Consider the following 56813-nt stretch of genomic DNA (forward strand, 5'->3'; position numbering starts at 1 on the left):
TCATCGGGCCGCTGTTCACGAACATCCCCGTCGTGTTCCTTCCCACGGCGAGCTTCGTCCGCAACCCGCGCCTGTGGCTCGACACGATCCACAAGCACCGCGGCACCATCACGTACGCGCCCAACTTCGCCTACCAGCTCGTCGCCAAGCGCCTCAAGGAGCGCGACGTCGAGGGGTGGGATCTCTCGTGCATGCGGCGCACCGGCTGCGGGGCCGAGCCCATCCAGTCGCGCACGCTGCGCGAGTTCGCCGCGAAGCTCGCGCCCGCGGGCTTCGACCCGAAGAGCTTCATCCCTTCGTACGGCATGGCCGAGGCCACGCTGGCGGTCACCTTCACGCCCCTCGGGGCCGGGCTCCGCGCCGACCGCATCGACCCCAAGGCCCGCGAGCGCGAGCAGGCGGAGCCGAGCGACGCCGACGACGCCCACGAGCTCGTGAACTGCGGTCGCCCGTTCCCGGGGCACGAGCTGGCGATCGTCGACGCCGACGGCAAGCGCCTCGGGGACCGTCAGGTGGGGCAGATCGTCACGCGCGGACCCAGCGTGTGCCAGGGCTACTACCAAGAGCCCGAGCTCACCCAGGCCGCCTTCCAAGACGGCTGGCTCCAGACCGGCGACCTCGGTTACCTGGTGGACGGCGAGCTCTTCGTCTGCGGTCGCCTGAAGGACCTCATCATCGTCCGCGGTCGCAACTTCTATCCGAACGATCTCGAGTGGGTCGTGAGCGAGCTGCCGGGCGTCCGGCGCGGAAACGTCGTGGCCTTCAGCGTCGACGGTGAGTCAGGCGAGGAGCTCGTCATCTGCGCCGAGGCCTTCCAGAGCGAGGCGAAGGGCCTCCCCGAGGCCATCGCGCAAGCAGTGCTCGCGCACTTTGCGCTCAACGTGTACAAGGTCGTGATCGTGCCCCAGGGTACGCTGCCGCGGACGTCCAGCGGCAAGGCCCAGCGCCGCAAGACGAGGCAGCTCTTCCTCGAGGGGGCGCTCGACGCGGCACATCGTGTGCAAGGGCCTGGGGAGCCCGTCCCGGCCGCGGCGCCCTGACCCGGCACTCCGTCTGCGCGACCACCCTTACCCCTCGTTACCCCCGCTCCGCTCTTCCCCCCGCGTCGCGCCCCGCCCAGAAGCGAATCAGCCAGAAGGATCCGAGAAATGTCGATGAACCGCGTGGAGCTCCTCAAGTTGTTCGAGACGACGGCCGCCGAGGTCGTGGAGAAGGACTTCAAGAACGTGTCCGAGGGAACGGTCATCAGCGAGCTTGGGATCGACTCGCTCGGCATGCTCGAGATCGTCGGTGCGATGGAGCGCAAGCTGAAGATCCAGATCCCCGACGAGTCCCTCGCCGGCTTGCAGACGGTGCGTGATCTGCTCGAGGCGGTCGAGAAGCGCATCACCGCGTAGGGCTCCCGCGCGCGGGCCCGCTTGCGGCTGCTTGCGCCCGCTTACAGAGTAAGTAGCAACGACGAAGGGAACGACGATGACCGACAACTTGAAAGAAGAGCTCCGCGCCCTCATCAGCGAGATCGCCGAGGTGGACACCGTCCCCGACGACGCGCACTTCAAGGACCTCGGCATCGACTCGATGATGGGCGTCGAGATCGTGGCAGCGATCGAGCGGCAGTACCACGTGAAGATCGACGACTCGGAGCTCAAGGAAATCTCCACTCTGAGCAAGTCGTACGACCTCGTGCTCGACAAGCTGCAGACGCGCGAGACCATGGTCGCCCAGTCTGCCGAGTGACCGCGTGACGCCTCCTCGAGTCGGCCGAGCCGCGCTGCGCGCGTGAGCGGCGCCTTCCGCTCTCGGCGCTCGTCGCACGCCGTCCGCGTGCGCTACGCGGACACCGATCAGGCCGCCGTGGTTCACCACGCCGCGTACCTCGCGTTCCTCGAGGCGGCGCGCATCGAGCACTTTCGTGCCCACGGCTTCGACTACGCCGCGTTCGAGGCCGCCACGCGCACGGGGCTCCCGGTGGTCGAGCTTCGCGTGCGGTACAGGTCTCCGGCGCGGTTCGACGACGCCCTCGAGGTCGAGACGTCGACGGCGGCCGTCACGCGCTTCTCCATGTGGATCGAGGGTACGGTGCGCCGTGGCCACGTCGTGCTGGTGGAGTCGAAGGTACGGCTCGCCTGCGTCGACATGGGCACCGAGCGGCCGTCGCGCCTGCCGCGAGAGCTGCTCGACGCGTGCCTCGAGCCCGGCTGGGAGCTCTGAGCGCCAACTTTGCCCAGATGTTGGCCTGAAAAGGCGCTAGTAGCCGTCGATCACCATGACCGAACCCGTCTTCACGAAGGTGCCCGCCGAGCTCGACTTCCCCAAGGAAGAGCGCGAAATCTTGGCGCTGTGGCGCGACGTCGGCGTCTTCGAGAAGTGCCTCGCGCGCCCCGCCACCCGTGGCACCTGGGTGTTTTACGAGGGGCCGCCCACCGCGAACGGGCTGCCCCACAACGGCCACGTGCTCACGCGTGTCGTGAAAGATCTCTTCCCTCGCTACAAGACCATGCGCGGCTTTCACGTCCCGCGGAAGGCCGGCTGGGACACCCACGGCCTCCCCGTCGAGGTCGAGGTCGAGAAGGAGCTGCACATCCACGGCAAGGCGGCGATCGACGCCTACGGCGTGGAGCCCTTCGTGAAGAAGTGCATCGAGTCGGTGTTCCGCTACACGTCGGAGTGGGAGTCTCTCACCGAGCGCGTCGGCTTCTGGGTCGACCTCGAGAAGGCCTACGTCACCTACCACCGCAGCTACGTCGAGAGCGTGTGGTGGGCCCTCTCCGAGCTGTTCAAGAAAGGTCTGCTCTATCAGGGGCACAAGGTGGTGTGGTGGTGGGCGCAGGGCGGCACGGCGCTGTCGTCCGGCGAGGTGGGGCAGGGCTACAAGCAGGTCGACGACCCAAGCGTGTACGTGTCGTTCCCGCTCCGCGCGGGGCAGGGCGCGGGCGAGCTCGTCGGCGCGCTGGAGGGCGCCGCGCTGCTCGTGTGGACGACGACCCCGTGGACCTTGCCGTCGAACATGTACGCGGCGGTGAACGCGTCGTTCACGTACGTCGTCGCGGACCTCGGCGGCCGCAAGCTCGTGCTCGCCGAGGGCCTGCTCGAGGGCATCGCCAAGAAGCTCAAGGTCGACGCGCCCACCGTGCTCGCGACCCTCTCTGGCAAAGACCTCGTGGGCCTCGCCTACGAGGCGCCGTACGACCTGTTCGCGGCGGAGGCGGCGATCCCCGCCGCGGCGAAGGTGTGGAGGGTCCTCGCGGCCGACTTCGTGACGCTCGACGCAGGCACCGGCGTGGTGCACGTGGCGCCCGCCTTCGGCGAGGACGACCACCTCGTGCACCGCAAGCTGCTCGCGGAGGAGCCGGCGCTCCCGCTCTTCTGCGCCGTGAAGCCGGACGGCACCTTCGTCGACGACTTCGCCCCGTACGCCGGCCGCTGGGTGAAAGACTGCGACAAGGATCTCCAGGCCGACCTCAAGCAGCGCGGCAAGCTCGTGCTCGCCGAGACCTACCGCCACGACTACCCGTTCTGCTGGCGCGCCGACGACGACCCGCTCATCCAGTTCGCGCGGCCGGCCTGGTACATCCGCACGACGTCGGTCATCGAGAAGGCGAAGGCGAACAACCAAGCCGTGACCTGGTTCCCGCCGCACATCAAGGACGGCCGCTTCGGCGACTTCCTCGACAACAACGTCGACTGGGCGCTCTCTCGCGAGCGCTACTGGGGCACGCCGCTCAACGTGTGGGTGAACGACGTCACCGGCAAGCTCGAGGCGCCGAGCTCGGTCGCCGAGATCCTCGCGAAGAACCCGCGCGCGTTCGACGCGTTCCACGAGGCGAAGGCCGCCGATCCGTCGCTCTCGGACGATCTGCTCGTGCACAAGCCGTGGGTCGACGCCGTCACCTGGCAGAACCCTGGCGAAGAGGGCACCTACCGCCGCGTCCCCGAGGTCATCGACTGCTGGTTCGACTCCGGCTGCATGCCGTTCGCGCAGTGGGGCTTCCCTCACGCCGGCGAGGCCGAGTTCAAGGAGAGCTTCCCGGCCGACTTCATCTCCGAGGCGATCGACCAGACGCGCGGCTGGTTCTACTCGCTGCTCATGATCTCCACGCTCGTGTTCGACGAGGAGGCCCGCGCGCGCCTCGGGCTCGCCGCGGAGTCCCTCCCGCACCCGTACCGCTCGTGCATCGTGCTCGGGCACGTGTGCGACAAGGAGGGGAAGAAGGAGTCCAAATCGAAGGGCAACTACACGCCCCCCGACGTCATCTTCGACGACGTGAAGATGGACTTCCTCGTCGCCGCGGACGTCGCCGGGCAAGACGGCGGCCCGCCGAAGGGCACGGCCTACATGAGCCGCGAGGACCTCGAGGGGCTCGACCTCACCGAGGGCCGCGAGGTCTCCGTGTTCCGCGCGGGCGCGCCGGAGGCCGCGCTGTCGCTGAAGGTCCAGGTCGTCGCGAAGCTCAAGCTCCGTCGCCGCGGCGTGTTGCTCTCCGCGGAGGACCGCGCGGCCCTCGGCGTGGTGCCGGCGAAGGACCAGGCGCTCAAGGTCATCGACGTGCCGACGCTCCCCGACGCGGAGCGCGTGGTGCTGCGCGATCCCACCGCCTCGGCGCCCGGCGCTGACGCGTTCCGCTGGTTCTTCTACGCCTCGAACCCGCCGTGGAGCTCGACGCGTCACTCGCTCTCGAACGTGCGCGCGACTCAAAAAGAGACGCTCGTGCGCCTGCGCAACGTCACTTCGTTCTTCACGCTCTACGCGAACATCGACCGGTACACGCCGAGCGAGGGCGATCCGCCCGTGGCCGAGCGCTCGGAGCTCGATCGCTGGATCCTGAGCGCGCTGCACAGCACCCTCGCGCGGGTGACCGAGGCGCTCGACGGCTACGACGTGCACGGCGCGACCACCCACATCACCGACTTCGTCGATGGCCTCTCGAACTGGTACGTCCGTCGCTCGCGCGACCGCTTCTGGCGGGCCTGGAGCGCGGACCACGGCCCGCGCGTCGCCGCGGGCGATCGCGACAAGTGCGCCGCCTACGCGACGTTGTACGAGGTGCTCGTCACGCTCTCGAAGGTGCTCGCCCCGTTCGTGCCCTTCATGGCCGAGGGCATGTTCCAGAACCTGGTCCGGCGCGTCGATCGTGGCGCGCCGGAGAGCGTGCACCTCGCCGACTGGCCGGCCGCAGATCTCAGCCTCGTCGACGAAGACCTCGCGCGGAGGATGGCCGCGGTGCGCGAGCTCGTGAGCCTCGGCCTCCAGGTGCGCACCTCGGCGAAGCTGAAGGTTCGCCAGCCGCTCCGCGTGGCGCACCTCGTGCTGGGCGACGCGAAGCTCCGCGCGAGCCTCGCAGGATCGGGCGAGGCGATGATCCAGGACGAGCTCAACGTGCTCGGCGTGGCGTTCGTCGACGACGCCGAGGTGGAGCGCTACGTCTCCTACAAGCTGAAGCCGAACTTCCGCACCCTCGGGCAACGCGGCCTCGGCAAGGAGGCGCAGCTCCTGAAGAAATCGCTCTCCGCGCTCGACGCCTCGGGGGCCGCGTCGCTGCTCTTCGCGCTCCGCGACGCGGGCGCCGCCGAGCACGCGGGCGTCACGCTCCTCGTGGAGGACGTCGAGGTGGCCTTCGAGACCAAGGAGGGCTTCGCGGCTGCCGGGGGCCGCGCCGGCGTCGTGGTGCTCGATACGCGCCTCGACGACGAGCTGCGCGAGCTCGGCCTCGTGCGCGAGGTCGCGAATCGCGTGCAGAATGCACGTAAAGAGGCGAAGCTCGAGCTCGCCGACCGCGTCGCGCTGCGGGTGCACGGGCCGGCCCCGCTCCTCGAGGCGCTCGCGCGGCACCAGGGCGCGCTCGCGGCCGACGTGCTCGCGACGTCGATCGAGCTCGCCGCTTCTCCGGGCGCCGCCGCGGCGGGCGCGGGCGTGCACGTAGAGGTCTGCGAGGTCGAGGGCATGGCCGTGGAGCTCGTGTTGCGGAAGGCGTAGGCCGCGAGCTCGGGGCGCGCCGCTTCGGCGTGCGCCCCCCGCCGCCCGGGGGTACGATTCCGCGATGCGCGAGAGTCGAGCCGCGGAAGCATCACGCGACGACGACGCCCGTCGCCCAAGCCCGCGTGGGGCCATGCTGCGGGTGCTCGCGGTGGTCGCGGGCGGCGTCGTGTCGTTCGGCGGGCTGCTCGGCCTGGCGCTGCTCGGCTTTGGGCTGTTCGCGTGTGGCTACTTCCGTGGACGAGACTCGTCGCCGCGTCCGCCGGAGTGGGAGAGCTCGCCCACCGTCGCGCCGCCGCCGTCGCTGCCGTCGCTGCCGCCGCCCCCGCCGCCCCCGGTGCGCGCGTGTGACGGGGGCCCGTGCGGCGACGCCGGCGACGTCACGTTGTGAGCCGCACCTCGCGGTGACCGACGCGGCAGCTCCCAACGCGCAGCGTGATCGCGCCCGCGCCTGGGGCGCCTCGCACGAGCAGCCGCACGCGCGCCTGCCCCGTGTTGCCCCGGCTGCGCTGGAAGTAGAGCGCGCCCGAGCCGTCGTAGAGCCCGCGCCCCCAGCCGTCGAGGTGCCCGAGGGTCGCGAACGCGCCGTCGGCGTCGACGGTCGCGGAGCCCTCGGTCGTCACCGTCACGCGCACCGGCTCGGCGTGCTCGAGCGCGAGGGCCGACGCGAGGACGTTGGTCGGCAGGTAGCCCACGTTTCGGACCGTGAGCGTCACCCGCGCGACCCCGTCGCCGAGGCGCTCCACCTCGGGCGGATCGAGCTCGAGCCGCGGCGCGAGCGAGGCGACCCGCGCGAACGCCGCGCTCTGGCGCTCGCACACCTCGGCCAAGAGCTCGTACGGAGGATTCCAGAGCCCCACGCGCGGGTCGACGCCGCCGATCTCCACGGGCCCGAGCTGCGGGTGCTCGAACGGCCGCCACGGGCGCACCACGCGCCCCGCGTTGTGCTCCGCGTCCCACTTGCCGAGCGCGATCATCTCCGGGCGACCGAGCTCGGAGTAGGCGAGCACGAAGCGCTTCTTGCGCGGCATGCCGATGCGCGTGAAGAGGTCCCACAGCTCGACCACGTACGCGATGGCGCCGCGCTGGTGGAACGCGTAGTCGGTGAGGTCACCGTGGAGGGGCTTGTCGGGCTCGTAGGTGAACTCCTCGAAGCCCGAGACCATGGGGTACCCGGTGAGCGCCTCGCTCCACGCGCCGATCTGGCGGAAGAGCGCGAGGTCTTGCTCGTTCATCTTCGTGTCGGGCAGGTGACCGAGCGGGCGAATGAAGACGCCGCCGAACGTGTGCCCGTTCAGCCAGGCGAAGATCTCGGGGTGCTTCGAGGTGAGCTCGACCACCGCGCGCGCCTCCGGCTCGGAGAGCGGGAACGCGCCGGCCCCGGCCTGCTCGTGCGGAGGAGCCCACGACCAGGGGAAATTCCTGTTCAGATCCGCGTGGTTGTCCGAGAGAAAGTGTGGGCTCGGGATCGTGTGACCGTCGAAAGCTTCGATGCGACCCTCGGGGTAGAGCTTGTAGAACGGGCCCTCGTCCTCGATGAGCCGCGGCAGCATGAGGCCGGGCACCTCCGCGCTCTCGACGTACTCGCCGCCGGGATCTCGCGCGCGCATGAGCAGGGCGAGCCCGTCGCCGTCGACGTCTTCGGAGAGCCACCGCGCGGCGCGGCCCGGGCGGTCGTCGCGCGGGGTCGAGCGCACGTAGCGGCCGGTCTTCAGCACGGCCTCCGCGCCGTCGGGCGACATGCGCGGGAGCACCATCCAGAGCACGTCCTCGAGCGCGCGGGCCGCCGGCGCCGGGAGATCGCGGAAGCCGCCGTTCGGATCGAGGTGGAACGCGATCGCGTCCTCCGCCATCGCGAGCGCCATGCTCGAGCCGGCGAGCTCGCTCGCGTGCATGTTGCCGTCGACCCACACCGTGGGGCGGGCGCGCTCGGGCTCGCGGCCGATCGTGAGCAGCCACAGCTCGCGCCGCTCGGGGGTCTGGCCAATCGACGTGAGCCGCACGACGTCGGGGAACGCTTCGGCCCAGGCCTTCACCTGGCCGGTGAGCGCGTCGTAGTCGAGGTAGTCCGCGCGGAAGCCGCGGGCGAGCGTGGCGAGCGTGGCCAGCCGGGTGCGGGCGTCGCTGTTGGAGAGGGCGGTCATGGGGCGGACGATACCGCGGACCCGCGGGGTGGGGGACGCGAGATGCCGCGGAGGCGACGCGAACCACGTCGCCACGATCGAGGCGTGCCGCCGACCGGATCGGCCGAGGCGCCCCACCACGACGCGGGGACACGCGCGGTGCCGGAGACCTGCCGCTGCGGCGCGAGCGCTCCCGCCCGAGCGACTCCGTCGGAGGCGCATTGCGAGGCGGGTGAACCAACGGAAGCTCGATGCGACCGACGAACCAGCGCGATTACTACGCCAAGATGTACGTGGCGGCGCTGCTCGCCGACGAGCTGTGGAACGTCTACTTCCCGCGCCGTCGCGTACTTCGAGCCGACGCCGGCGCGCGGCACGCCCAAAACGGTGGCGTACATGCCACGCGGCCGGATCGCGACGATGCAGCGAAGTACGCCGTCGGCGACGAGCGACGTGATGTTCACGCGCTCGCGCGTGAAAAGTGGTGCCGGAGGAGGGAGTCGCTCGATGGTGTACGGAGGCTCTGCGAAGTACACCGTCGGCGACGAGCGACGTGATGTTCACGCGCTCGCGCGTGAAAAGTGGTGCCGGAGGAGGGAGTCGCTCGACCGTGCACGGAGGCTCTGCGAAGTGCAGGGTCGGCGACGAGCGACGTGATGTTCACGCGCTCGCGCAAAGTGGTGCCGGAGGAGGGAGTCGCTCGATCGTGCACGGAGGCTCTGCGAAGTACACCGTCGGCGACGAGCGACGCGATGTTCACGCGCTCGCGCGTGAAAAGTGGTGCCGGAGGAGGGAGTCGCTCGATCGTGCACGGAGGCTCTGCGAAGTACACCGTCGGCGACGAGCGACGTGATGTTCACGCGCTCGCGCGTGAAAAATGGTGCCGGAGGAGGGAGTCGCTCGACCGTGCACGGAGGCTCTGCGAAGTGCAGGGTCGGCGACGAGCGACGTGATGTTCACGCGCTCGCGCGTGAAAAATGGTGCCGGAGGAGGGAGTCGCTCGACCGTGCACGGAGGCTCTGCGAAGTGCAGGGTCGGCGACGAGCGACGTGATGTTCACGCGCTCGCGCGTGAAAAATGGTGCCGGAGGAGGGAGTCGAACCCCCGACCTAGCGCGTATGAAACGCCCGCTCTAACCATCTGAGCTACCCCGGCAATGGGCGGCGACAATGTCGTCGAAATCGTGGGGCTTGTAAAGGGGCTCGCCGTCGACGAACCCCAAAAAAAGCGACCCTCGATCAGCGCGCCGCGCGGCGGCGGCGAGCGAACGCGGCGACGAGCCCCGCGAGGAACGGCAGCAGCGCGAGGCTGCGCGCCCCTACGCTGTCCGACGTGGTGCTGCACGTGCAGCCGCCGCCGCCGAGCGACTCTTCCGAGGCCGCGGGGCCCGCCGGCGCCGCGCAGGCGGCGACGTCGAGGGGCTTCGCGGCGCGCTTCAGCACGCCCTGATCGAGCTTGGTGGCCGCGCTCCCGGTGTTCGCGTTGTCGTGGTGGAACGACTCCCACTGGATGACGCCGTCGTCCTTCCCGGCGGTCTTCCAGGCGAAGAGGTAGCCGTTGCGGGTGCCCACGACCACGTCGAGCGAGCGATCGCCCGTAATGTCGCCGACCGCCGGCGCGGCCGCGATCCAGCCGCCCGTGAACTTCGGCCAGCCCGCCGCCTCGCGCCCGCAGCCGTCGACGGCGTGGAGCATGTAGACGCCCGTGCCGGTGATGATCTCCGGGTAGTCGTCGCCCGTGAGATCGGCGACGGCGTGGTTCGTGAGGAAGCTGAAGTCCTCGATGACGTACGGCATGCCGGGCAGCATCTTGCCGGTCTTGCCGCTCCAAGCCGCGAGCAGGTGCTGGGCGTTCTTTGGCGCCGAGCTGCCGCCCGTGAGCGAGCCTGCGAGGCTCAGCGAGGCGCCAGAGGCGACCACGTCGGGGGTGCCGTCCTGGTCGATGTCGCCCACCGCAGGCTGGCTGAAGAGCGGGAACATGGTGTCCGGGCGGTAGGCCTTGCTGAGCTCCCCGAAGACGGCGGTGGGCTCGAGCCCGCGGCGCTCCGAGCCGTCTTCCTCCTTGAAGCGCGGGAGGCGGTTCGGCGGCTCGCCGAAGGCGGTCTGGGCGCCCGGATCGGCGGGGAGGAGCAGCGGCGCCGCGCCGTTGCCCTGGAACAGCGCGTCCTCGCGGCCGTCGCCGTCGAAGTCGGCCGTCGCGGGCGAGCTCGTCACGCCCTCCGCCACGAGCGGGAAGATCGCGAACGACGTCATGACCGCCGGCCAGTTCTGCAGGTACGGGCCGCCGGGCGCCTTGTTTCCAAGGCCGTTGATGGCGAACAGCGGGCCGGCGTTTCCGCCGCCGCCCACCTGCTCGTTGGATCCCGTGAAAATCTCGGGGATGCCGTCGCCGGTGACGTCGGAGACCGCGGGGGTCGTGAAGACGCGGCTGCGCTTCTGCGCCTGCGGATGATGGACGTCGACGGGGAAGCCGTCGAGCGAGGTGCCGTCGACCTTGAAGACGTAGATCTTGCCGTCGAAGGACGACGCCACGATCTCCGGCTTGCCGTCCTTGTTCATGTCGACGATGACGGGCGCGCCGTAGAGACCGCGCGCGAGACCCGAGCGGACGTCCATGCAGGGCGAGGCCGCCGGCTTCGTCGGGTCGAGCGGGCAGGAGGGGACGGCCGGCATGCGCTTGGGCCAGCCCGGGAGGTCCTTGCCCTGCGAGTCGACGACGTACAGCGTGCCGCCGAACGAGCCGAACACGATCTCGCGCTTGCCGTCGCCGTCGAGGTCGACCACCGCCGGCGCGGAGAGCAGCGCCTCGCGCACCTCGCCGGCCGCGAGCCCGGAGCTCTTCTGGCTGTAGGCCGGCGCGGAGAGGTAGCTCGGGACCGCGGGGTCGGCGACGTCGGAGCTGAGGCCGTCGATGACGCGGGTGCGGTACGGGAAGCCCTTCACCTCGACGGGCGTGCCCGAGCGCATCGTGAAGACGTGGAGCTGGCCGTCCGAGGCGGGGGCGATGATGTCGCGGACGCCGTCGCCGTCGATGTCGGCGAGCTTGGGGCTGCCCTCGAGCGACGTGCCCAGGTACATCGGGAAGCCCGGCAGAAGGTCCTTGTCGCCCCCGTTCTTCTCGTTCGTGACGGCCACGGTGCGGCGCGCCTCGCCGGGCACGTCGAATCCCGCGTAGTGCGCGATGGCGCGGACGCGGATGGTGATGGTGCGGTCGTTCTCACCGAGCTTCGAGTCGGCGTCGCGCTTGTGCGCCGTGTCGATCTGCGCGGGGTCGAAGGCGCCGAGCGGGGCCTCGGCGCCGCCGCCGGACACCGTCGCGCCGGGGATGTTGGTCTTCTCGGTTTGGAGCGGCTTGAACTGCGCGTCGTCGGGCTCGATGCCTGGCGCCCACTCCACCCGGTAGTCGTAGGAGAGCGCGCGGCGCGCGGAGACGCGGCCCTGGATGGTGATCTGCGCGGGGCCTCGGCCGGCGACGATCGGCGTGAACCACTCGGGAGAGGTGATGTCGACCTCGGGCGGGATGCGCCCTTCGTCAATCGCCTTTACCATTGTGAAGGCGTTGGCGCGCCCGTAGCCGAAGCGCTGGTCCCACCCGGCCTTCGAGTAATAGAGCTTGCCCGAGACCTCCTCGTCGGTGCTGCGTGACTCGGCGACGTCGATGTCGTCGGCGGTCATCTTGAAGATCTGGATGGCCTCTTCGGCCGTGAGGTCGAGGTTCTTCTCTGCCGCCATCGAGAACAGCAGACCGGCGATGCCCGACGCGCGCCCCGTCGCCTCGCTCGAGCAGCGCGTGCCGCTGATGCTCATCGACAGCTGGCCGCCGTAGTTCGAGCACGCGTCGTAGCCGAGGAACGTCGACGAGGCGTTCGGGTTCGATCCCGTGTAGCGCACGGTGTGGACCGTGAGGGTGTGGTTGGCCGCGCCCGGCATGTTGTGGTGGCGCGAGTTCTCGTCGGCCATGCTCGCCACGACGATGACGCCCTTCGAATACGCGTAGTCGATCGCGGCCTTCGAGAAGGCGGTCTGGTTGATGGTTCCGAGGGCCTCCTGGATGACCTTGCACCCGAGATCGGTCGCGTACGCCGTCGCCTGGCCGAAGTCGTTTACGTCGGTGATGAAGCTGTCGCCCACGCGCATCGGCACGAAGGTGCAGCCCGGGCAAACGCCGATGTCGCCGATGCCGTTGTTGCCCTCGCCGGACGAGTCGCGGGCTTCGCCCGTGCCGTGCCCGTAGCGGGTGTCGTCGTACGGATCGTTGTCGTCCTTGAAGAAGTCCCAGCCCGCGATGTCGTCCTTGTACCCGTTCGCGTCGTCGTCCACGCCGTCGGAGAAGATCTGCAGGAGATCGCCCGGGTCGAGGATGCAGTTGCGGTTGAAGTCGCCGCGGGGTCGGTTCGGCTTCTTGATGGTGCGATCGCCGTCGCTGAAGCAGTGCTCGCCCGTGACCTCTCCGGCGAAGCGCGCGTCCTTCGCGTAGTCGGCCATGGTGAACTGGCCGTCGCCGTTGCAGTCGTAGCCCGCGAGGTCGCCGGCGCCGCCGCACTCGTTGCCCTGCTCGTTCTTGGGGCGCTTGTCGCCCTTCAGCTCGCCGCGGTTCAGCGCGACCTTGTTTACGAGGTCGGGGTGCTCCCAGTGGATGCCCGAGTCGAGCACCGCGATCTTCACGGTGGGCTTGCCGATCGTGTAGGTCCACGCCCGGTCGATGCTCATGCCGGAGGCGCCGAGCTTCTTGTCGGCTTCCAGGTAGGGCGGCGTGCCCGGCTGCTGCTCGGGAAGGAACGACGCGTAGTTCCAGCGCGCGTCGTAGTCGTTCGCCCAGTTGGCCTTGTCGCGCATGTCCGCCCCGCGCGGCGGCGGCCAGCCCGCGCGGGCGTCGCCGAGCGACGCGAGCGCGCAACCGACGGCGCCTGCCGCCACGAGGATACTGGAGAGACGGGCGCGTGGGCTGCGAGGGGACATGGAGGCGAAGGATATCACGGAGGGGCGTCCCGTCGGCCGCCTAAGCGTGTGGAGACGCTCGTGCGACGCGCCCGACGCGGGTGACGCGCCGCGGCTCCGACGGTAAGCTGACGGAGATGACCCTCGACGTTCGCGCGCGCATGAGCTCTCCGGTGACCTGCGGCTCGCCCGAGGCCACCGCCGCCGAGTTGATCGCGCTGCTCGAGACGCGCGGCTGCTCGGCCGTCCCCATTGTCTCTAGCGAGCGGCTCCTCGGGATCGTGTCCTTGACCGACCTCCTCCGGGAGTCTCTCCGCGAGGCGGGGGGCGAGGCCCGGCGCGCCGCCGACTTCATGCGCCGGCCCGTGGTCACCGTCCGCCCCGACGAGGGGCTCGACGCGGCGGCGCGCCGCATGCGGAGCGCGCGCGTGCATCGCCTCGTCGTCGTGGAGGAGGCGGGGGACGGCGAGCGCGTGGTCGGCGTCCTGTCGACCCGCGACGTGCTGGGAGAGCTCGCCAGGTCTCGCGTGCCCGAGGCGTCGGTCGCGCTCGAGACCTTGATGACCTCGCCCGTCGAGACCGTCGATCTCAGCGCGTCGGTCGACGAGGCCGTCGAGCGCCTCGTGGAGGCCAACGTCCGCGGGCTGGTCGTGGTCGACGTGGAGTCTCCGATCGGCGTGTTCACCCAGCGTGAGGCGCTGGCGTCCCGCGGACTGCCCGCGTCGCTCCGGGCGCGGCCGGTGGAGGAAGTGATGAGCTACGAGACGCTCTGCCTCGACGTGGCCACGCCCCTCTATCGGGCCGCCGCGCACGCCGCGACCATGAACGTGAGGCGCCTCTTGGTCGTCGAGCGTCGCAGGCTCGTGGGCATCGTGAGCTGCCTCGACCTCGCAGGCGTGATGGGCGCGCTCACTTCAGCGTGAGAGTGTAGGTGCATGTATGTGCCGTGGTCGCGAAGGTGCCTCCCGCGGGCGCGTTCCCGTCGACGAACGTGCTGTTGCCGATGGAGTCCGCGCCCGGTGCGAAGCTCGGGGTCGCGCAGAACCCTGGTGGCGCAACCCCGGCCCAGCTCCGCCGCACGGCGAAGGTCCCGGGCGCCGTGCGGACGAAGGTCGTGGTGCGCTGGGTGGGCTGGGGCGCGGGAGGTGGTGTGCAGGAGGGCGCCGTCTGCGTGATCATGGCCGCGGAGGAGCACCCGAGCCAGTACTGGTCCTTGGGCGCGGGCGTGCCCCCGACCGCCACCATGCGCCGGGTGTACGTCCCCTCGACGAGCGAGGGTTGGCCCGCCGTGCTGACCGCGGCGGGGCAGGAGAGCCCCGCGCCGTCGCAGCGCGCGACGGTGCCCGAGCGCCCACATGTGCCGGCGGTCGCCGTCCGCGTGCACGCGGTCATCGGGTCGATCCGCAGCGTGAGGGCGCCCGACGCGTCGCGCACCTCGTGGAGCGCGGTGTCGCACACGGTCTCGGTCGTGTAGCTGGCGGAGCGGCAGCAGCTGTCCGCGGTGCCCACGCGGTTCGTCGCGGCGATGGTGCAGACGGCGCGCATCGTGTACGGGGCGTCGTTCTCGCCGGGCGCGAGGAGCGTGGGTGGACCGCCCGCGTCTGGAGAGGCGTCCGCGTCGGCGGAGGCGTCCGTCGGGGCGTCGGCGGAGGCGTCCGTCGGGGCGTCGGCGGAGGCGTCCGTCGGGGCGTCGGTGGAGGCGTCCGCTGCGTCCGTCGAGCTGTCCGCGGGGGCGTCGAGAGAGCTGTCGCGGGGCGCGGTGTCGGGGGCGGCGTCGTCGGGCGCGTGGGCGTCGGGGGCGGCGTCGCTGGGGTCCGGCACGGGCTCTGTGGTGCTGCACGCCGACCACGCGCACGCGCCCGCGAGGAGCACGATCCCCGTCCAGGTTCTCTTGCCGATCATTTGCACCTCCGCGCGAAGCTCAGCCGCTCGCTGGCACCAACGTAACGACATCGGGTGGGGCCGCAAGGCGCGGCTCACGTGCGCGGTCGCGCGGCGGCCGAGGCGGGGTCTTGGCGGTAGAAGGCGGAGAGCTCCGCGTAGAGCTCCGGGTGGCCGTGGCGGAGGGCGCGTGGCCGCTCGAAGAACATCTCGGTCACCACGGCGAAGAACTCCGCGGGGCTCGCGGCGCCGTAGGGGTCGATATCGCTCCGCCGGCCGGCGTGGAGGCGCTGTGTAAGCTCATGAAACTCCTCGCCAAATATCCGCGCCCAGCCGAGGTAGTGGGCGTTCGAGTCGAGCTCGGGTACCCCATCCATGTCGCCCTCTTCGGCGTCGAGCTGGTGGGCGAACTCGTGGAGCACGACGTTGTGCCCGCCGCCGAGGTGACGGGCCGACGTCGATACGTGGTCCCACGCGAGGACCACCATGCCGCGTGACCACGACTCGCCGAGCCTCGCCTCGTCGCCCTCGATCACCACCGCGCCGTCCTGGCGCCGCGCGGGCGCACGGTACGCGTGGGGGTAGACGAGCACGATCTCGAGCTCGGGGTACACGTCGGTCTCGCGGTTCAGGAGCAGGAGGCACGCCTGCCCAGCGATCGTGACGCGGATCTCGTCGGTCAGCTCGAGGCCGCCGCAGCCCTCAAAGGCCTTCTCCGCCACGAATACTCGCGTGAGCTGCTCGAGCTCCTCGCGCTCCGCCGGCGTGAGGCGCGCCGCGTGGCGTACGTTGCGCTCGAGGATCTCGCGCCACGCCTCGGGGAAGGGCTCCGCGCGGAGCGCTTCGCGCCGGCGCCGTTTCAAGAAGTCGAACATGGGCCTCCCGCGACCGCGCGCGGTCTAAAGCTCGTCGGGTCGCCCGCCGCCGTGAGGCCTGCGACGCAGCGGCATGCCGTGCGGAACGTTGGGCCCCTCGAGCCCGTGCGGGCCGGCGAGGAGACCCCCCCCTTGGCCCTGGCTCATCGACTCGGCCAGTCGGGCGTGCTGCTCGGGTCGCAGGATGGGCACGAGCTGGCTGAGCAGCTTCACCTGCTCCTGGAAGGGCACGCGGAGGCGCTTCGCGTCGGGAGCGGGGAGCCGGCGCGCGCTGAAGGTCGGCTTCTCGAAGGCGGCAAGCAGGGTCTCGAGCTGCTTGCGGCGCTCGTCGCGGTCGGCCTCGGCCTTCTGCTGCATTCCCTTCGGGAAGAAGGCCTCCGCCTGCTTCCGCTGGGCGTCGTCGAGGGAGAGGCTCTTCGCGAGGCGCTCCACCACGCGCGCGTCTGCGGTGGGGTCGGGCGCGGGCGCCTTCGCCGCGTCGTGCACGGCGATGCGCGGACGGATCGCCGCGACGATCGCCTTGTGCTGCGCCGGGTCGAGCGCCGCGTGCAGCGCGTCGAGCCCGCTCTGCTCGAGGTCTCGCCGCTGCTTCGTGCCCTTCTCGAGCGAGGCGAGGAGCGGGTCGAGCTTCCCGGGCTCCATCTTCCCGGCCTTCACTTCGCGGACGAGCTCGGCCTGAACCGCGCGCGCGCCCTCCTTCGGCTCGGGGAGGCCGAGGAACGGCTTCGCGACGGCGTCGAGCTTGTCTCTCTGCTCGTCTTTCATCTCGAGGGCGCGCGCGGCCGCGAAGAGGAGGCTGAAGTGTCCGGCGCCGCGGACCATGGGGCGCGAGGGCGTGTCGAGCAGAGCCCCGCCTTCGGTCGCGCCCGCGTCGACGGGCGGGGCCTCGATCGGCGCTGAGGCCTCCGGTGCCGCTGACGCCGAGGAGGGAGGGGGCGGCGCGGCGTCCGCGGGCGCCGCCGGCGGATCTTTGCACGCCCCGAGCGCAGCGACCGACAGGAGCACGAGACTGCGGGTGAGGCGAGGCATGCGCGCACCATACCGGCTGGCCGCGCGAAGCGCAGGCCCTCTCTTCGCGAGCTACCGGGCGCAGCTCCGAATAGGCGCGCTCGCCGACGCGCACCTCGAAGACCTCGTCCGACGCGTGCTGCTGCCGTCGCTGGACCGCCACCTCGGGGCGCTCGGGCGCTGCGCCCGCCGCTCGTGCGGCCGCCGGTGGCGCGGTCGGGCAGGGTCCGCTAGGTTCCTCGAAGTGACCGATCCGAGCGCCGCCACCGAGGTCCTGCCTTCTCCGTCGGTCCGCGAGCCCGAGCCCGTCATCGTGCCCCCGGCCGTATTTCTCGCCACCGTGGACGCTCGAGGTGGGGCCACGGCGGTCTCGAGCCTCGCGCTCGACGCGACCGTGTCGGCCGGCGAGGTCGAGGCGTCGAGCGAGGCGCCGCTAGCCGCCGGCACGTTCGGGGTCCGGTCGACCGTGCTGCCCCATCTCGAGCTCCGCGACGGGCGGGTCCACGTGAGCCAGGCCGTTCGGCCGCGGTACGAGGAGGTGCGGCGCCTCGGCGAGGGTGGCATGGGCGAGGTCGTGCTCGCGCGCGACAACGACATCGGGCGCGTGGTCGCGCTGAAACGCCTGCTCCCGCACCTGACCGGAGAGGCCACGGTCGCGCGCTTCGCCGAGGAGATCCGCACGGTCGGTAGGCTCGGTCACCCCGGCATCGCCCCAGTCCACGACGTGGGCGTCGACGAGCACGGGCAGCTCTTCTTCGTCATGAAGTTCGTGGACGGCGAGACCCTCGAGGCGATCATCGCTCAGCTCGCGGCGGGCAGCGCCGAGGCCCACGCGAAGTACCCGTTTGAGCGTCGGGTCCAGCTCATGGTGGGGCTCCTCGAGGCGCTCGCGTACGCGCACGACCACGGCGTCGTGCACCGCGACGTCAAGCCGGCCAACGTGATGATCGGCGCGTACGGTGAGGTCGTGCTCATGGACTGGGGCATCGCGAAGGTGGCCGGTCCCGAGGGCGCGCCCGAGCTCCCGGAGAGCCGGGAACGGGAGGCCGAGCTCGTCAGGAGCGGGCGCCTGCACGTGACCCAGCAGGGCTCGCTGGTGGGGACGCCTCTCTACATGTCGCCCGAGCAAGCCACGGGCGCCGCCCACATCGACGCCCGGAGCGACATCTACAGTCTGTCGGTGCTCTTCCACGAGCTCCTCACCCTGCGCCACTACCTGCACGGGCGCGACAAGCTCTCGACCGTGGTCGCCGGTGTGCTGCAGGAGGGCCCGCCGAGCGTCGGGGACGCGAGCTGGGGGCTCTCGGCGCGGCAAGGCCGAGTCGGGGCCGATTTGGCGCACCTCGTCATCAAAGGCATGCAGAAGGACCCCGCGCGGCGCTACCGCTCTGCCCGCGAGATGCTCAAGCGCCTCCAGCGGCGTGCGGCCGGACACATCCCGATCGACTGCAAGGTCACGTTCTGGATCAGCGCCTTGGGGCGCGCGCGGCGCCTCGTCGATCGGCACCCGATGGCGGTCGCGGGCGGGCTCCCGATCTTCGGCCTCGTCTCGCTCGCGGCCATCATCTACTCGGCCGTGCGGCTCGTCGGCGGATGAGGTAGGGTGTCGCATAAGCGTCACGACGCTGGTCGCGACTTGCGTTTTCTGTCACGGTTCGTCATCCCGCGCGGTCGCGGGCGTGGAGGTGTTCATGCGCGCTCACACTCGGGCTCTGAAGGTCGTCGCTCTCGCGCTCCTCGCCGCCTGTGGCTCTAGCGAGCCCCGGCCCGACCTCTTCGGCGACACGCCTCCGGGCAGCGGGACCTCGAGCCCCGAGGCGGGCGGCGGCGGCGGCGGCGGTTCGTTCGGCACCCCCTCCGAGGTCGGGCTCGTGGTCGAGCCGAGCAACGCCGTGCTCTTCATCGACACGGCCACCACCCCACCGACCCCTGCGACGCAGGCCTTCAAGGTGATCCGCAAGTCGAAGGAGGGCGACAAGGACGTCACAGCGGGCGCCGTCTTCTCGCTGGAGAAGCCCGAGCTCGGCAGCTTCAACGGCACCACGTTCACGTCGGTCGCCACGCTCCCTCCCGGGCCGCCCGGCATCACCACCGCCGTCGTCGCGAAGGCCGACGGCGGCTCCGCGGGCGCGCAGATTACGATCGTCCCCATCCGTCGGAGCTCCGATCAGCGCGACTTCTTCTTCATCGTGCCGTTCAACGAGGCTCCGAACCCGACGACCGACGTCCTCAAGTTCAAGACGAACATCCAGTCGGTCGATGTGGCCTTCGTGACCGACACCACGGGGTCGATGTCCTCGGAAATCAACGGCATTCGCTCCGCGCTCCAGGGCACCCTGCTCGCGCAGCTGCAGGCCGCCATCCCGTCGGTGGGCATGTCGATCATCTCCCACCGCGACGAGACCGACGGAGGAGAGCTCGTCCGCGTGCTCCAGACGATTACGCCGACCCTCACGCTCGCCCAGGCGGCGGCCGGCCGCCTCAGCGCGACGGGTGGTGGCGACGAGCCGGAGGGGCAGGTTCCGGCGATGTTCCACGTGCTCACCGGTCGGGCGGTGACGAGCGTCGCGGCCCACACCCCCCGGCGGGCACGACGGGCGGCGTGAACTTCCGCGCCGGGGCCGTGCCGGTCGTCGTGCTGATCACCGACGCGACCTGGCACGCGACCCGTGGTGGCGTCACCACCGCGCAGCTCAACACGGCGTTCACCACAGCGAACGCGCGCTTCGTCGCGCTCACGTCGGACCCCAACTCGAGCAACGAGTCGCAGGCGAACGCGCTCTCCGACGCCACGGCCTCGAACCTGCCGCCTGCCTCCTTCACGGGCTGCGCGGCCGGCCAGTGCTGCACGGGGGTGAACGGCGCGGCGCGCGCGCCCAGCGCCCCTGGCGGCCGCTGCCGCCTGAACTTCCGATACGCGAAGACCTCGCCGAACATCGGGCAGGGCGTGGTGAACGCCATCAAGGCCATCGCCGTCGGCTCCACCTACGACGTGGTGGTGCGGCCCCGCAACGACCCGGCGAACGGCACCGTGGACGCCACCCAGTTCATCAAGGCCCTCCGCGCCAAGGACGAGGGTGACGCCTCGCAGGGCTGCCCCGCGCACGCGGCGAAGGACACGAACGGCGACGGTATCAAGGACACGTTCACCGCGGTGACGGTCGGCACGCCCGTGTGCTTCGAGGTCATCCCGCAGACGAACACGACCGTCGAGCCCAAGGGCGAAGCCCAGTTCTACAACGCGTTCCTCGACGTGGTCGGTGTCCCCGGCGACATCAAGCTCGACCAGCGCAAGGTGCTGTTCCTCGTGCCGCCGAAGGCTGCGGTCACGAAGTAGCGCGCCGCGCGGGGCTTCGGCTGAAAATAACTGCGATGTCGAAGGGTTAGCGAAGTACGACGAGCTTCAAGTAACGACCCTCCGGGAACGCCGGGAGGGAGGGGTGGTCGGCCGGCGGCCCGAACGCGTCGACCACCCGAAGGTCGGCGCGACCGAGCGCGTCGTCGTCCAGCGTGCCTAGGAACGCCTCCAAGCCGATGTGGCTGGAGCACGAGGCGGCGCAAAATACGCCGCCTGGGCGGAGCACGGCCGCGGCTGCACCGTGCAAGGTCCGGTACGCGCTGAGCGCGCGTGCGACGGCCTTCTCGCTCGGGGCGAAGCTCGGCGGGTCGGAGATCACGATGTCCCAGGAGAGCCCCTTCTTCTTCGCGTCCGCCAGGTAGGCGTACACGTCGGCGGCGACGAAGGCGTGGCCGGAGAGCCCGACCCCGGCTGCTTTGAAGCTCGCCTGCGCGGTCTTGTGCGCGAGCGGGGCGACGTCGACGCTGGTCGTGTGCGCGCCCTCGAGTGCCGCGTGGAGTGAGAAGCCGCCCGCGTAAGAGAACAGGTTGAGCACGCGCACCGGCGGCGCGCCTCGCCGTCGAAGGCTGGCGGCGAGCTGGCCGACCCGCGCGCGGTTCTCCCGCTGGTCCAGGAACGCGCCGGTCTTCTGTCCCTCGGCCAGGTCGACCTCGAAGGGCACGCCGTGCTCCGTGACCGCGACGCGCGCGGGCGGCGGATCGCCGAACAGCACCTCGGTGCGCGGCGCCTCGGCGCGGCGGGATCGCGCCGACTGGCGGCTCACGAGGGTGGTCACTCCGGTCCCGAGCAGCTCGTCGCGCAGCGTCGCGGCGTGCCGGTCGGCGAGCACCGCGGCCGCGTCGCCGTCGGTCCGCAGCACCGCGACCTCCCCGTAGCGATCGAGGACGAGGCCCGGCGTCCGGTCGCCCTCGCCGTGGAGCAGGCGGTACGCGGTGGTGCGGCCGTCGCGAAAGAGCGCCCGGCGCAGATCGAACGCCGCGCGGAGGCGCGAAGCGACGAGCGCCTCGTCGACGGGGGTCGGGCCCCACACGCGCACCGCCAGCGGCGACGACGCGTCGTACACCCCGTAGCCGAGCGTGCGCCCCGTGTCGTCGACGAGGGTCGCGGCCGCTCCGGTGGTCGCCTCGCCCTGCGCGCGGAGGATCGCTTCGCGAAAGACCCACGGGTGCCCGCGGCGAACGGGATCGTGTGCGCGGCGGTGCAAGGTAAGGACGAGGCTCACGCGACCGCACACTAGTACTGCTGGCCTTGCCTTCGAACAGAATCCAAGGGTGAGGGCCCGCGGCGTCGTGCAAATGGTGGCGCCCGCGCACATCCGTTGACGGGAGGGCCAACACGCGCGAAAAGGCACTTGTCCGTGTCCATGAGCGAGGGGCGTCTCGAGGAAGAATGAGCAAGAAGGGTCGAGCGAGCCGTCCACCTGGCGCAAGCCAGTCCACCCCGCCATCCGAGGCGGCGAGCGAGCCACGCGAGGCCCCGGCCGCGGGCGGCGACGCGAAGGGCGTGAAGGCCGCCACGTCGACCGATGCGAAGGCGAAGGACGCGAAGGCCGACGCGAAGGACGCGAAGACCGCGACGTCGACCGACGCGAACACCAAGGACACGAAGGCTGACGCGAAGCCGGCGCGGCCGGACGTGAAGGACCTGAAGCCCGCCACGCCGATCGACGCGAAGATGCAAGGCGCGAAGCCCGAGGTCAAGGACGCGAAGCCCGAGGTCAAGGACGCGAAACCCGAGGCCAAGGGCGCGAAAGACGCGAAAGACGCCACAGACGCGAAGGCCGACGCGAAGGACGCGAACGACGCGAACGACGCGAAGGACGCGACGACGCGAACGACGCGGACGACGCGGACGACGCGAACGACGCGAAGGACGCGGAGCAGGACGCAGCCGAAGCGAGGGACGCGGAGGACTCGGAGCCCGAGGGGGCTGACGCGAGCGGTGAGGCCGAGCCCGACGGGGCGCGCGACTCCATCGGGGCGGCCTTCTTCAGGGAGGGCACTCGCAAGTCGTCGCTGCCGCCCCCTCCTATCGAGGCCGACGCGGCCGACGATCGACGCGTGCGGCTGCGCGAAGACCCCGAGGTCCTGGCGCGCCGGGCGCGATCGCAGCGCTTGGTCCGGGGGATCGCGCTCGCGCTCGGCGTGGTGTTCTCCCTCGCGGTCGTCCGACGCCTGCTCGAGGAGCCCCCAGCGGCCCCCGCGCCGCCCGCGACCCCGGCGCACGCGCAGGCCGCCGTCAGCGCGCCGGCGCCCGTCGTGCCGAGCGCCGCCGTCAGCGCGGCGGCGGCGGTGAGCGCAGCTCCTGCGCCAAGCGCGTCCGCGGTCGACGCGGGGCCCGCCGACGCGGCCACGCAGCCCTCCACGACGCTTGACGCGGCCGCAGCCGACGCGGGGCCTGCGAAGGACGCCAAGGCGCTGAAGCGAGACGCGCAGCGCGCGCTGGACCGAGGGAAGTTCGCCGAGGCCATCCAGGCGGGCGAGGCGTCGGTCGCGGCCGATCCGACGGACGCGGAGGCGTGGCTGCTCCTGGGCGCCGCCTACGACAGCAAGGGGCGCGGGGCCGACGCGAGGCGAGCGTACCAATCGTGCGTCCAGCAAGGCAAGCGCGGGCCCACGGGCGAGTGCGCGGCCCTCCTCCGGTGAGGGCGCCACGGGTGCGACCAGAATCGCGGCGGTCGCCGCTTTTTCCGCGCATCCCCCAGGATTTTTTGCTAAGCCCCCACGCCTCCCTCTCGGAGCGTTCGAGCGCGATCTGCGCGGCTCCTATCGGGACCCATCGAGGAGAAGATTTGTCATGAGCGCCATGCCCAACGTCCAGGCCACGTCCCGCCCCGCTTCCGGAAAGGGTGCGGCTCGCCGCATTCGTTCGTCCGGAAACATCCCCGCCGTCGCGTACGGCAAGTCGCTCGCCGCCACGCCCATCGCCGTCGCGCCGAAGGACGTCCTGGCGATCCTCCGCAGCGAGGCCGGCAAGAACACCGTCATCAAGATGGCGATCGACAGCAAAGACCTGCTCGTGATGGTGAAGGAATACTCCTACCACCCGGTCACGCGCAGCCTGCTCCACGTCGACTTCGTCGAGGTGAAGCTCGACCAGTTGGTCGACACCGACGTGCCGGTCGTGGTGAAGGGGAAGGCCGCGGGCGTCGTCGCCGGTGGCATCCTCCGCCAGGTCTTCCGCACGCTGCCCGTGCGCTGCCTGCCCGACCGCATCCCTCTGCACGTCGAGGTCGACGTGACCGAGCTCAAGCTGAACGAGGCGATCGCCACGAAGGACCTCAGCCTCGCCGAGGGCGTCGCCGTCCGCTTCCCGGCTGAGCAGACCATCATCTCGGTGGTCGCGCCCGAGAAAGATCGCACCGAGGAGGCCGCCGCGGCCCCCGGCGCGCCCGCGAAGGGCGCACCCGCGAAGGACGCGAAGGCTGCCGCCGCTGCGCCCGCGAAGGACGCGAAGAAGAAGTAGCTCAGGCACGTGCTCGTCGTCGGCCTGGGCAACCCGGGGAAGAAGTACGAGAAGACCCGCCACAACGTGGGCTTCGTCGTGCTCGACGCGATCGCGAAGGACAACGGGCTCGAGGACTTCCGCGAGAAGTTCTCGGGCCTCTTTTCCAAGGGCAGCGTCTACGGCGCAGACGCCGTGCTGCTCAAGCCCCAGACCTTCATGAACCTGTCGGGCGACTCCGCGCAGCCCGCGATGGTCTTCCACAAGCGCGCGGTCGGCGACGTCATCGTCATCCACGACGAGCTCGACCTCCCGTTCGGCGAGGTCCGCGTGAAGGTCGGCGGCGGGCACGCGGGTCACAACGGCCTCCGCTCGCTCATCGCGCGCATGGGCAGCCCTGAGTTCGTGCGCGTCCGCGTGGGTGTGGGTCGCCCGCCCGCCGCCTTCGCCGGGGACGTGGCCGACTACGTGCTGAGCGACTTCGCCCCGGACGAGCGCGCCGCGCTGCCCGGGATCGTCGAGCAGGCTCGTCGGGCGGTCGAGCGCGTCATGCGTGAAGGCGCGCTCGCGGCGATGGGCGCGGTGAACGCCAAGGCACCTCCGCGAAACGGAAGACGAGGCGAGGCGTGACGCACGCGGCGCGGAGCTAACGCCCGCAGGTCATCGCCCGCGAAACGTCGCCTTGCGCTTCTCGGTGAACGCGGCGAAGCCTTCCTTGGCGTCGTTCGAGCGGAACAGCTCCGCCTGCAGCTCGCGCTCGAGCGCGAGGCCCTGCTCCAGGCCGCCCTCGAGACCCGACTGCACGGCCCGCTTGATACGACCGACCGCGAGCGGTGCGCCGGTAGGGGGGCAGAAACGCCGGCCGTAGGCGACCACCTGCTTGATGAACGCCTCGTTCGACTCGGCCTCGAACACCTTGTTGACGATGCCCGCGAGCAGCGCGTCGTCGACGCCGAGCTTGGTCCCTTCGATCATGTACTCGATCGCCTTCGAGCGACCGACGAGGCGACCGAGGCGCTGAGTGCCGCCGGTCCCGGGGAGCACGCCGAGCAGGGCCTCGGGGAGGCCGATTTGCAGATCGCCGGCGCGGGCGATGCGGAGGTCGCACGCGAGGGCGACCTCGAGCCCGCCGCCGATCGCGTGTCCGTTGATCGCCGCGATGCAGAGCTTGGGCGTCTGCTCGAGGCGAGAGAGGGTCTCGTTCGCGTGGAGGCAGAAGTAGTACTTGAAGGTCGCGTCCGCCTCTTGGAGCATGTTGACGTTCGCGCCCGCCGAGAACGCCTTGTCGCCGTGCCCCGTGAGCACGATGACGTGCACGTCGTTGTCGAAGCGCGCCTCGAGGATGCACGCGTCGAGCTCCTTCAGCATCTCGTAGCTGTACGAGTTCACGGGCGGATCGTTCAGCGTCATCAGCGCGACGCCCTTGTCCGTGGAGTAGTTGACCAGCGCTCCCATGTGTCGTGCTCTCCCCGCCTCGATTGGCGCAGCTGCGCGTCGCGCGAGGCTCGACCTCGGCGTCCGCCTTCCGTCGACGCCGGTTGTATCCCGAACACCCCGGCGCTGACCAGCGCCAGCGGACGGGCCCGCGCGCGCGCGCTACCTTCGGATTGAACTCGTGAAGTCGAGGCACTAGGGTGCCCGAGGCCATGGATCTCGCACCCTTGAAGCAGGAAGTGAAGGAGCTCATCGTCCGCGAGCTGAACCTCGAGGGGCGGGTGCCGAGCTCCATCGAGGACGACGCGCCGCTGTTCGGAGAGGGCCTCGGCCTCGACTCGCTCGACGCCCTTCAGCTCGCCATGAGCCTTGAAGAGAGCTTCGGCGTGCCCATCCCCGAGGGCCCCGAGGCCCGCAGCATCTTCCGCTCGGTGACCGGCATCGCCGAGCACATCGCGAAGGGTCGCCCTTCCCCCAGCTCGTGAATCCCGGAGACCCGCAGGGCGGCGAGCTCGAGCCCGACGGCAGCGACGAGGACTCTCGGATCGCCGTGTCGGGCGTGGGCGTCGTCTCGGCGCTCGGTGGCACGGCGGAGGCCACGTGGGAGGGGATCCTCGCGGGCCGGCGCGGCGTTCGCGAGCTCACGCTGTTCAACGCCACGGGGCACCGCTCGACCCTCGCCGCCGAGGTGGCGGGCATCGGGAGCCGCCCCGACGACTCGTGGTCGCGGACGGCCGAGATGGGCCTCATGGCGGCGGGTGAGGCGGCGCGCTCCGCCGATCTCCGGGGAGCTCGCGCCGCGGGGCTGCGCATCGGCCTCGTCGTCGGCGCGACCACCGGGGGCATGTTCGAGACCGAGTCGCTCCTCGCGCTCCTCGCCGACCCCAAAGAGCGCGAAACCACCAAAGACGACGCCTGGCGTCGGCTGCTGTCGAACCCCATAAGCTCCACCACGGCCTGGATCGATCGGGAGGTTGGGCCCTTCGCCCGCACGCGCACCCTGTCGAGCGCGTGCTCCAGCGGCGCGAACGCCCTGGCCGTGGCCGCCGACTGGCTGCTCCTCGACGTGGTGGATGTGGTGCTGGCAGGCGGCGCCGACGGCCTCTGCAGGCTCACGCAGGCGGGCTTCGGCGCGCTCGCCGCCTGCGATCCGTCGCCGTGCCGCCCCTTCGACGTTCGCCGCCGCGGCCTGAACCTCGGGGAGGGGGCGGGCTTCCTGGTCCTGGAGCGGGCGAGCACGGCGCGCCGCCGTGGGGTAAAGGTCAGATGTATTCTGGCGGGCTGGGCGCTCGGCTCCGAGGGCCACCACATCACGAACCCCGAGCCAACGGGCAACACCCCCGCGCGCTTGCTCACCGAGGCGCTGCGTCGGGCGGGGCTCGGGCTGGCCAGCCTCGGCTACGTGAACGCGCACGGCACGGCGACGCCCCTGAACGACGCGATGGAGGCGGCCGGGCTCGCGGCCGCCCTCGGCGAGCGCCTCGGCGAGGTCCCCGTGTCGAGCTCGAAGGCCCAGCTCGGGCACACGCTCGCCGCTGCGGGCGCCATCGAGGCGGTCCTCACGACCCTCGTGCTCCGCGACGGCGTCCTCCCGCCCACCGTCGGCCTCGAGGAGATCGATCCTGCTTGCCCGCTGCGGCACGTCCTCGTCGCCGAGCGGGCGGAGGTGTCGGTCGCGGCGTCGAGCTCGTTCGGCTTCGGTGGCATGGACACGGTCGTGGTCTTCGCTTCCGACCGTCGCGCCTCGGCGCCGGCGCGTGCGCTCCAGGAGGTCGTGGTGGTTGGCGCTGCGGCGCTCACGCCGCGCGGATTTCGCGAGGGTCGCGCGACCCACGAGCTCCTCGACGCGCCCATCGCCGGCGCGCGCGCGGTGACCCTCGATCCGGCGTGGCTCGATCCGGCGCGCGCGCGTCGCCTAGACAGGCTCTCGCGCCTCGTCACGGTCGTCGCGGAGCGCGCGCTCGTGGGCACGCCGCGCTTCGCCGAGGCGCACTCCGGGCGCGTGGGGTTGCTCGTCGGTAACGCGTGGGGCAACCTCGACGCCTCCGCGGGCTTCATGCGGCGTGTCTTCGACAAGGGGCCGCGGCTGGCGAGCCCCGCGGAGTTCCCGAACCTCGTGCCCAGCTCGCCCGTCGGGCACGCGAGCGTCTACCTCGGCCTCACGGGCCCGGCGTTCTCGCTCTGCGACTTTGCCGCCAGCGGCGAGGCGTGCTTCCTCCAGGGCTTCGAGATGGTGGCGTCCAGTGAGGTCGAGAGCGTGTGCGTGGGCGGCGTCGAGGAGGCGAGCGACATCGTCGAGAACGTCCTGTCTCGCGTGTTTCGCGATCCGAGCGAGCGCCCGCAGCGCGCGGAGGGCGCGGCCGCGTGCACCCTCACCAGCGCGCGCGTCGCAGCGGAGCGAGGACTGCCGGTGCTCGCGCGGGTGCTGAGCGCCACCGCGTTCCGCGCCGGGCCGGGCGCCCTCGCCGCGACCGACATCGAGGTGCCTGTCGACGGGTCCCTCGTCCTCGCGCGGACCGAGGCGCTCGGGGCTGCGGTGGTCGCCGGCACTGCGTGGGCCGCGTGCCCCTGCCTCGCGACCGAGGGCGCCACCGGAGCTCACGAGTCGGCCGGGGCGATCACGCTGGCCGCCGCGGTCGGCTTCGTCGCCAGCGGGCTGTACCCGCGCGTGCTGGTCGTCGGCGAGGCGGGGTCGAACGGCTACGCCGTGGTGCTCGGGTGAGCCCCCGCCGGTCCGCCGCCGCGCGGGCCGCGTCGGTCGCGTTCTTCGTCGTCGCCACGGGCTGCGGCGGCGCAGCGGGCCCCGATCTGACCCGCCTCCCGCGCGTGTCGCAACGCGACTGGGACCGCGCCCGGGCCTCGCTCGCGGCCGCCCGGGCCGAGCTCCCCCGCGCGCCCTACACGCTCGTCGTGTCGGTGGAGATGCGAGAACCTCGCACGGGGCGTACTTTTTCGGCGCGCGGCGGCCTGGCGGTGCTGCCTGGGAAGAGCGTGCGCTTGCAGCTGCTCGGCCCGGGCGGCGCGACCGCCCTCGACGCCTGGCTCACGCGCGAGCGCTTTCGTTTCGACGTGCCTGCGGCCGACATCCACAAGCGCGGCCGCGTCGACGGGCCCGACGCCGAGGGGCTGCCCGTCGCGTTCTTTCGCTTCTGGTTCCTTTCGCAGCTCGATGGGCGCCTCCTGTTCGGCAAACCTACGCGCGAGGGAGTCTACCTGGTGCTCCGCGACGGCGCGGCGACCGTCGAGATGTTCCGCGCCTCGCGGGGCGGCAGGGTCGAGGCGGAGCGCACCGTCGGCGGCCAGACCGAAGAGCTCTCGGTCGACGCGTGGGCCGCGAGGCCGAGCGCCGGCGACCGCGCCCTCTACCGTGCGCGCGGCGGCGTGAGCGCGAGCGTCGTCATCGAGTCCATCGGCGACGAGGTGCCGGACCTCGCGGCGTTCGAGGAGCCGCTGTGACCGCGATCGTGGCCTTTGGCGCCGTCTCCGCGCTCGGCGAGGGGCGGGCCGCCTTCGCCGTGGACGCGCTGGACACTCCGCCGCGGGTCGCCGTTGCGCGCGACGACGAGCTCGGGGCCGCGGGACTCGCCCGGCCGTACGTCGCGCGCGTCCGGGGCGTGACCGCGGGCTTGGGTCCCGGCTCGGCGCCCTCTCCAGGCGGCGACGACGAGCGGGCGCTCGTGATCCTCGACAAGGCCGCAGACGGCTGCGCAGCCGGGCTCGACGCGCGGATGCCCGGCTGGCGCGGGCTCCGCGTGGGGCTCGCGCTCGGCACCTCAAGCGGAGGCCTTCGCACCTGCGAAGCCCTCTTCGGTTCGGCCGAGGCCGACTTCGCGCGGCTCGCCGCGCCGGGCACCTTCACGTACTTCGCAGGGCTCGGGCGCCTCACCGCGCGGCTCGGGCTCCCGACGTGCCGCGCGACGCTCGTCCTTGGCGCGTGCGCATCGAGCACCCTCGCGCTCGGCCTCGCCGGCGCCTGGCTCGACGAGGACGCGTGCGATCTGGTGCTCGCCGGAGGCTACGACGCGGCCTCTGTGTTCGTCGCGGCGGGCTTCGAGGCGCTCCGCGCGACCTCGCGCTCGGGCGTCATGCGCCCGTTCACGGCCGAGCGCGATGGACTCGTCCTAGGCGAAGGGGCCGCGCTCGTCGCCCTCGTCGCGTCGCCGCTTCCGTTGGGCCAGCGCGGGCACGTCTTCGGGTACGTGCGGGGCTTTGGCGCGACCGCCGACGCGGTGCACCTCACGGCGCCTGATCGCAACGGCGGTGGCCTCGCGCGGGCGGCGACCGCCGCGTTGCGGGGCTCCGGCCTGGAGCCCGGCGACATCGGCATCGTGAGCGCACACGGGACGGCGACCGACTTCAACGACGCCGCGGAGTCCCGCGCGATCGACGCGGCGCTCGGCCCGGCCGCGGCCGCCGCGACCCTGCACGGCTTCAAGGCGCAGATCGGCCACACCCTCGGCGCGGCGGGCGCGCTCGAGTCGCTCGCCTGCCTCGACGCGCTGTCTCGTGGGCTCGCGCCGGCCTCGGCCGGCGACGGGACCCTCATGGAAGGGCTCTCTCCTCGGCGCCTCGCGGTCGCCGGGCCCTCGACGGCGCGGAGCGCGCTGAAGCTCTCCGCGGCCTTCGGCGGCGCGAACGCGAGCCTCGTGCTCTCGCTCGATCCTCCGACCGCCGCGCGTCCGCGGGCGACGCGGCGCGTGTTCGCGACCCGCGCCGTGCACGTGGATCGCGAGCCCACACTCGAGGAGCTGTGCGCTCGCTCGGGCACGCTCGAGAAGCTCTCGCGCACCGACCGCGTGACGAGGCTCACCCTCGGGGCGCTGGCGGCGCTCTCCGACGCCGAGGGGCCCCTCGAAGGCGCGGGCATCGTCGTCGCGCAGGGCCTCGCGGCGCACGAGACCAACGCGCTTTACTGGGACACGGTGAAGCGCCGGGGTGCGCGGTTCGCCGAGCCTCGCCGCTTCCCGTTCACGTCGCCGAACGCGCCGTGCGGCGAGTGCGCGATCGCGTTTCATCTGACGGGCCCCGGGTTCGCGGTCGGCCTCGGCTCCGCGGCCGGCATCGAGGCGCTCTCGGTCGCCGCCACGCTCGTCCGCGCGGGCCACGCCGAGCGCATGGTCGTCGTCGCCGTCGACGACGTGGGCCCCGCGTCCGCTCCGAGCATGAGTGGCCCGAGCGGCGCGGTCGCGCTTGTCGTCACCGCCGAGGCAGACTGGACCGAGGTGCTCTCCGCCGAGGTGTGGGCGTGTGCGCTCCCGGGCGCCCCGCGCGCGCCCCTCTCACCCGCGCACGTCGCCCTCTTGCCGCTCGCGGCCACCGCGCCCGCGGATTGCCTGGAATGCGGGCCCTCCTGGGGAGTTTTTGGTAAGGTCCGCCTCCGCGCCGCCGGCCGCGGCCTCCGTCAGGAATGAGACGGGCACTCCCGAGGTTACCCACCGCCATGCGCTCTCACGCCACTCTCGCCGCCCGCGTCGTCGCGCTCGCCGCCCTCTCCCTAGGATCCCTGGGGTCGCTCGGCTGCACGAAGACGATGATCCCGAACACCGACGTCGAGGACACCTCCGACAACCGCAAGGTGGTGAGCTTCTGCGAGGAGTACCGGCACGGCGTCGAGGAGAAGAACGTGGGCCTTCTCCTGAAGCTCGCGAGCCAGCGGTACTTCGAGGACGGCGGCAACGCGAACGCCGAAGACGACATCGATTTCGTGGGCTTGAAGGACTACCTCACCACGACCTTCATGAAGACCCAGGCCATCCGGTACGAGGTCCGCTACCGGAAGATCTCCACGTCCGAGAACAATCGCGTGTTGGTCGACTTCACCTACGCCGCGAGCTTCCGACTGCCCGGCGTGAAGCAAGAGGAGTGGCGGCACACCGTCGCGGAGAACCGCCTCGAGCTCGTCAAAGAGGGTGAGTCCTACAAGATCCTGTCGGGAATGTAGCCGGCGTGGCCCCCAAGCCGTTCGTGATCGCGCACGTGTCCGATCTGCACGTGTCGACCTTTGGAGACACCTTCCACGACCGGCTGCGAGTGGTCCCGCGCAGCAAACAACCCGCCGACGTCGCCCCCTCGAGCTGGGAGCCGGTGTGGACCTGGGCGGGGTGGCGGGTGCTGCGAAAGCGTGGCAAAAAGGCGCATGATATTCGGCTGATAGACCCTGAGGGTTACGCCCACCCGGTGCCGTCGTCGCGGGCCTCGAAGGCGATCGAGCCCGTCGACCGCGCGATCGAGGTGGCCTCGCGGCTCGAGGCGCGCCTCGCGCGCACGCTTGCGGCGTCGCCGCCCCCGGTGGCCACCCTCGCGCGGCTCGCCGAGGAGACCCCAAAGAACACCAACCTGCGGATCCTTCAGGCCGCCGAGGCGATCGGCCCCGACGTCGACGCGGTGGTCATCACCGGCGATCTCACGGACAACGGCGCGGGCTACGAGCTCATCACCGCCGCGTTCGCGCGGTTCCACGCGCGGGGCATGCTGTTCGCCGTGCCCGGAAACCACGACCTCTACATGTTTCCGCTGCAGGGGAGCGTGCGGCCGAAGCCGTCGCCTGGGTCGAAGCGCGCGGCGTGGCGCTCGTTCGCAGAGGGGCTCGGCACGCCGCTGCACGAGTCGGGCGCGTGGTCGCGCTACCTCCCCGAGGCGTCCACGGTGCTCGTCGGCTTCGACTCCTGCGCGCGCCCCCAGCGCCGCTTCTTCCGGCACAACGGCGCCATCGGGCCCGCGCAGTCGGCGTTTCTGCGGTCTCTCGCGACGACGCCCGAATTTCGATCCGCGCGCCACCGCGTCGCGCTGTTGCATCACCACGTGGTGCCGCTGCCGCACGGAGTCGGTCGCGGCGCGCCGAGCGAGTTCGGCATGCGTCTCGACGACGCCACCGAGGCCGCCGCTCTCTTCGACGAGGTGGGCGTCACGTGTGTGCTCCACGGCCACCGCCACGTGAGCGAGGAGCGCCGCCCGGCCGGCGCGCGCTTCCGCATTTTCGCGTGCCCGTCGCTCACCCTCGGATGTCGAAGCGGCGACGGGCCGTCCTACTGGCGGCTCGAGCTCGGCGAGCGCGCGCACGGCGAGCGTGTCTACACGGGCACGCAGGCCGTCGCGGGCGAGTCGGTGCTCGATCTCCAGGCCGTCGCGGGCGACGGCAACACGGCTGACGAGCCCTGACGAGCGCCTGCGCTACTTCTTCCCGGAGTCGGGCTGCGCGATCGGCGGAGGGGGCGCGGTGGTCGAGGTCGGCTCGGGCGCGGCGCCCTCGGCGCTCGGAATGATGAACGCGCAGCCAGGCGCGCGCTGCGGCTCGCGCACGACGTCGCACGAGCTCGTGCTCACGGCGTCCACGCAGGACTTTCGCTGCGGAAGGGTGGGCTCGACCCCCGACTGAATGCCGTGCAGGCAAGCGTCCAAGTAGAAGCGCTCGCACGCGGCGGTGGGGTCGCCGGCGGGGCGAGGGTAGTCGAGCGGGAGACCGCACTCGACGGCGCGTCTGCACCGCGCGGCCTCGATCTCGCGGCACGCGTCGATGCCGACGGCGTCGGTCCCGCACGCGGCACCGCCGATCGCGCCGGCGAGCCCCGACACGACCGAGAGCGTGGCGATGAGCGAAGCGCGGGGCAGGGCCAAGACGGACGCCATGAGGTACGCCTACTACGGCTACCGCCACGAACCCAAGAAGCTTGCGTTCATGGACGGGCCGCGCGTCGCGCGGTAGGAGGTCGCATGCTCCCCGCGCTCGTGCTCGCCGCTGGCCTCGGCACGCGGCTCCGTCCTCTCACCGAGTCGACGCCCAAGGCGGGCGTGCCCATCGGCGACCGCCCCGCGCTCCACCACGTCGTCGCGGGCCTGCGCGGGTGCTCGCCGGTCGTGGTCAACGCGTTTCACCACGCGGACGTCGTGCTCGAGCTCGCCGCGATCGCGGGCGCCGTCGGCGTGCGCGAAGCGTCGCTCCTCGGCACCGCGGGCGGCCTCCGCAACGCCGCGGCCGCCCTCGGCCCGGGCCCGGTGCTGGTGTGGAACGCGGACATCCAGTCGAGCCTCGCGGCCTCGTCGGTGATCGAGGCGCACACCGCGGAGCCCTCCGCGCTCGCCACCCTGGCGGTCGCCCTGCGCGCCGAGGGCTCGATCGGCGAGGGGACGGTCGGCGTCGATCGCGCCGGTCGCGTCGCGCGGCTGCGCGGTGAGCGCTTCGGGGAAGAGGTGCGCGGCGCGGACTTCGTCGGGGTCCACGTCGTGGGGCCCCAGCTTCGCGAAGCACTTCCTGAAGTGGGGTGCCTCGTGGGCGACGTGTACCTGCCCAGGCTCCGTGCGGGAGGCACGCTCGCGACCCACGCGACCGATGCGCGGTTCGTCGACGTCGGCACGCTGGCGAGCTACCTCGCGGCGAACCTCGTGTGGCTCGAGGCGCGTGGCCTCGCGAGCTTCTGCGCGCCGAGCGCCGAGGTGAGGGCTGACGTGCGGCGGAGCGTGGTGGGCGAGGGCGCCCAGGTCGACGCACCCATCGAGGAGTGCGTCGTGTGGCCCGGGGCCCACGTCACCGAAGCGCGGCGCCGCTCGATCGTCACGAAGACGTCCGTGATATCTGCGGAGTAGAGCTGGATATCCGCGGGATCTCCTAGGCGCGGCGGCGCGGCCCCTCCGGGCGGCCGCTCACGCGGGTCCGCCGAGTCGGCGCGTCCGGTGCGACAGCGCTGACCGCGGCCGGCGCGGGATCCTTCTCCGGCCGCGGCGACGGGGCCGGGCTCGAGTCGAGGCCGGCGCCCTTCAGCACGAGCTTCACCTCCCGCACGAGGCGCTCGGCCAGCCCGGCGTGTCGGTGTCGCGGCAGCTCGAGCACCTCCGCTCCAAGCGTGAACACGATCGCCACGATGGCCTCGGCGGCGAGGAGCACGTCGTCGGTGGGCTGCCCCAGCTCCTTCGCCTGCGCCTCGAGGTCCTCGCTCAGCTCCGCGACGAACCGGTCGATCTCTCCGTGCAGCGCGCTGCGGAACGCCGTCGAGCCCCCGAGCCGTTCGCCGAGCAAGAGCCGAAAGAGATGCGGCTTGCGGTGCACGTAGTCCATGAACGCCGCGATCGACGCCTTGGTGCGGCCGTCAGCGGCGTTGAAGCGGCTCCGCGCCTCGCGCACGAGCTGGCGCAGCGTCATTCCCACCTCGTCGACCAGCACGAGCCCTAGCTCGTCCATGTCCCGGAAGTGCCGGTAGAAGCCGGTCGCTGTGATACCGGACGCCTTCGCGATCTCGCGGAGGCTCAGCGCCGCGAAGCCGCGCGCTGCGCTCAGCTCGAGCGCCGCGTCGATGAGCTTCCTGCGGGTGCGCTCTTTCTGTTCGAGCCGGGTCACGGCGCCGCGCCGGGTCGGGTCTTGCGCGTCTCGGTGTACAGGTGTACACCGAAACTGTCTCGACATCGGAAGGTGCTCATCGTGCTCTACCTCGCGCTCTGCCTGGCCGTCTTCGTGGCAGCCTACCTGCTCAATATCTTCTACATCACGGTGCTCTACCACCGAGGACTCACGCACGGCGCCGTCAAGCTACGCCCGTTCACTCGGTTTCTGGCGGTGCACACCGGCAGCTGGGTGACCGGCCTCGACCCCAAGGGCTGGAGCTGCATGCACAGGCTCCACCACCTGCACTCGGACACGCCGGAGGACCCCCACAGCCCGAGCCACAACGGGCTCATCGAGCTCATGCTCGTGCAGCTCCGCTCGTACAATCGCATCCTCGTGCGCCTCATCAAGGGCTCGGCAGCCGAGACCGCCCTCGTGAAGGATCTCGACTTCCCCGTCAGCTGGCTCAACCGGCGCGGTCTCTGGAGCCTCCCGTACGCGCTGCACCTGTCGATCACCGTCGCCATCGGCGTCTTCGGCCACGCGTGGCTGCTCGGCGCCGCGTATTACTTCGGAATGCTCTCGCACCCCATCCAGGGCTGGATGGTGAACGCGCTCGCGCACAGGTTCGGCTACCGGAGCTTCGACACGTCGGACGACTCGCGAAACAACACCTTCGTCGCGCTCCTCGTGTTCGGCGAGGGCTACCAGAACAACCACCATCACGCGCCTCGCAGCGCGAACTTCGCGGCGAAGGCCGGCGAGCTCGATCTCGGGTATCTCCTGTGTCGCGTCGCGGAGAAGGTGGGCCTCATCGAGATCGTGCCGACGCCCGCTCCGCTGGCCGAGCCCGTGGCCGACGCGCCGTAGGCTCGGTGGTGTTCGCGTCCTCGCCACGACCGGCCGCGCGCGGAAGTGGTACGGTCTCGCGCATGTTCCGGCGCGTCCTGGGTGGGCTCGAGCGCACCGTCGGTGGGGCCCAATACCATGCAGTGTCACGAGCAGCGCGCGCCTACGCGGGCTTGCGCCTCGAGGTGGCCGTCGTCGATGGCGTGCGCGTGCCCTACTACCGGCGCACCTCCCGCGACGGCCGGGCGCCGCTCGTGCTCGTGCACGGATTCGGAGGCGACAAGGAGAGCTGGCTCCTGCTCGCGGGGTCGCTCGGCCGCGATCGCGGGCTCGTCATTCCCGACCTCCCGGGCCATGGCGCCGCCGACGGGATCCCGCGGGAGCGAGCGTCGGCGCGGGCGCAGGCCGCGGTCGTGGCGGCCGTGCTAGCGCACGCCGGCGTGGGGCGGGCTCACCTCGTGGGCAACTCGATGGGCGGCGGCGTCGCGCTCCGCTTCGCCCACGACTTCCCGGAGCAGACCGCGTCGATGACGCTCATCGGGTCCGTGGGCCCGATCGTCGAGCGGAGCGAGGTCGGCGAGGCGATCGATCGCGGCGAGAATCCGCTCCTCACCCGCGGCCCCGACGATCTGAACCGGCTCCTGCGCCTCGTCGCCGAGCGGCTGCCGCCGAGCACGCGCGCGATGCGTCGCTATCTGGGGACCGAGCGCTGGAAGCGCGCCCCCGCGCTGGCCGAGCTCTTCGAGGGGTGGGTGGATCCCGCCGCGGGCGACGGCGTGCCGACCGCGCTCGGCGCCCTCGACGCCCCCGCGCTCGTCATCCACGGCGGCAAGGACCGCGTGATCCACCCGTCGACCGGCAAGGCGCTGGCCGAGGGGCTCGCGCGCGCGAAGCACGTCCCGATGGCTTCGCTGGGCCACGTGCCCCAGCTCGAAGATCCGCGAGGCGTCGCCAAGGAGCTCGAAGGCTTCCTGGCGTCGCTGCCTTAGCGCTTGCGAGGCGCGGCGAGCCGAGACCGTGGCGGTGGGCGCCGCCCTGGCCCGCGTGGCGGTCGGCCGTCACGGCTTCGCGGGCGTGGAGAGCTTCTCGAGCGCCGCCGAGAGCTCCTCGACGCGCTTGGCCTCGTCCTTGGTCGCGCTCTCTTCGGCCGCCTTCAGCTTCGTGAGGCGGTCCTCGGCGGCCACGACGCGCACGACGAACGGGTGGGTCTTGTCCTTCTCCGCGGTGAGCGCCTTCAGGTCCTCCCGCAGTCTCGTGAGCTCGGCCGTCGCGCGGTTCACGTCCTCGCGGGCCTTCGTCTTCGCGACACGCGCGAGCTCGACGGGCTTGGCCTTCGCGGTGGCTTCGGTCAGCACCTGGCGCTCGAAGGGCGAGAGCCCCACCTGTCGCGACAGATCCTCGAGCGCCGTCGCGTTCAAGTTCGCGAGCGCGGTGCGGGAGACGAGGCCCTCGACAGTGGTGACCGCGCGCGACACGGTCTTCTTCGGCGAGAGGTCGAAGACCCCGATCGGCAGGTTCTTCTCGGTGTCGTAGTCGACGCGGTCCGCGCCCTCGACCCGGCCGTTGTTCGCGACGTGGAAGCCGACGGCGACCTGCCGCGGTCGCCCCGAGTCGTTCTTGAGCACGTAGTCCCCTCGCACCGTGCGCAGATAGTGCTGCTCGAGCCTGCCCGTGCGCGCGTCGAACACGACCTTCTGGGTGGCGTCGGTCGTCTTCAGGTTCTTGCGCGACACCTCCACGTCGAGGTCGTCGGCGAACGTGATGAACCGGCGCTCGCCGGGGCGAAGGCGGCCGACGGCCGACTCCCCCGCGAAGCCGCCGTCCGCGAAGAAGGCGATGACGCCGGGCGGGAGGGTTTGCTTGGTCTGGTTCACGAAGCGCACGCCGGCCCGCGGCGACGTGCCTCGATCGTCGACGTACGTGATGGCGACCGCGTCGAGGGGGGCGCCGACGAAAGGGACAAGCGCCGAGCTGCGCGCGGCGAGATCGAGGCCCTGCTTCAGCACGTAGCGGAAGAGCGCGCCGCCCTCGATGACGTCGGCCTGCGCCGTCTTCGCGAGGTTCCCCACGTCGAGCAGAGAGCTCGCACCCGAGCCGGAGCCGTACCCGGTGCCCGAGCCGTGGCCGACCGTGCCGATGCTCCCGAGCCCGACGCCCTCGCCTCGCCCACCTCCGCCCTCGCCGACGCCGCTGAGGCCGAGCCCGCTGGCGCCGAACGACTCCTCGAGGTGATCGCCCCACATCCGATCGGCGGAGTTGTCGAGCAGCTGGGGCACGGTGGAGGCGGGGTTGTCTGGGGTGCGCAGCTCGCGCCTCGCGTAGCGCGGCGCCGCCATGGGGAAGAGGAACGAGTCGGGCTGGCCGTTGACGAGCTCGACATGAACCCCCTGCCAGCGCTCGTCCGTGTCGTTGTGAATGAGCGCCCAGCCCTGCAAGAACGCCTTGTTGTCGGCGCCAAGGACGAGCCGGTACGTGGTCCGCCAGATGGGGGCCTCGGCCAGGTACCCGAGCGTGACGGGGCCATCGCTCGAGGCGAGCACCTCGAGCAAGCGCGGGTTGCGCGCGCCCTGCGTCGACACGGCGTCGAGCGCTGTCCCGAGGCGCGCAAAGAAGGCAGGATCGGTGGGTCGGACGCCGACGATCACGTCGTCGGAGAAGCGCTGCAGCTCTCCGTCGTCGGTCAGGACCAGCGCGACGAGGGTCGGCTCGTCCGAGGCCTTGGTCTCCTCGGCCTTCTCCTTTCCGGCGGCATCCTTCTCGCGGGGCGGGCGGGGCGCGCGCGGCGCGTCGACGACGTCGACCAGGCGCCCCGACGTGGGCGCGCCGTGTCGGGTGGTCACGACGACGTGTGCGCCGCGCATGGTGCCGAGGAGCGCGCGGAAGGTGAGGGGGCTGCCGTCGGCGGCGGGCAGCCCCGCGAGTGAGCGGGCCATTCCGGGCGTGACGCTGCTCGGGAAGGCGAGCCCCGTGACCTCCGCCTTTCCGCCCTTCGAGAGCACGACGAGGGTCTTCAGCGCGTCGTCGAGGTGCCCGGGCGGCACGGGGAGCGACGTCCTCCCACCCGCCACGCCCTCGCGCTCGAAGTAGCCGACGCCCACCTCGTAGAGCCGCAGGCTCTTGAGCGGAAGAATGGGCACGCCGCCGCCCGGGCTGCGTGCATCGGTGGTGGGCGCGCACGCCGCGAGCGAGGCGAGGAGCGGCGCGAGCGCGAGGGCGGAGGCGAGGCGGGAGGCGAGGCGGGAGCCGGGCGGGGAACCTGAGTGCATGGGGGGCCTTTCGGGGCAGCGTAGACGTCGCGGCGGCGCGGAAGTTCCCGGCACACCGCGCGAGGCGCGCGCCCTGGAGAGCACCGATCCGGTGGAAAGCCTAGGGGCGGAAGATCTCGATCTCCCGCGCCCCTCCGAAGAGCGCGGCGCTGGCCGTGGGCAGCGTCACGAGCGACGCGCTCGCGCGCGGCACCCGGAGCGTGAGCTCTTTGGCGGTGGCGCCGCTCACGGCCACCACGTGGATCGCGCCCTGCGCGTCGGTCCCGGCGAGGAGCGCCGTCGTGCCGCCCGCGTCGGGCCCGGGCACGGTGAGCGCCGTCGCGTTCGCGAGGGTGAGGCCGCCTGCCCCCTCGAGGGGTGTGAGGGCGCACGCCGCCGCGCATGCGACGTCGGCCACGCGCAGCGCGCCGGCGGCCACGGCCACGCGCGAGGCGTCGAGTCGAACGATGGCCACACCGCGCGCGGCCTCGGGCGGGAACGCGAGCGGCGCGCCCACGAGCGCCGCCGGCGCGAGCACCTCGAGGCCCGCCGCCGTCGCGCTCCCGCCCGCCACCACCACGCCGCGCCCGTCCATCCAGGCGGCGCCGGCGCCGAGCCGGGGGCTCGCCAAGCTCACGAAGGAGAGCGCGCCGTCCAGCGCGACCCGCAACACCTTCGCGGTCGGCTCGCCTGCGCGGCGGGTGCCCCCGACGACGAACGCCGCGCCGTCGCTCGCGTGCACGCCGAGGCCGCCGGCGACCTCCGCGAAGGTGCCCCCCGCGGGCGCCGCGAGCGGCGTCGTGGACCGATCCGCGAAGTCGAAGACGACCGCCTCGTCGGCGATGAGGAGCGCGCGCGTGCCGAAAATCAGGATGGATTTGGGCGCGAAGGGGAGGGTGGGGGGGCTCGCCACGGGGGCGTAGTTCGCGAGGTCGTAGAGGGCGGTCCGCGCGCCCTCGATCCCCAAGAGGTAGCGCTGGGCGAGCAGCGCCGTCAGGGCAGCCGGAGGCGGCTCGGTGAACGGCGCGGGCATTCGGGCGAGCTCGCCGCGTCGCTGCACGAACACGCGCAGCGGCGTGGACTGCAGCGCGCCGAAGCGCACCGGCAGCGACTCGCCCGCGACGACGGTCACGCCGCGCGCGTCCTCGCCGCGCACGCGGAGGGCCCCGACGTCGTCCTTCGGGACCTCCCCGAGGTCGAGCGAGTCGGCGGGGAGGGTCACGCGGCCGAGCGCGAGCACGCCCCCGTCGGCCAGCGAGGCCTCGACCACGAGCGCGGCGACCTTCGGCTCGCGCGTCAGGACACCCTCCTCGAGGCCAGTGTCGAGCGTGACGACGCCCGTGGCCTGCGCCGCGCAGGCCGCGAGGAGAGCGCCCGCGCCCACGAGGACCCACCGGGGGCGCACGCTCGAGAGCTGGGCAGGTCGAGCCATCGCGCTCGGGACTACCACCTCGGGGGGCCACGGGGGAACCCGCCCGCGGGGCTGAAAATGTCGGCGAGCGCGCGCCCCCTGCGCTAGACACGCGGCTCTTCTACGAAAGTTGGCCCCGAGAGGTGCGCCTTGCTAGCGGGAGTGAAGTCCATGAGCGTCTCGAATCGTGTGAGAGCGGCGGTCGTCGCGGCCCTTTCGGGTCTGGCAGCGGAGGGCAGGCTCGGCGAGCGCGGCCCCGCCGCGGTCGCGTCGGTCGACTTCGTCGTCGAGCGCCCCAAGCGCCCCGAGCACGGCGACTTCGCGACGAACGTGGCGATGGTGCTCACGAAGCGCGTAGGCATGCCGCCTCGGGCCATCGCGGAGCTCCTCGCCGCGCGCCTCGGTGGCGGCGAGGTCGTCCGCTCCGCGGAGCTCGCGGGCCCGGGCTTCGTCAACCTTCGCCTCGCGCCTGCACCCTTCCACGACGCCCTCGTGGAGATCCTCACCGAGGGCAGGGCCTTCGGGCGCGCCCCCGCGGCGTCGGGCGAGCGCGTCGACCTCGAGTTCGTCAGCTCGAACCCCACGGGCCCGCTCGTGGTCGCGAGCGCGCGCAACGCGGTGCTCGGCGACGCCACGGCGCGGGTCCTCGAGTCGCGCGGCCACCGGGTGACGCGCGAGTACTACATCAACGATTTCGGAAATCAGGTCGGGCTCTTCGCCGACAGCGTGCGCGCCGTCCACGAGGGGCGCGAGCTCGGCGAAGAGCTCTACAAGGGCGCCTACGTCCACGACATCGCCCGCTACCTGGCCGCGCATCGTCCCGAGGTGCTCACCCAGGACCGGGTCGAGCTGTCGCGCGCGTGCGTGGCGCTCATGCTCCGCGGCGTGCCGGGCGTGCCCACCATGCCGGGCATCCGCAAGACCCTCGCGGCGCTCGGCGTCCACTTCGACGTGTGGTTCAGCGAAGAGTCGCTGCACAGGTGGGGCGCGGTCGACGGGGCCCTCGAGACGCTCCGCGCGGGCGGCTACCTCGTCGACAAGGACGGGGCGACCTTCTTCCGCAACGACGACGCCGGCTCGACCGACGACAAGGAGCGCGTCGTCAAGAAGTCGGACGGTGCGTATACGTACTTCGCGAGTGATATCGCATACTTCGCAGACAAGGTCTCGCGCGGCTACGACCGCCTGCTGATCGTGCTCGGCGTCGACCATCATGGGTACGTCGCGCGCATCCGGAACGCGCTCGACGCGCTGGGGCTGCCGGCCGACCGCTTCGAGGCGCTGCTCTACCAGCTCGTGTACATCCTGCGCGACGGCGAGGTCGTGAAGTCGTCGAAGCGCGCCGGGAACATCGTGACCGCCGACGAGGTGATGGACGAGATCGACGAGGCGGCCGGGCGCGTCGGCGCCGGGAGTGACGCGCTCCGGTTTTTCTTCTTGTCGCGCGCCCACACTTCGCAGGTCGACTTCGACATCGAGATCGCGAAGAAGAAGAGCCTCGACAACCCCGTCTTCTACGTCCAGTACGGGCACGCGCGGCTCTGCAGCATCCTCAAGCGCGCCGAGGAGCAGGGGCTCGCGACGCCGACCCGGATCACTCGCGAACAGCTCGCGAAGCTCGTTCACCCGGACGAGCTCGCCCTCACCGCGAAGGTGAGCGAGCTCGGCGCCGTGCTCGAGGACGCCGCGAGGCACCGCGAGCCGCACCGGGTGCTGTTCTACGTGCAGGAGCTCGCCCGCGACTTCCAGAGCTATTTCTCGCGCCTCAAGGGCGAGAACGACACCATCCTCCCCCAGGCCTCGGTGCGCGCGGTGGCGGGCTGGGAAGAGCGCTGGGACCACGACAAGACCCGCGCGCGGCTCGCGTGGATCGTCGCCGTGCGCTACGTCTACGCGGAGGCCCTCGCGGTGCTGGGCATCAGCGCGCCCGAGCGTATGGACCGACCGGCGAGCGACCCGAGCGACCCGAACGGCACGAGCGACGAGCTAGACGACCGCGACTGAGCGCGCAGAGGCGCACGCAAGCGAGGCGAGAATGGAACAGCGAGTGAAGCACCTCGAGCAGATCCAAGAGACGGACGTGGAAGGCGGCCCCGGCCGCGGCGCCACGCTCGCGTTCGTGGCGCTCGGCGGGGCGTGCGTGCTCTTCGCGGTCCTCGCCTTGAACGGGCGCGGCTCCAAGCCCGACGTCAAGAAGTCCGACCCGCTGGGCGAGCTCGTGTCGCAGCGAGTGAAGGCCGAGAAGGCCAAGGGCGGCGCCGCGAAGCCCACCGACCTCGCGCCAAGCGACGTCACGTTCCCGGGCATCCTCAGCGACGACACCGCGCCTCCCACCGCGCTCGCCGCGGTCAAGGGCGCGGCTCCACAGGTGCGCGATCCGATGGTCGCTGCGCTGCCGCCGCCGGCTCCGAGCGTGCCTCCCCCGGGGCGCCCGCAGACCCCGCCCGCCGCCGGAGACCGTCTCCCGGTCGTGCCGCTGCCCGCCGCGAACATCCTCGAGGCGACCCCGCTGGTCACGCGCCCGCGCGATCCGCTCACCAAAGCCGCCAGCGATGGCGCGCAGGCGAAGGTCGCGGCGGAGGGCTCGCCCGCCGCGGCGGCCGGGCACGAGGGTGGCTTCCAGCTCCAGGTGAGCTCCTTCCGCACACGCGAAGAGGGCGAGGCGTTCGCCAAGCAGCTCCGTGACCGAGGCCACAAGGCGTACGTGAGCGAGGCGAACGTCGCGGGGCGTGGCACCTGGTTTCGCGTGCGCGTGGGCCCGTTCGCCACCCAGCATCAGGCCGCGCAGTACCGCACGTCGTTCGAGGACCGCGAGCACGTCGTCCCGTTCATCATCCCGCCGCAGAAGTAGCCGGCGCCCGCGGCGTCGCGCGTCGCTCGCTCGCGCGGTCCGTCGCGTCCGCGTCGCGAATGTGTCAAAATCACAGGCAAAGTGTCCATGCCCGCTCCGGCTCTCTCCTCCGTATCCCTCCCCCCGTGGGGCGTCGCGCTCGCGCTCGCGGCGGGCGCGCCGTTCTTTGCCCGCCTGCTCTCGGAGCGCTGGGTCGGGGCGCGTCGTGCGGCGACCGAGGCCATGCTCGCGCGCGCGCGGGCCGCGACGGCGCCCGCGGACGCGGCGCCCTCGCCCGACGTGGCGCCCGAGCCGCCACAGTCGTCGCCCTCGGCGCAGGGAGGCGCGTGATGGCGCGCCTCATGGCGCTCGTCAGCAACCGCCCTGATCTCGCCTCCCATGTGGTCCTCGCCGAGCGTGAGGCGCTCCGGGCGCGTGGCCGAGGCGCGCCGCTCGGGTGGGGCCTCGGCTTCTACCAGGGTGACGAGGTGCTCATCCGTCGACGCCCCTGCGAAGAGGGGCCCGAGGTCGATCTCGCCGCCCAAGCCTCCCAGGTGCGCGCCGACCTGCTCGTGGGGCAGGTCCGCGCCGCGACGCACGGCGGGCTGCGCACCGAGAACACCCACCCGTTCCGCTTCCGGCAGTGGCTGTTCGCGCAGACCGGCGCGATCCCCGCGTTCGACGCGGCGCGCGAGCGGCTCGTCGACGCGCTCCCCGCGTTCCTCCGCGGGCAGGTGCAAGGCGAGACTGACGCCGAGGTCTTCTTCTTCCTGATGCTCTCGTTCCTCCACGACCGCGGCGCGCTCGAGCCGGGCGCGGGGCGGGCGCGCGCCCCTTCGATGGTCCGGGACGCCCTCGTCGAGACCCTCGCGATGGTCGACGGCGTCGTCTCGGAGGTGGGGGCGCCGCGCGCGAGCCTCAACTGCGTCGTGGCGACCGGCTCGTACGTCGTCGCGCTCAGCGCGGGCGCGCCCATGGCCTACCGGGTGTTCGCCGGCCGCGCCGACGTCGAGGCGTTGGCGCGCGATGACGACGCCCTCCGTCGAAGCCCGGAGCTGGAGAGCGCGCGCTGCGTGCTCCTCGCGAGCGACTTCGACGACGAGTGGTCGCTCGCCGCGTCGAGCCCCGTCGCGGAGCCGCGCTGGAAGAGCGCGCCGGAACGTGCGATCCTCGTCCTCAGCCGTGGCGAGAAGCCCGAAATACATAAGATGTAATGTCGTAGGGAGCGCGGGTCGTCGGGCCTCGTGGCTCGGCCTCGGCGCCCTCTCGGCGACGCTCGCGCTCGCCTGCGGCGGAGGCACGTTCCCGACCGTCACGGAGCTCCCGAAGGCGCCTCGTCGGCCCGATGGCGTCGTGCTCGAGCCCGCGCCGGCGATGCCGGACTCCGTCGCGCGGAGCGACGCGGCCTTGCCCATCGCGGCCCTCCATGAGCCGCCCGACGACCGCGCGCTCGGCGCGCTCGTGCGGCGCTATTTCCTCGCGTGGGAGCGTGAGGACGTCGAGGCGCTGACCCGCCTCCTCAGCGCGGACGCGACGCTGCTCGGCCACGCGGGTGGCCGCCCGATCGAGGCGTTTCGGGCGCGCCTCCGGCGTTACGAGTACCAGCGCATCGCGGGCCTCGAGCCCGCGCGCTTCGACCGCCTCGAGCGGCACCGCTACGTGGACCTCGACGCGCGGCAGCGTCCGCGTGAGATGCGCGAGGGCGATCTGCTCCTCCGGGTGCCGGTGCTCGTCGCCCGAATCGGGGGTGACCCTCTGTTCGGCGACACCCTCGTGCTCCTCGTCCGTCGCGAGGACGAGGGCCTGCGGGTGGCCGCGATAGGCGAAGAGTCAGGCGGCCAGTGAGCGCACGCTACCCGCGGTAGTCGTCGAGCGAGATCCCAAATTTCTTCAGCCACCTATGGATCTGCATGCGCTCTTTGCCGAGCTCGCGCCCGACCGCGGCGACGTTGCCGGCGTGCTTCGCCAGGACCGCCCGGAGCTCCGGCTCGGAGGGGCCGCCCGACCGCGGAGAGGTGGCCGACGAGGCCGGGGCGGACGGCGGCGAGCCAGGCGCGGCGGACTGCGGGAAGGGCGGCGAGAAGATGGGGAGATTCGGCGGGAGCAGGCCGTGCGGCGCGGGAGGCAGCACGCTCGGGAGCCCCTCGCGCGCCGACTTGTTGCCGTAGCCGCGCATGACCTCGGCGATGGCGTCGGGGAGGTGCGGCGTGTCGAGCGCCTCGGTATCGGTGATCGCGAGGCCGCGCTTCACGCAGCTCTCGAGCTCTCGGACGTTGAAGGGCCAGTCGTAGTGGAGGAGCGCCACCATGAACGAGAAGGTGAAGCGCGCGTCCGGGCGCCCATACCTCGCGAAGAAGCTGCGCATGAGCAGGAGGACGTCCTCTTTGCGCTCGCGGAGGGGCGGCAGGCGCACGGCGTGCTCGTTGAGGCGGGCGAGGAGATCGCCGCGAAAGCGTCCGTCGCGCGCGTGGCCGTAGAGATCGCGGTGGGTCGCGCACACGACCCGAATGTCGACGCGCTCCGGCATGGTCGCGCCCAGCGGAAATACCTCGCGCGACTGGAGCACGCGCAGGAGCTTCGCCTGCGCCTCGATGGGCATGTCGCCGATCTCGTCGAGGAAGAGCGTGCCGCCGTCGGCGAGCCGGATGAGGCCGGGCTTGTCGCGATCGGCGCCTGAGAACGCGCCCCGACGGTAGCCGAACAGCTCGCTCTCGAGGAGGTTCTGGGGGATGGCGGCGCAGTTGATCGCCTGGAACGAGCCGCGGCGTCCCGACAGGGCGTGGATCCCGCGCGCGACGACCTCTTTGCCGGTGCCCGTCTCGCCGAGCACCACGCACGACAGCTCCGTCGCCGCGATGCGCTCGATGTCGGCGGCGATGCCGTCCACCCGGGCTCCCCCGACGAGCTCACGGAAGGCGCGGGCGCGGCGCTGGCCCGCCACCATCCCGTCGATGCGGTACGACGCGGCCACGTCGGCGCCATCGTCCACGAACTTGAAGATCGCGTCGCCGACGCGCACCTCCGAGAGCGGCTCGAGGACGATCTCCTGCACGTGCCGGCCGTCGACGAGCGTGCCGTTGCGGCTGCCGAGGTCGGTGAGCACGTAGGCGTCGCCCTCCCGCCGAATGCGCGCGTGCAACCGGCTCACGGCCTGCTCGGGGATGCAGACCGAGTGCACAGGGTCGCGGCCAATCGTGATGTCGTGTGGGCCAAAGGGGTAGGCCGGGTGCAGGTGCTCGTAGTTCGGTGCGTAGAGCAGCACGAGGCCCGGGCGCGCCGCCGCACGCACCGCGCCCGGGGGGAGGCTGTCGTCGGCGTAGGGCGACGAGACGCCCGTGTGCTGCTTCGTCACGACCATGGCCGCGCTCCGGAGCCTAGCATCGCCGCGCGGGCGTCGCGAGCGCGCCCCACCGACGGGTCCGCGCGCGGCGGTCGCGCCTCAAGGAGCGCCGGGATCGCGTGAAAAATAGCGCGCGGGATCGACGCTGGTGCGCGTGAGCACCTCCCGCAGCGCGTCGTCGGCGGCGGACGTGAGGGCCTCCACCGTCCCCTCGTTCGTGATCACGAGGTCGGCCGCCCGCACCTTGTCCTCGAGGGGCATCTGCGCGGCGATGCGGGCGAGGGCGGCCTCCCGGTCGAGCGCGTCGCGCGAGCCGACCCGCGCCGCCTGGACCGCGGGCGACGCCGCGACGACGACCAGCGGCCGGAACGCGTCGGCGAGGCCGTTCTCGACGAGGAGCGCGGCCTCGTAGCAGGCGAGCGGCTCCCCGCGCGCGGCGAGCTCGGCCGCCCGCGCGACCCCGGCCTGGGCGATGCGGGGGTGGAGCAGCGCGTTCAAGGTGCGCCGGGCCGCCTCGTCCTTGAACACGAGCTCACCGAGCCGCTTCCGATCCAGCGCGCCGTCGGCGTCGAGCACGCCGGCGCCGAACGCCTCGACCACGGCGGAGAGGCCTGGCGTGCCGGGCAACACCACGTCACGCGCGAGCTGGTCGGCGTCGACGACGGGCACGCCGCGAGCGCGGAACCGCGCGGCGACAGCGCTCTTGCCAGAGGCGATGCCACCCGTGAGGCCGAAGAGGTGCATCGAACCTTCTTGGGGCCTGCGCACCGGCGGCGCAAGGCCCGAGGGGGCCCTGCGACGGGCAAGCCCTTGCCATGGCGGCGAAACCCTTGCATCGTCGCCCGGTGGAGCCGCCCGAGCGCGACAGCCTGGCCACGCGTCGCGACGCGTCGGAGTCGCCCGCCGAGGGCGCCGCGAAGCCACCGAAGGCGCCAGCGAAGACCGGGCGCCGCCGCGCGGCGAAGATCGTCGCCGGGGCCCTCGTCGGCGTCGGCGCGGTCGTCGCTGCCGTGCGGACCTCGGGCTACCGCCTGCCCCCGGGCGTGAAGCTGGTCTCGCTCTCGCCCTGGCAGTACCTCGTCGTCGCGGCGGCCGCGCGGCGCATCGTCGACCCCGACTCGCCGGACGCGCCCACCGCCGACGCGGTCGACGTCGCGGGCTTCGTCGACGACTACGTCACGCGAATGCCTGCAGGGCTCCGCGCCGACGTGGGCGGCCTGCTCGGCGTGGTCGAGCACCTCGCCCCGCTGCGCGCGGGACACCGACGCCGCTTCACGAACCTCGGCCCGGAGGCGCAGGACGCCGCGCTCGCGTGGCTCGAGCGAGCAGGCGGGCTCTTCGCGGGCGCGTTCGACGGGCTGCGCGCGCTCGTCTTCATGGGGTACTACCGCGACGCGCGCACCTGGCCGCTGCTCGGGTACGAGGGGCCGACGCTGCCACCCCAACCTGCGCGGGCCACGCAAGCGCCGGGCGGGGGCGGACCTTGAAGGTCGAGAGCGGGAGGCAGTCGCGCGGCGAGGTGACCCTCGAGGCGGACGTCGTCGTGGTCGGCACGGGGGCCGGCGGCAGCGTCGTGCTCCGCGAGTGTGCGCGCGCCGGCCTCTCGGTGATCGGGCTCGAAGAGGGCGGGCACCACACATGGCGCGACTTCTCGCAGCGCGAAGAGCAGATGTTCCCGAAGCTCTTCCAGGAGGGCGGCGGGCGGCTCACGCAGGACCGCGCCATCCGCGTCCTCCAGGGGCGTGGCGTCGGCGGCAGCACCGTGCACAACACGAACCTGTGCAAGCGGACGCCCGATCCCATCCTCGACCTCTGGGCAGAGAAATATGGCGTCTCGGGCGCGCGCCCGCGCGACCTCGCGAAGAGCTTCGAGGCGATCGAGCGCGATCTGTCGGTGGCGCCGATCCCCGAGGCCGCCGTGAACGCGAACAACGACCTGCTCCGGCGCGGCGCGGCGGCCCTCGGGTGGCGCGCGGGCGTGCTGATGCACAACCGGGTGGGCTGCCAGCAGAGCGGGTTCTGCGAGCTCGGCTGCGCCTACGACGCCAAGCAGAACGCGCTGAAGGTGCTCCTCCCCGACGCCGAGTCGCACGGCGCGCGGCTCTACTCGGACGTGCGCGTGACGGAAATCACCACCCGCGACGGTCGCGCCACCGGCGTCCGCGGCGAAGCGCGCGGCGACGACGGCGAGACACTTGCACACTACACGATTCGCGCGAGGGTCGTGGTGCTCGCGGCGAGCGCCGTCGGTTCGGCCGAGCTCGTCCTCGCGAGCGGCCTGCCCGATCCGCACAGGCAGGCGGGGAAGCGCCTGCGAATGCACCCGGGCGCCGTGGTCGCGGGGCTCTTCGAGCACGACGTCGCGGGCCACAAGGGCATCCCCCAGTCGGTGGAGTGCACCGAGCACCTCTCGTTCGAGGAGGGGAGCCCGAAGCGCACCTGGATCATCCCGGCGTTCGCGCACCCGATCGGCACCGCCACCACCTTGCCGGGCTTTGGCAAGGCGCACATGGCCGCGATGCGCCGCTACCGCAAGCTCGCGGTGCTCACCGCGATGCTGCACGACGAGACGGCCGGCGAGGTCGCGCCGCGGAGCGAGGGCTCATCGCCGAAGATCCAGTACCGCATGATCGAGGCCGATCGCGCCGCCCTCGCGCGGGGTCTGGTCGCGTGCGCGCGGCTCTTGTTCGCGGCCGGTGCGACGGAGGTCACGATCCCGGCGGTGCCGCCCGTCCGTGTCACGAGCGCCCGAGAGCTCGACGCCCTCGATACGTCGTTCGTTCGCCCTCACGGCGTTCCGCTCTCGGCAGTGCACCCCATGGGGACGCTGCGCCTGGGCGACGATCCACGCGTGTCGGTCGTGAGCTCGCAGGGCGAGCACCACCAGGTGGGAGGGCTCTTCGTCGCGGACGGCTCGCTCTTCCCCACGAGCCTCGGCGGGCCACCGCAGATCAGCATCTACGCGTTCGCGCTGCACCTCTCGCCGCACATCGTCGCGGCCGCGCGCCGCTGAAACCATGGTGGCGCGGCACATCGCGCGCCACGCCGGGAGGTGTGCAGCGCGCCGTGCCAGCGAGTGCCATCCGCGCGGCTTCGCGGGACCCTCAGCGTCGAATTCCCCTAATGATTCGGGGAGATCTGACGCGGCACGAACAGTGCTACAAGACTCCACGGGTGCCGACGACCGGCACACGGCTTCTCCTTCCCTTCGGCTCTCTCGCTCCCTTTACGAGGTCCCATTGAAGCGATTTCTCCTCGCGGGCTCGGCGCTCACGGCCATCTTCCTCGCGGCCTGTCTCGTGGCCCCCACGGAGCCCGGTCCGGGCGGCGCCCCGGGGTGTAGCCCGGGCGAGCGCAGCTTCAACGGCGCCTGCCGGCAGGAGTGCACGGCCAACGGCAACTGCGACCCCGGGCTCCGCTGTATGGACGTTGGGGGGAGCTCGTCGCTCTGCCTCGACTACGCCCAGTGCGGGTACTTGGGGAGCGACAGCGTCTGCGGCGAGCGATCGGGATACGGCGGCTCGCCGTATCCCGACGTGACGATGCCCTACGGAGTGAACGACTGCGCCGGCGACGCGCGCTGGCTCCAGTCGCCTCCCTCGGCGGCGGGAGCCGCGTGTGGTGTGGAGCACTCCGTCACCCGCTGCACCCGGCGTGGCTCACGGTGCGAGCTGGTCCCGACGACCACTCGCGACGTCGCCGCCCCTTGAGCGTCCGCGCGGCGTCGAGTCTCCGCGCGGCGGTGCGGCCCCACGTCGTGCTGGCCATCGCCGCGGTCGCGGGGATCGTGCCGCTGTTCTTGGCTCGCCATCTGCCGATGTCGGACCTGCCGGAGCACGTCGCGGCCATGGCGACGATTCGGCACTACTGGGACCCCTCCTGGCGTTCGCAGGAGTACTTCACGCTCGCCCGCGTCAACGAGACCCCCTACTGGCTGTACCACGCGGTCGGCGCAGCGCTGTCCCTCGTCACGGGCAGCGCCGAGCGCGCAAACCTGGCGATGATGGCGCTCGTCGGGCTCGCCTATCCGTACGGGCTCCGGTCGCTCCTCGTCGCGCTTCGGCGCGATCCGCGTCTCGCGCTCTTCGGGCCGGCGCTCTTCTGGACTCAGAACCTCACCGTCGGCCTGCTCAACTTCGTCGCCTCCGTGCCGCTCGTGCTCTTCGCGCTCGCGGAGGTGGTGCGGCAGTCGCGAGCGCCGACGCGGGCGCGGAGCTTCGGGCTCGCCGCGCTGTCGGTCGCGATCTTGTACTTGCACCTGTCTTCGTTCGCGTTGTTCCTGGCCCAGGCCGTCGTGCTCGGCGTCTTGCTCCCCGCTTTGCCCCGCGCGCGGCTCGCCAACTTCACGGCCCGGGCCGAGCTGCTGCGGCGCATGACGACGCTCCCCAAGCGCTTCGTGTGGCTGCTTCCCTCGCTCGCGTGCGCGGTGTCGTTCGCGCTCGCGGGCCGCGCCGGCGCCAACCACGAAGGCAAGGGGGGCATCGTCTACCAGCCGCGGCTCACCGTGCTCCGCAAGCTCCCTCAGTGGCTCTTCGACCTGTTCCGGACGAAGACGGACGACGTCCTCGGCTGGGCCCTCGTCGCGGTGCTCGTCGCGCTCCTTGTGCACGGCCTCGGTGGGCGGGGCGAGCGCTGGCCCCAGGCGCCGGCGGGCTCCCGCTTGAAGGCCGTCCTGGCGAGGGTCGCGAAGCTCCGAGAGGTGCGTCCGTCGTGGCGGACCTGGCCGGCGCTCGCGCTCTTCGCCGTCGCGGCGGTGAACTATTTCACGATGCCTGCCCAGGTGGGCGCGTACGCGTTCTTGCTGGACGTCCGAATGTCGGTGTTCTTCGCGGTCTTCGCCGTGCTGCTCCCCGCGCCGCGGAGGACCCGAAGCGCGCGCGCGCTTCACGGGCTCAGCTTCGCCCTCTCGATCGGCCTCGCGGCCAATGCCGCCTACGAGGTGCGCGCGTTCGAGCGCGAAGAGGTGGGCAATTTCGACGATCTCCTCCGGCGAATGCCGCGCGGCTCGCGGCTGCTGTCCCTCGACTACGCCGGATACTCCACCCGCGCGAACGCGAACGTCCTGCTCCACTACGGCAGCTACTACAGGGCGCGGTACGGGGGCATCGCGTCGTTTTCGTTCAGCGAGATGCCCCACTGGCCCGTTCACTACCGCCCCGAGTGGCTCCCGCCGAACCCCATGACATGGGGCGATCCGCGGGCCTTCGACAACGCGCGCGACGGCGACTACTTCGACTTCGTCCTCACCCACGGCGACGTGCTCCCGTTCGCGGAGAGCCCACCCGGGCCCGAGTGGGAGATCGCCGGGGTCGCCCGCACGTTCCGCCTCTACCGAAAGGTGCGGGGGAGCGCGGAGCGCGCGCGCTCCTCGTCGTCGTCGTCGTCGTTCCCGTCGCCGTCGACGTCGTCCGGGCCTCCGTAGTCGCCCGCGGCGACGGAGCGCGCCGTGAGCGACAAAAAAGCGAGACCCCCGGTCGCCGGTGCGAGCGGGGGTCTCGGGCGTCAGGCGAGCTTGAGGGTCAGCCGCCGCTGGGCGCGTCGGCCGGGCCCGCGTCCGGGGTGGCCTTGCAGGGATCCGCGCCCACGGGGCCCGGGGGGACGACCTTCGTCGGCGGCTTCACGGCGGTGGCGGTGAAGCCGATGCCGATGGAGATGCCGTCACACTCGCCCGCGGCCGCGTTCGCGCCGTTCGCGCCGATGTCCGACGCCTGGCGGATCTGGGCCGCGATGTTGTCGAACGTGCTGCCCTCGCAGAGGGTCGTGGAGACGCGCCCGGCCACCTTGCGGAGCTCGCTGATGAGCTGCTCGGTGCCGAGGACTCCGGCGATGGTGCCCTCCGTCGCGTTGATGTCCGCGCCGGCCGGCTTCTTGAAGGAGATCGTCGCCTTGTTGATGTTGAGGTCGAGCGACGCGCCCTGGATCGAGAGGCTCAGGGTGACCGTCGCGTCCGAGCCGCTCACGAACACGCCCTTGTTCACGTAGGAGTCGCCGAACTTCACCTTCGAGCCGCCCGCGACGCTCTTGCCGTCCGCGAGGAGCGCGGGGAGGACCGACCACTCGTCGTTGCCGTCCCACTTCGGCGGGGCGGCCATCTCGCCGCCCGCGAAGAGCTGGCCGCTGAGGCCGGTGTTGGTCTGGGTCGCCTCGGCGTTCAGGCCCTTGGTCTCGATGATGACCGTGAAAGTGCCCTTCAGGAGGCTGTCGTTGATCGACTTCGCCGCGTCGGGCGACGCCGTGGTGATGATGGGGAGGATGTTGGCGCCGAACGAGTTGTCGGTGCCGTCGGTGCCGTCGGCCTTCACCTTGGTGGGTGCGCCGCCCTTCAGCTTGCAGTGGTCGGCCGAGGTCGCCGTGGAGGCGACGCCGTCGATGTCGTACCCGTAGCTCTTCCACGCCGTCTGGCTCGGGGCGCCGCCTCGGTCGGTGTCGCCAAGCTGGATCGTCTTCAGCGCGTAGTACTTGAGGTCGGTCGAGGTGGTCGCCGCGCCTTCCTTGCCCGGCGGGCGCTTGGAGGCGCCGCCTGTCGAGGTGCCGCCGTCGCCCGTGGTGGCGGGGTCGGAGCTACAGCCCTGAACGCTAAAGATGGCGGTGGTAAGCCCAAGGCCACACAGGGCCAGTCCAGTAAAAAGCTTCATGCGAAAGTGCCTCCTCGAGAACGTGGACAAGCGAGATACGGGTGACGGCCGCTTCGAGCCGGAGTGTGAGCCGCGATCCCGCAGGCTCACCCGGCCTCCGTGAATCGTCTGTGTGCGGCACGTGAGCGACGGCTCCGCGACGCGAGCGCGACGCGGCAGAATACCGCTGGCCGCGCGCTCAATTCAAGCATTCCATGCCGATACACCCGACACCGTAGCCCATCGCGAGCGGCCGCGCCCTAACGCGGGGCGTCACTCGACGCTCGCTTCCGCGCCGCGCTCGTTCGTTGTCGCGCGCGCTCCTTCGTCTCTGCCGCTCCTTGTCTCATGCGGGGAAGGCTTGCTACCGGTGGTGCGATGGCCGAGTTCGTCCACCTGCACGTGCACACGCAGTACTCGATGCTCGACGGGGCCATCAAAGTGAAGAACCTCGTCAAGCGCGTGGGCGCCGCCGGCATGAAGGCCGTCGCGGTCACCGACCACGGCAACATGTTCGGGGCGATCACCTTCTACAAGGCCGCGAAGGAGGCCGGCGTGCAGGCGATCCTCGGGTGCGAGCTCGAGATCGCCGCGCGCGGTCACGCCCACCACCTGCCGATGCTCGCCGCGTCGAACGAGGGCTACAAGAACCTCGTCTGGCTCGTGTCCCGAGGGCACGTCGCCCCCGAGGCGAGCGGGCCGGCCGGCGCGCCCACGCTCTCGCTCGACACGCTCGAGGGGCGCACCCGCGGCCTCGTCGCCACGACGGGCTGCATGGGCGGGGTGGTCGCGCAGGCCGTCCTCGAGGAGGGCGTCGAGGCTGGCTATCGCGCGCTCGGCCGGCTGAAGGAGCTGTTCGACCCGGGTAGCCTCTACGTCGAGCTGCAAGATCACGGGCTGCCCGAGCAGCCCATCTTGAACGGGATCTTGTGCGACCTCGCGAAGCGCGTCGATCTGCCGCTCGTCGCGACCAACGACGTGCACTACGGAGCGCGGGACGACGCCGAGGCGCACCTCACGCTCTCGTGCATCAAGACGGGGCGCTCCTACCAAGACTCGAAGGACCGGCACCACGGCTCGAGCGAGATGTACCTCAAGAGCCCCGAGGAAATGGCGCGGCTCTTCGAGGGCCGCCCCGACGCCCTCCGGAGCACCCTCGAGATCGCGGAGCGCTGCTCGGCGCTCAAGCTGAAGCTCGGCGAGCCCATGCTCCCGAGCTTCCCCATCCCGGACGGCTTCGACAAGGGCGACGCCGAGGGGTACTTCCGTCACGTCTCGCGCGAGGGGCTCGAGGACCGCCTCCGCGAGCTCGCGCGCGCGGGAAAGCGCGTCGACCCCGAGACCTACCGGGCTCGCCTGCTCTGGGAGCTCGACGTCATCTGCAAGATGAAGTTCCCCGGGTACTTCCTCATCGTGTGGGACTTCATCCGCTTCGCGAAGCAGCAGGGCATCCCCGTGGGGCCCGGGCGCGGCTCCGGCGCGGGCTCGCTCGTCGCCTACTCGCTGCGCATCACCGACCTCGATCCGCTCCCGTACAACCTGCTCTTCGAGCGGTTCTTGAACCCGGAGCGGGTCAGCATGCCCGACTTCGACATCGATTTTTGTATGGACCGTCGCGACCAGGTGATCGCGTACGTGCAGCGGAAATACGGGGAAGAGAGCGTGGGGCAGATCGCCACGTTCGCCGAGCTGAAGGCCAAGAGCGTCATCAAGGACGTCGCGCGTGGGCTCTCGATCTCGCCGATGGACGCGCAGGCCATCGCCAACCTCATCCCCCAGAAGACGCCCGCCGAGACCTACACGATCGCCGAGAGCCTCGAGCTCGAGCCCAAGCTGCGCGCGCGCTTCGAGACCGAGCCCGTCACGCGGGAGCTGCTCACCCAGGCCCAGAAGCTCGAGGGGCTCACGCGGCACGCCGGCAAACACGCCGCGGGCGTCGTCATCGCCGAGGGCCCGCTGTGGGACCACGTGCCCGTGTTCCGCGACGAGAAGACCGGCGCGTACGTCACGCAGTACTACAAGGACGACGTCGAGCAGGCTGGCCTCGTCAAGTTCGACTTCCTCGGCCTGAAGACGCTCACGGTCGTCGACATCGCGCAGCGCCTCATCAACGCGCGCCCCGACGTCGTGCGGCGCGGCGTGCCGTTCGACGTGTCGGCCATCCCGCTCGACGACAAGGCCACCTACCAGCTCCTCGGCTCGGGCGAGACCAAGGGCGTGTTCCAGCTCGAGTCGAGCGGCATGCAGCAGCTCTTCAAAGACCTCCGCGCCGACTGCTTCGAGGACATCGTCGCCGCCGTGGCTCTCTACCGCCCCGGCCCGCTCGGCAGCGGCATGGTGAAGGACTTCGTCGACTGCAAGAACGGGCGCAAGGCGATCGCCAAGATGCACCCGCTCGTAGACCACCTGCTGCTCCCCACGTACGGCGTGATCGTCTACCAAGAGCAGGTCATGCAGATCGCGCAGGCGCTCGCGGGCTACACGCTCGGCGGCGCCGACCTCCTGCGGCGCGCGATGGGCAAGAAGAAGCCCGAGGAGATGGCCAAGCAGAAAGGGATCTTCCTCGAAGGAGCCCGTGGCCAGAACGTCGAGGAGAAGGACGCCGAGCACATCTTCGGCCTGCTCGAGTACTTCGCGGGCTATGGCTTCAACAAGAGCCACTCGGCGGCGTACGCGCTCATCACCTACCAGACCGCCTACCTGAAGGCGCACTACCCGGTGGAGCTGCTCTGCGGCATCCTCACGAGCGACAAAGAGCGCATCGACAAGGTCGTGCGCACCGTCGCCGACGCGCGCGCGATGAGCATGACGGTGCTCCCGCCCGACGTGAACGAGAGCGACATCGATTTTAAGGTAGTCTACACGCATCCGGAGGGGAACCGCCGGGTCGGCCGGGCCGAGCGCGTGAAGGACCCGTGCGGGCCGCAGATCCGCTTCGGGCTCGGCGCGGTGCGCGGGCTCGGGGGCGCGGCGCTCGAGGCCCTGCTCGAGGCCCGCGCGGCGGGCGGTGCGTTCGCCGACCTGTTCGACTTCGGGTCGAGGGTCGACGCGAAGCGCATCAACAAGGGCGTCTTCGAGGCGCTCGTGCAGTGCGGCGCGTTCGATGGGGTGCTCTCGGTCGACGGGATCCACCGCGCGCGCGCCTTCGGCTCGATCGAGATCGCCCTCGAACGAAGCCGCTCTGCGAGCCGCGACCGCGAGCGGGGCCAGACGAACCTCTTCGGGCTCTTCGACGCGGGCGCGCCGAAGGGGGCGGCGTCGTCGCGTGGCGACTACGTCGAGTGCGACGCGTGGGATCGCCGCGAGGCCCTGGTTCGCGAGCGGCAGTCGCTCGGGTTCTACGTGTCGGGCCACCCGCTCGAGCGGTACCTGCGCGGCGCGCACTCACTGGGGAAGCTCGGCGCCTCGCCCCTCTCCGAGCTCGCCGGCATGCAGGACTGGGCGCTCGTGAAGGTCGTGGGAATGGTGGAGGGCTACCGTGAGAAGATCCTCCGTGATGGCGGCGGCAAGATCGCCTTCTTCGAGATCGAGGACCTCACCGGTCGCGTGAACGTGAAGCTCCGCTCGAGCGCGATCGAGGCGTACGCGCACGTGCTCACCGCGGGCGAACCGGTCGTCGTCACGGGCAAGGTGAGCTTCCCGCGGCGAGACGAGGACGCGCCCGACGACGCCGACGACGGGCCCCGCGAACCCACGCTCTTCTTCAACGAGGCCGTCCCACTCGCCGACGTGGTGCGGGCCGACACCCGCCAAGTGCAGATACGGCTCGGCGAGAAGCGGACCACCGAGCGCGAGCTCGCGCGCATGGCCGAGGTGCTCACGGCCTCGCCGGGCGACACGCAGGTGACCCTGATCGTCGCCCTCGCGGACGGCTCGGAGGCGCTCCTCGTGCTCGGACGCCGCTTTCGGGTCGAGGTGGGCGACACGGTGCTCTCCGGGCTCGAGCGGGTGTTCGGCGAGCAGGTCGCCGACCTCAGGTAGCGACGGCGCGACCAGCGCGCCGCGCCGAAGGGGCCGCGTCGCGCAGCCTCACGGCGCGGGCGCACGGAGGAGCTCGCCGAGGCGGGCCTCGGCCTTCTCGCGGTCCTCCTCGTATTTCACGAGGAGAGAGAGGGTCGCCTCGCACAGCGCCGGGTCGAGGGCGCTCTTGCCCATCACCACGAGCGCGCGCGCCCAG

At 71.7% G+C, this 56813-nt stretch carries 48 protein-coding genes and 1 tRNA gene (2 of these 49 cut by a window edge); 33 read left to right on the top strand and 16 right to left on the bottom strand.

Going from position 1 to position 56813, the window contains the following annotated elements; genetic code table 11:
- From IPQ09_04270 to IPQ09_04295, 6 genes are all read left to right on the top strand, one after another.
- On the top strand, positions 1–1040 hold the 3' portion of the coding sequence (locus tag IPQ09_04270) for a fatty acyl-AMP ligase (GenBank protein ID MBL0193435.1). The gene continues 676 nt to the left of window position 1, outside the view; 1040 of the gene's 1716 nt are visible here — the last part of the coding sequence; its start codon lies off the left edge, out of view; its stop codon occupies positions 1038–1040.
- Between the two features lie 114 nt (positions 1041–1154).
- Positions 1155–1397, top strand: a complete 243-nt coding sequence (locus IPQ09_04275) for an acyl carrier protein (GenBank protein ID MBL0193436.1) — start codon at positions 1155–1157, stop codon at positions 1395–1397.
- A gap of 76 nt (positions 1398–1473) precedes the next feature.
- Positions 1474–1737 carry an acyl carrier protein gene (locus IPQ09_04280; GenBank protein MBL0193437.1) on the top strand — a complete coding sequence of 88 codons (264 nt, stop codon included), beginning with the start codon at positions 1474–1476 and terminating at the stop codon, positions 1735–1737.
- 42 nt (positions 1738–1779) lie between these two features.
- Complete coding sequence (locus IPQ09_04285) at positions 1780–2211, top strand: YbgC/FadM family acyl-CoA thioesterase (GenBank protein ID MBL0193438.1); 432 nt, start codon at positions 1780–1782, stop codon at positions 2209–2211.
- 55 nt (positions 2212–2266) lie between these two features.
- Positions 2267–5974, top strand: coding sequence for an isoleucine--tRNA ligase (locus tag IPQ09_04290; GenBank protein ID MBL0193439.1), 3708 nt, complete (start codon positions 2267–2269; stop codon positions 5972–5974).
- A 64-nt stretch (positions 5975–6038) separates the two neighbouring features.
- On the top strand, positions 6039–6365 hold the full coding sequence (locus IPQ09_04295; GenBank protein ID MBL0193440.1) for a hypothetical protein: 327 nt from the start codon (positions 6039–6041) through the stop codon (positions 6363–6365).
- Here IPQ09_04295 and IPQ09_04300 read toward each other — a convergent pair.
- Positions 6355–8118, bottom strand: a complete 1764-nt coding sequence (locus tag IPQ09_04300; GenBank protein ID MBL0193441.1) for a peptidase M14 — start codon at positions 8116–8118, stop codon at positions 6355–6357. The genes IPQ09_04295 and IPQ09_04300 overlap by 11 nt on opposite strands.
- A 230-nt stretch (positions 8119–8348) precedes the next feature.
- Between IPQ09_04300 and IPQ09_04305 the strand changes: the two genes are divergently transcribed.
- On the top strand, positions 8349–8654 hold the full coding sequence (locus IPQ09_04305) for a hypothetical protein (GenBank protein MBL0193442.1): 306 nt from the start codon (positions 8349–8351) through the stop codon (positions 8652–8654).
- A 521-nt stretch (positions 8655–9175) separates the two neighbouring features.
- Here IPQ09_04305 and IPQ09_04310 read toward each other — a convergent pair.
- Both IPQ09_04310 and IPQ09_04315 read right to left on the bottom strand, forming a co-directional pair.
- A tRNA-Met gene (locus IPQ09_04310) sits at positions 9176–9252 on the bottom strand.
- An 83-nt stretch (positions 9253–9335) separates the two neighbouring features.
- Positions 9336–13055 carry a VCBS repeat-containing protein gene (locus IPQ09_04315; GenBank protein ID MBL0193443.1) on the bottom strand — a complete coding sequence of 1240 codons (3720 nt, stop codon included), beginning with the start codon at positions 13053–13055 and terminating at the stop codon, positions 9336–9338.
- A 116-nt stretch (positions 13056–13171) separates the two neighbouring features.
- Here IPQ09_04315 and IPQ09_04320 point away from each other — a divergent pair, with 116 nt between their 5' ends.
- Positions 13172–13957, top strand: a complete 786-nt coding sequence (locus IPQ09_04320) for a CBS domain-containing protein (GenBank protein ID MBL0193444.1) — start codon at positions 13172–13174, stop codon at positions 13955–13957.
- Here the strand turns inward: IPQ09_04320 and IPQ09_04325 are convergent.
- The 3 genes from IPQ09_04325 to IPQ09_04335 form a co-directional block, all read right to left on the bottom strand.
- Complete coding sequence (locus IPQ09_04325; GenBank protein ID MBL0193445.1) at positions 13944–14936, bottom strand: hypothetical protein; 993 nt, start codon at positions 14934–14936, stop codon at positions 13944–13946. The genes IPQ09_04320 and IPQ09_04325 overlap by 14 nt on opposite strands.
- A 74-nt stretch (positions 14937–15010) precedes the next feature.
- Entirely contained in the window at positions 15011–15790 is a 780-nt protein-coding gene (locus IPQ09_04330; protein MBL0193446.1) for a zinc-dependent peptidase, read from the bottom strand.
- Between the two features lie 24 nt (positions 15791–15814).
- Entirely contained in the window at positions 15815–16819 is a 1005-nt protein-coding gene (locus IPQ09_04335; protein ID MBL0193447.1) for a hypothetical protein, read from the bottom strand.
- On the opposite strand from IPQ09_04335, the gene IPQ09_04340 reads away from it, so the two are divergent.
- From IPQ09_04340 to IPQ09_04350, 3 genes are all read left to right on the top strand, one after another.
- The gene (locus IPQ09_04340; protein MBL0193448.1) at positions 16818–18395 is read left to right on the top strand and encodes a serine/threonine protein kinase; all 1578 of its coding nucleotides are present in this window, start codon (positions 16818–16820) and stop codon (positions 18393–18395) included. The genes IPQ09_04335 and IPQ09_04340 overlap by 2 nt on opposite strands.
- Before the next feature lie 94 nt (positions 18396–18489).
- The gene (locus IPQ09_04345) at positions 18490–19404 is read left to right on the top strand and encodes a hypothetical protein (GenBank protein MBL0193449.1); all 915 of its coding nucleotides are present in this window, start codon (positions 18490–18492) and stop codon (positions 19402–19404) included.
- Complete coding sequence (locus IPQ09_04350) at positions 19401–20135, top strand: hypothetical protein (protein MBL0193450.1); 735 nt, start codon at positions 19401–19403, stop codon at positions 20133–20135. The genes IPQ09_04345 and IPQ09_04350 overlap by 4 nt, the downstream gene beginning before the upstream one ends.
- 46 nt (positions 20136–20181) lie before the next feature.
- Here the strand turns inward: IPQ09_04350 and IPQ09_04355 are convergent, their stop codons facing one another.
- The gene (locus tag IPQ09_04355; protein MBL0193451.1) at positions 20182–21378 is read right to left on the bottom strand and encodes a class I SAM-dependent rRNA methyltransferase; all 1197 of its coding nucleotides are present in this window, start codon (positions 21376–21378) and stop codon (positions 20182–20184) included.
- An 838-nt stretch (positions 21379–22216) separates the two neighbouring features.
- Here IPQ09_04355 and IPQ09_04360 point away from each other — a divergent pair.
- The 3 genes from IPQ09_04360 (at position 22217) to IPQ09_04370 (ending at position 24230) form a co-directional block, all read left to right on the top strand.
- Positions 22217–22801 (top strand): tetratricopeptide repeat protein, encoded by a 585-nt coding sequence (locus IPQ09_04360; GenBank protein ID MBL0193452.1) that lies wholly within the window; start codon positions 22217–22219, stop codon positions 22799–22801.
- A 160-nt stretch (positions 22802–22961) separates the two neighbouring features.
- Positions 22962–23621, top strand: coding sequence for a 50S ribosomal protein L25 (locus IPQ09_04365; GenBank protein MBL0193453.1), 660 nt, complete (start codon positions 22962–22964; stop codon positions 23619–23621).
- A 9-nt stretch (positions 23622–23630) separates the two neighbouring features.
- The gene (locus tag IPQ09_04370; protein ID MBL0193454.1) at positions 23631–24230 is read left to right on the top strand and encodes an aminoacyl-tRNA hydrolase; all 600 of its coding nucleotides are present in this window, start codon (positions 23631–23633) and stop codon (positions 24228–24230) included.
- Positions 24231–24260: 30 nt separating this feature from the next.
- On the opposite strand, the gene IPQ09_04375 is transcribed toward IPQ09_04370, so the two are convergent.
- A complete protein-coding gene (locus IPQ09_04375; protein ID MBL0193455.1) occupies positions 24261–25055 on the bottom strand; it encodes an enoyl-CoA hydratase/isomerase family protein in 795 nt (264 codons plus the stop codon).
- 191 nt (positions 25056–25246) lie between these two features.
- On the opposite strand from IPQ09_04375, the gene IPQ09_04380 reads away from it, so the two are divergent.
- The 6 genes from IPQ09_04380 (at position 25247) to IPQ09_04405 (ending at position 32192) form a co-directional block, all read left to right on the top strand.
- Positions 25247–25519, top strand: a complete 273-nt coding sequence (locus IPQ09_04380) for a hypothetical protein (GenBank protein ID MBL0193456.1) — start codon at positions 25247–25249, stop codon at positions 25517–25519.
- A complete protein-coding gene (locus IPQ09_04385; GenBank protein MBL0193457.1) occupies positions 25516–27756 on the top strand; it encodes a 3-oxoacyl-ACP synthase in 2241 nt (746 codons plus the stop codon). The genes IPQ09_04380 and IPQ09_04385 overlap by 4 nt, the downstream gene beginning before the upstream one ends.
- The gene (locus tag IPQ09_04390; protein MBL0193458.1) at positions 27753–28490 is read left to right on the top strand and encodes a hypothetical protein; all 738 of its coding nucleotides are present in this window, start codon (positions 27753–27755) and stop codon (positions 28488–28490) included. Before IPQ09_04385 ends, IPQ09_04390 begins: the two co-directional genes overlap by 4 nt.
- Positions 28487–30445 (top strand): 3-oxoacyl-ACP synthase, encoded by a 1959-nt coding sequence (locus IPQ09_04395; protein ID MBL0193459.1) that lies wholly within the window; start codon positions 28487–28489, stop codon positions 30443–30445. Before IPQ09_04390 ends, IPQ09_04395 begins: the two co-directional genes overlap by 4 nt.
- Positions 30446–30564: 119 nt before the next feature.
- The gene (locus IPQ09_04400; protein MBL0193460.1) at positions 30565–30975 is read left to right on the top strand and encodes a hypothetical protein; all 411 of its coding nucleotides are present in this window, start codon (positions 30565–30567) and stop codon (positions 30973–30975) included.
- A gap of 5 nt (positions 30976–30980) precedes the next feature.
- Positions 30981–32192, top strand: coding sequence for a metallophosphoesterase (locus IPQ09_04405; GenBank protein MBL0193461.1), 1212 nt, complete (start codon positions 30981–30983; stop codon positions 32190–32192).
- Positions 32193–32204: 12 nt separating this feature from the next.
- Here the strand turns inward: IPQ09_04405 and IPQ09_04410 are convergent, their stop codons facing one another.
- Positions 32205–32660: a hypothetical protein gene (locus IPQ09_04410; protein ID MBL0193462.1), complete on the bottom strand. Its 456-nt coding sequence runs from the start codon at positions 32658–32660 to the stop codon at positions 32205–32207.
- A gap of 84 nt (positions 32661–32744) precedes the next feature.
- Between IPQ09_04410 and IPQ09_04415 the strand changes: the two genes are divergently transcribed.
- Positions 32745–33614, top strand: a complete 870-nt coding sequence (locus IPQ09_04415; GenBank protein MBL0193463.1) for an NTP transferase domain-containing protein — start codon at positions 32745–32747, stop codon at positions 33612–33614.
- 22 nt (positions 33615–33636) lie between these two features.
- On the opposite strand, the gene fabR is transcribed toward IPQ09_04415, so the two are convergent.
- Positions 33637–34428, bottom strand: a complete 792-nt coding sequence (gene fabR, locus IPQ09_04420; GenBank protein MBL0193464.1) for an HTH-type transcriptional repressor FabR — start codon at positions 34426–34428, stop codon at positions 33637–33639.
- A 15-nt stretch (positions 34429–34443) separates the two neighbouring features.
- On the opposite strand from fabR, the gene IPQ09_04425 reads away from it, so the two are divergent.
- Both IPQ09_04425 and IPQ09_04430 read left to right on the top strand, forming a co-directional pair.
- Positions 34444–35217 (top strand): acyl-CoA desaturase, encoded by a 774-nt coding sequence (locus IPQ09_04425; GenBank protein ID MBL0193465.1) that lies wholly within the window; start codon positions 34444–34446, stop codon positions 35215–35217.
- A gap of 62 nt (positions 35218–35279) precedes the next feature.
- Complete coding sequence (locus IPQ09_04430) at positions 35280–36185, top strand: alpha/beta fold hydrolase (GenBank protein MBL0193466.1); 906 nt, start codon at positions 35280–35282, stop codon at positions 36183–36185.
- Between the two features lie 69 nt (positions 36186–36254).
- On the opposite strand, the gene IPQ09_04435 is transcribed toward IPQ09_04430, so the two are convergent.
- Positions 36255–38462, bottom strand: coding sequence for a hypothetical protein (locus IPQ09_04435; protein ID MBL0193467.1), 2208 nt, complete (start codon positions 38460–38462; stop codon positions 36255–36257).
- Positions 38463–38562: 100 nt separating this feature from the next.
- On the bottom strand, positions 38563–39873 hold the full coding sequence (locus tag IPQ09_04440; protein ID MBL0193468.1) for a hypothetical protein: 1311 nt from the start codon (positions 39871–39873) through the stop codon (positions 38563–38565).
- A 150-nt stretch (positions 39874–40023) separates the two neighbouring features.
- Between IPQ09_04440 and IPQ09_04445 the strand changes: the two genes are divergently transcribed.
- The 5 genes from IPQ09_04445 (at position 40024) to IPQ09_04465 (ending at position 44527) form a co-directional block, all read left to right on the top strand.
- Entirely contained in the window at positions 40024–41856 is a 1833-nt protein-coding gene (locus IPQ09_04445; GenBank protein ID MBL0193469.1) for an arginine--tRNA ligase, read from the top strand.
- 31 nt (positions 41857–41887) lie between these two features.
- Positions 41888–42703 (top strand): SPOR domain-containing protein, encoded by an 816-nt coding sequence (locus IPQ09_04450; protein ID MBL0193470.1) that lies wholly within the window; start codon positions 41888–41890, stop codon positions 42701–42703.
- 87 nt (positions 42704–42790) lie between these two features.
- On the top strand, positions 42791–43033 hold the full coding sequence (locus tag IPQ09_04455; GenBank protein ID MBL0193471.1) for a hypothetical protein: 243 nt from the start codon (positions 42791–42793) through the stop codon (positions 43031–43033).
- Entirely contained in the window at positions 43033–43896 is an 864-nt protein-coding gene (locus tag IPQ09_04460) for a class II glutamine amidotransferase (GenBank protein MBL0193472.1), read from the top strand. Before IPQ09_04455 ends, IPQ09_04460 begins: the two co-directional genes overlap by 1 nt.
- Positions 43897–44056: 160 nt before the next feature.
- Entirely contained in the window at positions 44057–44527 is a 471-nt protein-coding gene (locus IPQ09_04465; protein MBL0193473.1) for a hypothetical protein, read from the top strand.
- Between the two features lie 7 nt (positions 44528–44534).
- On the opposite strand, the gene IPQ09_04470 is transcribed toward IPQ09_04465, so the two are convergent.
- On the bottom strand, positions 44535–46040 hold the full coding sequence (locus IPQ09_04470) for a sigma 54-interacting transcriptional regulator (protein ID MBL0193474.1): 1506 nt from the start codon (positions 46038–46040) through the stop codon (positions 44535–44537).
- Between the two features lie 81 nt (positions 46041–46121).
- Positions 46122–46766 (bottom strand): dephospho-CoA kinase, encoded by a 645-nt coding sequence (locus IPQ09_04475; protein ID MBL0193475.1) that lies wholly within the window; start codon positions 46764–46766, stop codon positions 46122–46124.
- A 71-nt stretch (positions 46767–46837) separates the two neighbouring features.
- Here IPQ09_04475 and IPQ09_04480 point away from each other — a divergent pair, with 71 nt between their 5' ends.
- The 4 genes from IPQ09_04480 to IPQ09_04495 all read left to right on the top strand — a co-directional run bounded on the left by IPQ09_04480 (position 46838) and on the right by IPQ09_04495 (position 51444).
- On the top strand, positions 46838–47509 hold the full coding sequence (locus IPQ09_04480; protein ID MBL0193476.1) for a gluconate 2-dehydrogenase subunit 3 family protein: 672 nt from the start codon (positions 46838–46840) through the stop codon (positions 47507–47509).
- Positions 47506–49035 carry a GMC family oxidoreductase gene (locus IPQ09_04485; protein ID MBL0193477.1) on the top strand — a complete coding sequence of 510 codons (1530 nt, stop codon included), beginning with the start codon at positions 47506–47508 and terminating at the stop codon, positions 49033–49035. The genes IPQ09_04480 and IPQ09_04485 overlap by 4 nt, the downstream gene beginning before the upstream one ends.
- Before the next feature lie 226 nt (positions 49036–49261).
- Positions 49262–49732 carry a hypothetical protein gene (locus IPQ09_04490; GenBank protein MBL0193478.1) on the top strand — a complete coding sequence of 157 codons (471 nt, stop codon included), beginning with the start codon at positions 49262–49264 and terminating at the stop codon, positions 49730–49732.
- Positions 49729–51444: a hypothetical protein gene (locus tag IPQ09_04495; protein ID MBL0193479.1), complete on the top strand. Its 1716-nt coding sequence runs from the start codon at positions 49729–49731 to the stop codon at positions 51442–51444. Before IPQ09_04490 ends, IPQ09_04495 begins: the two co-directional genes overlap by 4 nt.
- Before the next feature lie 97 nt (positions 51445–51541).
- Here the strand turns inward: IPQ09_04495 and IPQ09_04500 are convergent, their stop codons facing one another.
- On the bottom strand, positions 51542–52657 hold the full coding sequence (locus IPQ09_04500) for a hypothetical protein (protein ID MBL0193480.1): 1116 nt from the start codon (positions 52655–52657) through the stop codon (positions 51542–51544).
- Between the two features lie 357 nt (positions 52658–53014).
- Here IPQ09_04500 and dnaE point away from each other — a divergent pair, with 357 nt between their 5' ends.
- Positions 53015–56617, top strand: a complete 3603-nt coding sequence (gene dnaE / locus IPQ09_04505) for a DNA polymerase III subunit alpha (GenBank protein MBL0193481.1) — start codon at positions 53015–53017, stop codon at positions 56615–56617.
- A gap of 48 nt (positions 56618–56665) precedes the next feature.
- On the opposite strand, the gene IPQ09_04510 is transcribed toward dnaE, so the two are convergent.
- Positions 56666–56813 carry the 3' portion of a MoxR family ATPase gene (locus IPQ09_04510; protein MBL0193482.1) on the bottom strand. Its footprint extends 785 nt past the window's final position, so 148 of the gene's 933 nt are visible here — the last part of the coding sequence; its start codon lies beyond the right edge, outside the window; its stop codon occupies positions 56666–56668.

Source organism: Myxococcales bacterium (assembly GCA_016720545.1).
Classification (GTDB): domain Bacteria; phylum Myxococcota_A; class Polyangia; order Polyangiales; family Polyangiaceae; genus JAAFHV01.

What these genes read in the sequence shown, in the direction of transcription:
- IPQ09_04450 (MBL0193470.1), top strand. Translation starts at nt 41,888, where the DNA reads ATGGAACAGCGAGTGAAGCACCTCGAGCAGATCCAAGAGACGGACGTG.
- IPQ09_04445 (MBL0193469.1), top strand. Translation starts at nt 40,024, where the DNA reads ATGAGCGTCTCGAATCGTGTGAGAGCGGCGGTCGTCGCGGCCCTTTCG.
- IPQ09_04480 (MBL0193476.1), top strand. Translation starts at nt 46,838, where the DNA reads ATGGCGGCGAAACCCTTGCATCGTCGCCCGGTGGAGCCGCCCGAGCGC.
- IPQ09_04335 (MBL0193447.1), bottom strand. Translation starts at nt 16,819, where the DNA reads ATGCCTCGCCTCACCCGCAGTCTCGTGCTCCTGTCGGTCGCTGCGCTC.
- IPQ09_04440 (MBL0193468.1), bottom strand. Translation starts at nt 39,873, where the DNA reads ATGGCTCGACCTGCCCAGCTCTCGAGCGTGCGCCCCCGGTGGGTCCTC.
- fabR (MBL0193464.1), bottom strand. Translation starts at nt 34,428, where the DNA reads ATGTCGAGACAGTTTCGGTGTACACCTGTACACCGAGACGCGCAAGAC.
- IPQ09_04330 (MBL0193446.1), bottom strand. Translation starts at nt 15,790, where the DNA reads ATGTTCGACTTCTTGAAACGGCGCCGGCGCGAAGCGCTCCGCGCGGAG.
- IPQ09_04280 (MBL0193437.1), top strand. Translation starts at nt 1,474, where the DNA reads ATGACCGACAACTTGAAAGAAGAGCTCCGCGCCCTCATCAGCGAGATC.
- IPQ09_04375 (MBL0193455.1), bottom strand. Translation starts at nt 25,055, where the DNA reads ATGGGAGCGCTGGTCAACTACTCCACGGACAAGGGCGTCGCGCTGATG.
- IPQ09_04500 (MBL0193480.1), bottom strand. Translation starts at nt 52,657, where the DNA reads ATGAAGCTTTTTACTGGACTGGCCCTGTGTGGCCTTGGGCTTACCACC.
- IPQ09_04415 (MBL0193463.1), top strand. Translation starts at nt 32,745, where the DNA reads ATGCTCCCCGCGCTCGTGCTCGCCGCTGGCCTCGGCACGCGGCTCCGT.
- IPQ09_04410 (MBL0193462.1), bottom strand. Translation starts at nt 32,660, where the DNA reads ATGGCGTCCGTCTTGGCCCTGCCCCGCGCTTCGCTCATCGCCACGCTC.
- IPQ09_04325 (MBL0193445.1), bottom strand. Translation starts at nt 14,936, where the DNA reads ATGATCGGCAAGAGAACCTGGACGGGGATCGTGCTCCTCGCGGGCGCG.
- IPQ09_04465 (MBL0193473.1), top strand. Translation starts at nt 44,057, where the DNA reads ATGCCGGACTCCGTCGCGCGGAGCGACGCGGCCTTGCCCATCGCGGCC.
- IPQ09_04435 (MBL0193467.1), bottom strand. Translation starts at nt 38,462, where the DNA reads ATGCACTCAGGTTCCCCGCCCGGCTCCCGCCTCGCCTCCCGCCTCGCC.
- dnaE (MBL0193481.1), top strand. Translation starts at nt 53,015, where the DNA reads ATGGCCGAGTTCGTCCACCTGCACGTGCACACGCAGTACTCGATGCTC.
- IPQ09_04475 (MBL0193475.1), bottom strand. Translation starts at nt 46,766, where the DNA reads ATGCACCTCTTCGGCCTCACGGGTGGCATCGCCTCTGGCAAGAGCGCT.
- IPQ09_04290 (MBL0193439.1), top strand. Translation starts at nt 2,267, where the DNA reads ATGACCGAACCCGTCTTCACGAAGGTGCCCGCCGAGCTCGACTTCCCC.
- IPQ09_04305 (MBL0193442.1), top strand. Translation starts at nt 8,349, where the DNA reads ATGCGACCGACGAACCAGCGCGATTACTACGCCAAGATGTACGTGGCG.
- IPQ09_04455 (MBL0193471.1), top strand. Translation starts at nt 42,791, where the DNA reads ATGCCCGCTCCGGCTCTCTCCTCCGTATCCCTCCCCCCGTGGGGCGTC.
- IPQ09_04320 (MBL0193444.1), top strand. Translation starts at nt 13,172, where the DNA reads ATGACCCTCGACGTTCGCGCGCGCATGAGCTCTCCGGTGACCTGCGGC.
- IPQ09_04345 (MBL0193449.1), top strand. Translation starts at nt 18,490, where the DNA reads ATGCGCGCTCACACTCGGGCTCTGAAGGTCGTCGCTCTCGCGCTCCTC.
- IPQ09_04365 (MBL0193453.1), top strand. Translation starts at nt 22,962, where the DNA reads ATGCCCAACGTCCAGGCCACGTCCCGCCCCGCTTCCGGAAAGGGTGCG.
- IPQ09_04275 (MBL0193436.1), top strand. Translation starts at nt 1,155, where the DNA reads ATGAACCGCGTGGAGCTCCTCAAGTTGTTCGAGACGACGGCCGCCGAG.
- IPQ09_04460 (MBL0193472.1), top strand. Translation starts at nt 43,033, where the DNA reads ATGGCGCGCCTCATGGCGCTCGTCAGCAACCGCCCTGATCTCGCCTCC.
- IPQ09_04315 (MBL0193443.1), bottom strand. Translation starts at nt 13,055, where the DNA reads ATGTCCCCTCGCAGCCCACGCGCCCGTCTCTCCAGTATCCTCGTGGCG.
- IPQ09_04340 (MBL0193448.1), top strand. Translation starts at nt 16,818, where the DNA reads ATGCGCGCACCATACCGGCTGGCCGCGCGAAGCGCAGGCCCTCTCTTC.
- IPQ09_04470 (MBL0193474.1), bottom strand. Translation starts at nt 46,040, where the DNA reads ATGGTCGTGACGAAGCAGCACACGGGCGTCTCGTCGCCCTACGCCGAC.
- IPQ09_04295 (MBL0193440.1), top strand. Translation starts at nt 6,039, where the DNA reads ATGCGCGAGAGTCGAGCCGCGGAAGCATCACGCGACGACGACGCCCGT.
- IPQ09_04380 (MBL0193456.1), top strand. Translation starts at nt 25,247, where the DNA reads ATGGATCTCGCACCCTTGAAGCAGGAAGTGAAGGAGCTCATCGTCCGC.
- IPQ09_04400 (MBL0193460.1), top strand. Translation starts at nt 30,565, where the DNA reads ATGATCCCGAACACCGACGTCGAGGACACCTCCGACAACCGCAAGGTG.
- IPQ09_04430 (MBL0193466.1), top strand. Translation starts at nt 35,280, where the DNA reads ATGTTCCGGCGCGTCCTGGGTGGGCTCGAGCGCACCGTCGGTGGGGCC.
- IPQ09_04300 (MBL0193441.1), bottom strand. Translation starts at nt 8,118, where the DNA reads ATGACCGCCCTCTCCAACAGCGACGCCCGCACCCGGCTGGCCACGCTC.